The 53,946-nt window shown below is 68.5% G+C and carries 61 protein-coding genes and 1 pseudogene (2 of these 62 running past the window's edge); 32 read left to right on the top strand and 30 right to left on the bottom strand.

The features are described from left to right. Positions 1–409, bottom strand: partial view of a hypothetical protein gene (locus tag M8231_RS10705; RefSeq protein ID WP_184280345.1) — the 5' portion only. The gene continues 65 nt to the left of window position 1, outside the view; 409 of the gene's 474 nt are visible here — the first part of the coding sequence; the start codon lies at positions 407–409; its stop codon lies off the left edge, out of view. A 46-nt stretch (positions 410–455) separates the two neighbouring features. On the opposite strand from M8231_RS10705, the gene M8231_RS17000 reads away from it, so the two are divergent. Both M8231_RS17000 and M8231_RS10700 read left to right on the top strand, forming a co-directional pair. Then, positions 456–686 (top strand): DUF6626 family protein, encoded by a 231-nt coding sequence (locus M8231_RS17000; protein ID WP_311770089.1) that lies wholly within the window; start codon positions 456–458, stop codon positions 684–686. Further along, complete coding sequence (locus M8231_RS10700) at positions 683–1,093, top strand: hypothetical protein (RefSeq protein ID WP_250201447.1); 411 nt, start codon at positions 683–685, stop codon at positions 1,091–1,093. The genes M8231_RS17000 and M8231_RS10700 overlap by 4 nt, the downstream gene beginning before the upstream one ends. Here the strand turns inward: M8231_RS10700 and M8231_RS16925 are convergent. Next, entirely contained in the window at positions 1,090–1,218 is a 129-nt protein-coding gene (locus M8231_RS16925; protein WP_284150786.1) for a hypothetical protein, read from the bottom strand. The genes M8231_RS10700 and M8231_RS16925 overlap by 4 nt on opposite strands. A 51-nt stretch (positions 1,219–1,269) precedes the next feature. Next, a protein-coding gene (locus M8231_RS10695) for an IS3 family transposase (RefSeq protein ID WP_250201334.1) occupies positions 1,270–2,459 on the bottom strand; the annotation gives its coding sequence in 2 pieces (ribosomal slippage) (positions 1,270–2,207 and positions 2,207–2,459; 1,191 coding nt in all). Between the two features lie 511 nt (positions 2,460–2,970). Here M8231_RS10695 and M8231_RS10690 point away from each other — a divergent pair. Further along, positions 2,971–3,132, top strand: a complete 162-nt coding sequence (locus M8231_RS10690; RefSeq protein WP_250201446.1) for a hypothetical protein — start codon at positions 2,971–2,973, stop codon at positions 3,130–3,132. A gap of 56 nt (positions 3,133–3,188) precedes the next feature. Beyond that, complete coding sequence (locus M8231_RS10685) at positions 3,189–3,419, top strand: hypothetical protein (protein WP_250201445.1); 231 nt, start codon at positions 3,189–3,191, stop codon at positions 3,417–3,419. 48 nt (positions 3,420–3,467) lie between these two features. Here M8231_RS10685 and M8231_RS10680 read toward each other — a convergent pair whose 3' ends face one another. Beyond that, complete coding sequence (locus tag M8231_RS10680) at positions 3,468–3,899, bottom strand: hypothetical protein (RefSeq protein WP_250201444.1); 432 nt, start codon at positions 3,897–3,899, stop codon at positions 3,468–3,470. 86 nt (positions 3,900–3,985) lie between these two features. Then, on the bottom strand, positions 3,986–5,701 hold the full coding sequence (locus M8231_RS10675) for a recombinase family protein (protein WP_250201443.1): 1,716 nt from the start codon (positions 5,699–5,701) through the stop codon (positions 3,986–3,988). 32 nt (positions 5,702–5,733) lie between these two features. Between M8231_RS10675 and M8231_RS10670 the strand changes: the two are divergent. The 6 genes and pseudogenes from M8231_RS10670 to M8231_RS10645 form a co-directional block, all read left to right on the top strand. Further along, positions 5,734–6,027: pseudogene (locus tag M8231_RS10670) on the top strand (JAB domain-containing protein); the annotation flags it as partial. Further along, a complete protein-coding gene (locus M8231_RS10665; protein ID WP_249749986.1) occupies positions 6,024–6,563 on the top strand; it encodes a GNAT family N-acetyltransferase in 540 nt (179 codons plus the stop codon). The pseudogene M8231_RS10670 and the gene M8231_RS10665, both read left to right, overlap by 4 nt. A gap of 46 nt (positions 6,564–6,609) precedes the next feature. After that, positions 6,610–6,852, top strand: a complete 243-nt coding sequence (locus M8231_RS10660) for a BolA family protein (protein WP_249749987.1) — start codon at positions 6,610–6,612, stop codon at positions 6,850–6,852. A 3-nt stretch (positions 6,853–6,855) separates the two neighbouring features. Next, entirely contained in the window at positions 6,856–7,761 is a 906-nt protein-coding gene (locus M8231_RS10655) for an aldo-keto reductase family protein (RefSeq protein WP_249749988.1), read from the top strand. Between the two features lie 57 nt (positions 7,762–7,818). After that, the gene (gene grxD, locus M8231_RS10650; protein WP_249749989.1) at positions 7,819–8,175 is read left to right on the top strand and encodes a Grx4 family monothiol glutaredoxin; all 357 of its coding nucleotides are present in this window, start codon (positions 7,819–7,821) and stop codon (positions 8,173–8,175) included. Continuing rightward, complete coding sequence (locus M8231_RS10645; protein ID WP_249749990.1) at positions 8,175–8,621, top strand: acyl-CoA thioesterase; 447 nt, start codon at positions 8,175–8,177, stop codon at positions 8,619–8,621. Before grxD ends, M8231_RS10645 begins: the two co-directional genes overlap by 1 nt. On the opposite strand, the gene M8231_RS10640 is transcribed toward M8231_RS10645, so the two are convergent. Both M8231_RS10640 and M8231_RS16920 read right to left on the bottom strand, forming a co-directional pair. Further along, positions 8,605–8,985 carry a hypothetical protein gene (locus M8231_RS10640; RefSeq protein ID WP_249749991.1) on the bottom strand — a complete coding sequence of 127 codons (381 nt, stop codon included), beginning with the start codon at positions 8,983–8,985 and terminating at the stop codon, positions 8,605–8,607. The genes M8231_RS10645 and M8231_RS10640 overlap by 17 nt on opposite strands. After that, a complete protein-coding gene (locus M8231_RS16920) occupies positions 8,985–9,107 on the bottom strand; it encodes a hypothetical protein (RefSeq protein WP_283843626.1) in 123 nt (40 codons plus the stop codon). The genes M8231_RS10640 and M8231_RS16920 overlap by 1 nt, the downstream gene beginning before the upstream one ends. A gap of 161 nt (positions 9,108–9,268) precedes the next feature. On the opposite strand from M8231_RS16920, the gene M8231_RS10635 reads away from it, so the two are divergent. Next, a complete protein-coding gene (locus M8231_RS10635; protein WP_250201442.1) occupies positions 9,269–10,372 on the top strand; it encodes an NADH:flavin oxidoreductase/NADH oxidase in 1,104 nt (367 codons plus the stop codon). 4 nt (positions 10,373–10,376) lie between these two features. Here M8231_RS10635 and M8231_RS10630 read toward each other — a convergent pair whose 3' ends face one another. From M8231_RS10630 to rpsD, 3 genes are all read right to left on the bottom strand, one after another. Further along, entirely contained in the window at positions 10,377–12,737 is a 2,361-nt protein-coding gene (locus tag M8231_RS10630; protein ID WP_250201441.1) for a bifunctional diguanylate cyclase/phosphodiesterase, read from the bottom strand. Between the two features lie 91 nt (positions 12,738–12,828). Then, entirely contained in the window at positions 12,829–13,227 is a 399-nt protein-coding gene (locus M8231_RS10625; RefSeq protein WP_249749993.1) for a hypothetical protein, read from the bottom strand. A 115-nt stretch (positions 13,228–13,342) separates the two neighbouring features. Next, positions 13,343–13,960, bottom strand: coding sequence for a 30S ribosomal protein S4 (gene rpsD / locus M8231_RS10620; RefSeq protein WP_201216789.1), 618 nt, complete (start codon positions 13,958–13,960; stop codon positions 13,343–13,345). A gap of 250 nt (positions 13,961–14,210) precedes the next feature. Here rpsD and M8231_RS10615 point away from each other — a divergent pair, with 250 nt between their 5' ends. Beyond that, positions 14,211–14,432, top strand: a complete 222-nt coding sequence (locus tag M8231_RS10615; RefSeq protein WP_249749994.1) for a hypothetical protein — start codon at positions 14,211–14,213, stop codon at positions 14,430–14,432. Between the two features lie 71 nt (positions 14,433–14,503). Here M8231_RS10615 and M8231_RS10610 read toward each other — a convergent pair whose 3' ends face one another. The 6 genes from M8231_RS10610 to M8231_RS10585 form a co-directional block, all read right to left on the bottom strand. After that, positions 14,504–15,115 carry a superoxide dismutase gene (locus tag M8231_RS10610; RefSeq protein WP_249749995.1) on the bottom strand — a complete coding sequence of 204 codons (612 nt, stop codon included), beginning with the start codon at positions 15,113–15,115 and terminating at the stop codon, positions 14,504–14,506. Positions 15,116–15,220: 105 nt separating this feature from the next. Then, the gene (locus tag M8231_RS10605) at positions 15,221–15,442 is read right to left on the bottom strand and encodes a hypothetical protein (protein WP_249749996.1); all 222 of its coding nucleotides are present in this window, start codon (positions 15,440–15,442) and stop codon (positions 15,221–15,223) included. A 15-nt stretch (positions 15,443–15,457) separates the two neighbouring features. Further along, a complete protein-coding gene (locus M8231_RS10600) occupies positions 15,458–16,417 on the bottom strand; it encodes a DUF4350 domain-containing protein (protein WP_249749997.1) in 960 nt (319 codons plus the stop codon). After that, on the bottom strand, positions 16,417–17,253 hold the full coding sequence (fghA, locus tag M8231_RS10595) for an S-formylglutathione hydrolase (protein ID WP_250201440.1): 837 nt from the start codon (positions 17,251–17,253) through the stop codon (positions 16,417–16,419). Before fghA ends, M8231_RS10600 begins: the two co-directional genes overlap by 1 nt. Further along, the gene (locus M8231_RS10590) at positions 17,253–17,639 is read right to left on the bottom strand and encodes a VOC family protein (protein WP_250201439.1); all 387 of its coding nucleotides are present in this window, start codon (positions 17,637–17,639) and stop codon (positions 17,253–17,255) included. Before M8231_RS10590 ends, fghA begins: the two co-directional genes overlap by 1 nt. A 63-nt stretch (positions 17,640–17,702) precedes the next feature. Further along, positions 17,703–18,809, bottom strand: a complete 1,107-nt coding sequence (locus M8231_RS10585) for an S-(hydroxymethyl)glutathione dehydrogenase/class III alcohol dehydrogenase (protein WP_249749999.1) — start codon at positions 18,807–18,809, stop codon at positions 17,703–17,705. 129 nt (positions 18,810–18,938) lie between these two features. Between M8231_RS10585 and M8231_RS10580 the strand changes: the two genes are divergently transcribed. Then, the gene (locus tag M8231_RS10580; RefSeq protein WP_249750000.1) at positions 18,939–19,745 is read left to right on the top strand and encodes an FkbM family methyltransferase; all 807 of its coding nucleotides are present in this window, start codon (positions 18,939–18,941) and stop codon (positions 19,743–19,745) included. 103 nt (positions 19,746–19,848) lie between these two features. Continuing rightward, positions 19,849–20,565, top strand: coding sequence for an NAD-dependent deacylase (locus tag M8231_RS10575; protein ID WP_249750001.1), 717 nt, complete (start codon positions 19,849–19,851; stop codon positions 20,563–20,565). Positions 20,566–20,615: 50 nt separating this feature from the next. Here M8231_RS10575 and M8231_RS10570 read toward each other — a convergent pair whose 3' ends face one another. Continuing rightward, positions 20,616–21,188: a hypothetical protein gene (locus tag M8231_RS10570; RefSeq protein WP_250201438.1), complete on the bottom strand. Its 573-nt coding sequence runs from the start codon at positions 21,186–21,188 to the stop codon at positions 20,616–20,618. A 329-nt stretch (positions 21,189–21,517) separates the two neighbouring features. On the opposite strand from M8231_RS10570, the gene M8231_RS10565 reads away from it, so the two are divergent. The 6 genes from M8231_RS10565 to M8231_RS10540 all read left to right on the top strand — a co-directional run bounded on the left by M8231_RS10565 (position 21,518) and on the right by M8231_RS10540 (position 28,302). Beyond that, positions 21,518–23,317: a long-chain-acyl-CoA synthetase gene (locus M8231_RS10565; RefSeq protein WP_250201437.1), complete on the top strand. Its 1,800-nt coding sequence runs from the start codon at positions 21,518–21,520 to the stop codon at positions 23,315–23,317. A gap of 84 nt (positions 23,318–23,401) precedes the next feature. After that, on the top strand, positions 23,402–24,265 hold the full coding sequence (motA, locus tag M8231_RS10560) for a flagellar motor stator protein MotA (protein WP_201216778.1): 864 nt from the start codon (positions 23,402–23,404) through the stop codon (positions 24,263–24,265). Positions 24,266–24,403: 138 nt separating this feature from the next. After that, complete coding sequence (locus M8231_RS10555) at positions 24,404–24,703, top strand: hypothetical protein (protein WP_249750004.1); 300 nt, start codon at positions 24,404–24,406, stop codon at positions 24,701–24,703. Positions 24,704–24,781: 78 nt separating this feature from the next. Further along, positions 24,782–26,590, top strand: a complete 1,809-nt coding sequence (mnmC1, locus tag M8231_RS10550) for an FAD-dependent 5-carboxymethylaminomethyl-2-thiouridine(34) oxidoreductase MnmC1 (protein ID WP_250201436.1) — start codon at positions 24,782–24,784, stop codon at positions 26,588–26,590. A gap of 48 nt (positions 26,591–26,638) precedes the next feature. Further along, entirely contained in the window at positions 26,639–27,937 is a 1,299-nt protein-coding gene (gene hmgA, locus M8231_RS10545) for a homogentisate 1,2-dioxygenase (RefSeq protein WP_249750007.1), read from the top strand. Then, positions 27,934–28,302, top strand: a complete 369-nt coding sequence (locus M8231_RS10540; protein ID WP_249750008.1) for a hypothetical protein — start codon at positions 27,934–27,936, stop codon at positions 28,300–28,302. Before hmgA ends, M8231_RS10540 begins: the two co-directional genes overlap by 4 nt. A gap of 55 nt (positions 28,303–28,357) precedes the next feature. Here M8231_RS10540 and M8231_RS10535 read toward each other — a convergent pair whose 3' ends face one another. The 13 genes from M8231_RS10535 to M8231_RS10475 all read right to left on the bottom strand — a co-directional run bounded on the left by M8231_RS10535 (position 28,358) and on the right by M8231_RS10475 (position 40,481). Beyond that, positions 28,358–28,663, bottom strand: a complete 306-nt coding sequence (locus M8231_RS10535) for a hypothetical protein (RefSeq protein WP_250201435.1) — start codon at positions 28,661–28,663, stop codon at positions 28,358–28,360. Positions 28,664–28,746: 83 nt separating this feature from the next. Continuing rightward, entirely contained in the window at positions 28,747–29,718 is a 972-nt protein-coding gene (glk, locus tag M8231_RS10530; RefSeq protein WP_249750010.1) for a glucokinase, read from the bottom strand. A 29-nt stretch (positions 29,719–29,747) separates the two neighbouring features. Then, positions 29,748–31,640 (bottom strand): phosphogluconate dehydratase, encoded by a 1,893-nt coding sequence (gene edd, locus M8231_RS10525; RefSeq protein ID WP_250201434.1) that lies wholly within the window; start codon positions 31,638–31,640, stop codon positions 29,748–29,750. Position 31,641: 1 nt separating this feature from the next. Next, positions 31,642–32,355: a 6-phosphogluconolactonase gene (gene pgl / locus M8231_RS10520; RefSeq protein ID WP_250201433.1), complete on the bottom strand. Its 714-nt coding sequence runs from the start codon at positions 32,353–32,355 to the stop codon at positions 31,642–31,644. Further along, positions 32,348–33,808: a glucose-6-phosphate dehydrogenase gene (gene zwf / locus M8231_RS10515; protein WP_249750011.1), complete on the bottom strand. Its 1,461-nt coding sequence runs from the start codon at positions 33,806–33,808 to the stop codon at positions 32,348–32,350. The genes pgl and zwf overlap by 8 nt, the downstream gene beginning before the upstream one ends. Before the next feature lie 51 nt (positions 33,809–33,859). Then, positions 33,860–34,486 carry a bifunctional phosphoribosyl-AMP cyclohydrolase/phosphoribosyl-ATP diphosphatase HisIE gene (gene hisIE / locus M8231_RS10510; protein ID WP_249750012.1) on the bottom strand — a complete coding sequence of 209 codons (627 nt, stop codon included), beginning with the start codon at positions 34,484–34,486 and terminating at the stop codon, positions 33,860–33,862. Continuing rightward, positions 34,483–35,250 (bottom strand): imidazole glycerol phosphate synthase subunit HisF, encoded by a 768-nt coding sequence (gene hisF, locus M8231_RS10505; RefSeq protein WP_249750013.1) that lies wholly within the window; start codon positions 35,248–35,250, stop codon positions 34,483–34,485. The genes hisIE and hisF overlap by 4 nt, the downstream gene beginning before the upstream one ends. Next, on the bottom strand, positions 35,247–35,984 hold the full coding sequence (gene hisA / locus M8231_RS10500) for a 1-(5-phosphoribosyl)-5-[(5-phosphoribosylamino)methylideneamino]imidazole-4-carboxamide isomerase (protein WP_249750014.1): 738 nt from the start codon (positions 35,982–35,984) through the stop codon (positions 35,247–35,249). The genes hisF and hisA overlap by 4 nt, the downstream gene beginning before the upstream one ends. Then, complete coding sequence (gene hisH, locus M8231_RS10495) at positions 35,978–36,580, bottom strand: imidazole glycerol phosphate synthase subunit HisH (RefSeq protein WP_249750015.1); 603 nt, start codon at positions 36,578–36,580, stop codon at positions 35,978–35,980. The genes hisA and hisH overlap by 7 nt, the downstream gene beginning before the upstream one ends. Next, the gene (gene hisB / locus M8231_RS10490) at positions 36,577–38,001 is read right to left on the bottom strand and encodes an imidazoleglycerol-phosphate dehydratase HisB (protein WP_249750016.1); all 1,425 of its coding nucleotides are present in this window, start codon (positions 37,999–38,001) and stop codon (positions 36,577–36,579) included. The genes hisH and hisB overlap by 4 nt, the downstream gene beginning before the upstream one ends. Further along, positions 37,998–39,305 (bottom strand): histidinol dehydrogenase, encoded by a 1,308-nt coding sequence (gene hisD / locus M8231_RS10485; RefSeq protein ID WP_249750017.1) that lies wholly within the window; start codon positions 39,303–39,305, stop codon positions 37,998–38,000. Before hisD ends, hisB begins: the two co-directional genes overlap by 4 nt. After that, on the bottom strand, positions 39,305–40,186 hold the full coding sequence (gene hisG, locus M8231_RS10480; protein ID WP_250201432.1) for an ATP phosphoribosyltransferase: 882 nt from the start codon (positions 40,184–40,186) through the stop codon (positions 39,305–39,307). Before hisG ends, hisD begins: the two co-directional genes overlap by 1 nt. 10 nt (positions 40,187–40,196) lie before the next feature. Next, entirely contained in the window at positions 40,197–40,481 is a 285-nt protein-coding gene (locus M8231_RS10475) for a YerC/YecD family TrpR-related protein (RefSeq protein WP_249750019.1), read from the bottom strand. Between the two features lie 167 nt (positions 40,482–40,648). Here M8231_RS10475 and M8231_RS10470 point away from each other — a divergent pair, with 167 nt between their 5' ends. The 12 genes from M8231_RS10470 to M8231_RS10415 all read left to right on the top strand — a co-directional run. Continuing rightward, positions 40,649–41,857 carry an NAD(P)/FAD-dependent oxidoreductase gene (locus M8231_RS10470; protein WP_250201431.1) on the top strand — a complete coding sequence of 403 codons (1,209 nt, stop codon included), beginning with the start codon at positions 40,649–40,651 and terminating at the stop codon, positions 41,855–41,857. An 84-nt stretch (positions 41,858–41,941) separates the two neighbouring features. Beyond that, positions 41,942–43,363, top strand: coding sequence for a circularly permuted type 2 ATP-grasp protein (locus M8231_RS10465; protein ID WP_249750020.1), 1,422 nt, complete (start codon positions 41,942–41,944; stop codon positions 43,361–43,363). After that, entirely contained in the window at positions 43,363–44,301 is a 939-nt protein-coding gene (locus M8231_RS10460; protein WP_249750021.1) for an alpha-E domain-containing protein, read from the top strand. Before M8231_RS10465 ends, M8231_RS10460 begins: the two co-directional genes overlap by 1 nt. 2 nt (positions 44,302–44,303) lie before the next feature. Continuing rightward, complete coding sequence (locus M8231_RS10455; protein ID WP_250201430.1) at positions 44,304–45,143, top strand: transglutaminase family protein; 840 nt, start codon at positions 44,304–44,306, stop codon at positions 45,141–45,143. A gap of 64 nt (positions 45,144–45,207) precedes the next feature. Then, positions 45,208–45,993, top strand: a complete 786-nt coding sequence (locus M8231_RS10450; protein WP_249750023.1) for a proteasome-type protease — start codon at positions 45,208–45,210, stop codon at positions 45,991–45,993. Positions 45,994–46,088: 95 nt separating this feature from the next. Further along, positions 46,089–48,356, top strand: coding sequence for a TonB-dependent receptor (locus M8231_RS10445; RefSeq protein WP_249750024.1), 2,268 nt, complete (start codon positions 46,089–46,091; stop codon positions 48,354–48,356). Positions 48,357–48,429: 73 nt separating this feature from the next. Beyond that, a complete protein-coding gene (locus M8231_RS10440) occupies positions 48,430–49,116 on the top strand; it encodes a Fe2+-dependent dioxygenase (protein ID WP_249750025.1) in 687 nt (228 codons plus the stop codon). Between the two features lie 72 nt (positions 49,117–49,188). Then, positions 49,189–51,222, top strand: a complete 2,034-nt coding sequence (locus M8231_RS10435) for a TonB-dependent receptor (protein ID WP_250201429.1) — start codon at positions 49,189–49,191, stop codon at positions 51,220–51,222. Positions 51,223–51,278: 56 nt separating this feature from the next. Continuing rightward, positions 51,279–51,968: a PepSY-associated TM helix domain-containing protein gene (locus tag M8231_RS10430; protein ID WP_249750027.1), complete on the top strand. Its 690-nt coding sequence runs from the start codon at positions 51,279–51,281 to the stop codon at positions 51,966–51,968. Positions 51,969–51,991: 23 nt separating this feature from the next. Next, positions 51,992–52,501, top strand: coding sequence for a DUF2271 domain-containing protein (locus M8231_RS10425; protein ID WP_249750028.1), 510 nt, complete (start codon positions 51,992–51,994; stop codon positions 52,499–52,501). A gap of 12 nt (positions 52,502–52,513) precedes the next feature. Further along, a complete protein-coding gene (locus M8231_RS10420) occupies positions 52,514–53,314 on the top strand; it encodes a DUF4198 domain-containing protein (RefSeq protein ID WP_249750029.1) in 801 nt (266 codons plus the stop codon). A 9-nt stretch (positions 53,315–53,323) separates the two neighbouring features. Beyond that, positions 53,324–53,946, top strand: partial view of an FAD:protein FMN transferase gene (locus M8231_RS10415; protein ID WP_250201428.1) — the 5' portion only. Its footprint extends 475 nt past the window's final position; the window shows 623 of its 1,098 coding nt (coding positions 1–623); its start codon is at positions 53,324–53,326; the stop codon falls past the right edge of the window.

Below are 53,946 nucleotides of genomic sequence, written 5' to 3'. Positions count from 1 at the left end.
AGGGCTGAAGTCGCTGTCGCAGGTCGGCGCCGACGCGGGTCACAGCGTATTTGCCACCAGCCGACCACGAGTTCGTAGCGGTCGCTTTGGCACCGAGGACCACCAGAGCTTCCTCATAGGTCATCAGGAATACGACTGGCGCGCTCGTGACATTCCAGACGTAGGCCAACGGAATGCCTCGCCCTTCGTATTTCCGGTCCAGACTGAAGCTTTCACCCGAGGAGCACTTCAACTGAAGAGGGAGCGCCCGGATGCCCTGCTCACCGACTTCCTTGAAGACAATGAGATCGACGCCTCGGTCCACGACGGGGGTGGCCACTTCGAAACCGCGCATCAGGAGTTGAGCCGTAAGCCAGTTCCGCCCCGCCACTTCGACGGTCGCTGAACTGATGTTCGAGCCTGCGGTCATTCCACCTCCGAGGGTTGGATAAATATCGGAAAGGAGACCCTCCGGTATGGACATCTACCACCACTTTTTCTCGCGCGGGCTGACCGACTCCCAGCGGCATTTCAGCAGCGCATGGCTTGGCCGCGCAGAGAACTATCTCTGCCTCCGATCTGGGCGAGGGCCTTCCGCTGATGCCTTGATCGAACTGTTTCAGACCCTCTGGCGCGAGGGTCGTCTGCTACTCGCAGCGAGGGTCGCTTGGGCGGTGCTTTGGCTGAAGCCGGAGGCGCGACGATGAACTATCACCACGTCTTCCAGTTTCCCAGCGACAACGAGGCGACGCTGGAGGCAGTTCTCCGGCAGATGAGAACCGGCGCAGTCACGAGTCCGATGGGCGACCAGCTTCTCACCCTCTCGTCGGTCGCGGAGGCAATTTATGTTCGATGCGCCTTCGGCGACCTGCGGCCTACCGGAGACGTTTCCCTGCTTGTCCGAGAGGCAAACATAGCGAGCGTGCAAGGCTGGCTGGATCAGCATCTTCCCACTAACCGCTACGCTTGGGCCGCTCTGGAGCACTTCGAGTTCTTCCATTTGGCAGATGTCGAACGGCTGCTGGAGGTGTTCAGCGGCATCCTCGGGCGACCGCCCATATCGATGCCGCTGAACCTGTGGCCGGATGTGTTCCCGTCCAGCGACGCCTCCTAAACCGCGTCGCCGAGCGTCGGAGCTTGATCCGCTGCGAGATCGGCATTGTCATTGGAACTTCCACGCAGATCATCCGGCAGCGGCGCATCTCCTTGAAGAACGACGCCGAGGCGTTCCTCGGCCATCCGGCAGTAGTCCGCTGACTGCTCGATGCCGATTGACGTGACCCCCGTTTCTCATCCAGCCATAACGAGAGTCCTAGGTTGATCTGAGCTGTGATCGGCTGGGTTGGCAAGAGGCCGGTCAGCGCAGCCTCCAACCAGCGCAGCAGGCCGGCCGATGTGTCCGGTGAGCGCTTCTGCATAAGCCTGCGGCGTCAGCCACCCGAGCTTCGAGTGCGGACGCTGCTCGTTGTAATCGCGTCGCCACGCCTCCAGCACGGCGCGAGCGTGCGGCAGCGAGCGGAACAGCGTCTCGTTCAGCAGCTCGTCACGCAGCCGCCCGTTGAAGCTTTCGTTGAAGCCGTTCTGCTGGGGCTTGCCCGGCGCGATGTAGTGCCAGCCGACGCCGGTGTCGTCGGCCCAGGCCAGGACCGCGTTCGAGGTGTACTCCGTGCCGTTGTCGCTGACGATGGTGTCGGGCCGCCCTCGCTGCCGGATGACGGCGTCCAACTCCCGCACGACCCGCGCGCCCGACAGCGAGGTGTCGGCCACCAGCGCCAGGCACTCGCGCGTGCAGTTATCGATCACCGTCAGGATGCGGAAGCGCCGCCCGTCCGTCATCTGGTCTGCGACGAAGTCCAGCGACCAGCGCTGGTTGGGCGCCAGCGGCAGGTCCAGCGGTCGCCGCGGGCCCATCGCTCGCTTCCGGCCGCCGCGCCGGCGCACCGTCAGTTGCTCCTCGCGATAGATCCGCTGGACCCGCTTCCTGTTGACCGCATGGCCCTCGCGCCGCAGCAGCACGTGCAGGCGACGATAGCCGAACCGTCGACGGTCCTGGGCCAGGGCCTTCAGCCGGTCGCGCAGAGCGCCGTCGTCCGGGCGCGTCGCCTGATAGCGCACGCTCGTCCGATCGACGCCCAGCACACGGCACGCCCGCCTTTCGCTCATCTCGTAGGCGGCCTGCAGATGGCCAGCCGCCTCGCGATAGCCGGCGGGCGTCACCACTTTTTTCCCAGCAGGTCCTTCAGGGCCACGTTGTCCAGCATCGCGTCCGCCAGCATCCGCTTCAGCCGGGCGTTCTCATCCTCGAGCGCCTTGAGCCGCCGAGCCTCCGACACGTTGAGCCCGCCAAACTTGGCCTTCCATTTGTAAAAGGTCGCCGAGCTGACCCCGTGGCGTCGGCACACCTCCGCCGTCGCTACACCGGCCTCCTGCTCCCACAGGATCCCGATGATCTGCTCTTCCGTGAACCTCGATCGCTTCATTCTGTCCGTCCTTCGTTGGGCGGACTCTAGCTATTCCTGGAGGAGTTTCAGGGGGTCACGTCACGGCCATATCTTTCGACGTGATGAGGGAGGGGTTCTGGAAGGAGCGGCGCGACCACTTGGTCTTCGTCCAAACTTTCCCCCGTTAACGGACTTGCTAATAGAGGTCTTATTAGGAGAGCCGTTAAAGGGGGAAACTCCTCCCCCCTGTGCCCAAGGGTGCCGCCGCCAGATCGGTCTGGAAGATGGCGGCTTAAGGGGAGCGACGTCGGCTGCGATCCTGAAAGAGGCTCCGGCCGGATCGCGACGTCATCGGCTTGAAGATTGGTTGATATTCGCCGCTTCGACCGTTCTCGAAAACAGGGGTGGAAATCGCTGTGTTTCACGGCCCGCAAACGCAGCGCTGGCGTAGACGATATTTTGTGCCTGACATCATCTGTCTTTGATGGGGGGTGATTTCGAACCACTTCTGTCGATGTCGGCTCTGGACGGAGCACACGCAGGAGCGATCATGACCGAACCGAATAGCCAAATGTCGAGGACGGCGTTCCTCATCGCCGTCGTCATGGTCCTTATCCTCTTCATCGGTTTGTTCGTCGGCTACCGCTGGGGCGCCGCCGCCGCGCTCCGCGACAACGCGGCCATGCCTGTCGCGACATCACCATCGACCTGATCGGTCGCCGCGCCGCTTAGCTTGACCGCTGTGGAGACCGGTGTCTTTCTAATGGCATGGGACGGCTGCTGGACAAGCTGCTGAAGACCTCTCCTGCCTATGACATCCGGCAGGACAAGGACGGCTTTGTCCTCGTCGGCAAGCCTGACCACATCGACGAGTTCAGCGACATCGTGCGCGAGGCGGCAGAACAGGCGGGCGAGGAGTTCGTCGTCTTCACGACCAGCGATGGTCACCAAGGCTACAGCCAGATGTTCGTCATGCTCCTCGACGAACCGCGTGCATGATGGGGATAGCACGATCTGATTGACGGCTCGCCGACCAGCCGACCGGGATCAAGTGCCTGATGATCCCAGCAGATCGTCGGGTTCTCGATGTAGGCGTAGCCGGAGTAGGTCGAGGGTCTGGGCCGCCGCAATCAGGTCCGCATGTTTGATCTGGTGGCGCACGCCGTCCAAGTCCCGGCAGACGACATGAGGGGCACCGACCTCGGGTTGGGCATGACCGCCAATCAGTCCGTGAGCCAGCAGGTTCCTGATCTGGGCGGCGCGCTCGATCTCCTCGGTCCAGCCGGAAACGTCAGCTAAAGCTCGTGCACCGGCGACCCGCCATTGCTGAAGGGGAGCGGCACGAGGCATCGAACCCTCACGACCGACCTCCAGCTTCTTCAGCATCTCCAGTTCGAGATAGCCCCAACGCAGCAGGACTTCCCCCACTGCGGCCATCAGGTCTGAGAAAACGAGTTCAGGTGAAACGGCGTTGGCCATACCCCATCGTAGCCAATCCACCATGAGCATCTGATTGACGCCCCGCCGATCCATGACACCCATTGGGAAATGAAGAGAGCGATTCTTTATCCCGCGTCGCCTGTCGCCGGGGGGAAGTTCTCCCCTGACCCCGCCAGTTTCTCGATCCGTTGGATGAGCGGCGCCAGCACTTCGCGTTGGTCGTCGGTCAGGTGGCTGTAAAGCGGTTGGCCAACGGCGTCGGACACGGCTTTCTTGATCCGACCCTTGGTGTCGATCCTGACGGCCATCATGCCGCCCCGCAGGATCACCGTGAACACCCGTTCGTCCTCTTCGTCGCGTTCTACATCGACGGACATGACGATGGCGGACAGGGCTTTCCGCAGTTTCGACCGGGCCTGTTTCCGCACGGCGTCTTCCGGCGACTTTGCTGCTTCGCGAATGTCGTTCACCCGGCGAAGGTGTTCGACGTTGCCCACCTTCCCCGAGGCGACGCTGATGGCTGCTTCCACCTCGGTCAGTTCGTCGATGAGGCGCGCGATGTCTTCGGATGCCTCGGCGATCACGGTGGCGACCTCTGCGTCCTGACCCGAAAACGACCGAAGCAGGTTCATCTTGAAGGACCGACGATCAGCCAGCATCTTTTCGATTTCCGCCTTCCTGACCCGAGCGCGCCCGAGTTCGCCCGTCGCCTCGAAGAACCTGTCGTCCAGCGCGAGGTCCAAGAATGTATCGAGGGCGGTCGCTTCGAACGCTCGGTAGGCGTAGCCGCCCTTGTTGGTGCAACGGCCTTCCTGCGAGCCTTCACAGCGAACGTAGGGGTATGGCTTGCCCTTCTGAACCGACGTGGACAGCGAGGCCCGTTGACCACAGAGGCCGCACTTTGTGATCCCGGCGAAGAGGTTGGTGTAGCCCGTCCCGGCACCCTTACCAGCAACCTTCCGCCGGGCTTTCAGATCGGCGCGGGCGCGGGCCACTGTGTCTGCGTCAACAATCCTCGGATAAAAGTCGTGGATGACCCGGCCCTTGAACATGCCGGTGTTGGGTCGGAAGTCGCCTTCGACAATCGGGCTGGTCAGGTATTGCCTGACTGTCGTCCGCGACCACGCCGGAACGCCGCTGCGGTAATCCTTCTGCCGTCCGAAGGGGGGCAGATCAGGCCGGGCGTTGAGCATGTTGACGATAGTGTTCACGCCGATGCCGTCAGCGGACCACTTGTAGATTTGGACGATGGTGTCGGCCATGTCCTCATCGACGATCCAGCCGTCACAGGTGGCGTTCCGCTTAAGCCAGCGAGGCAACAGCCCAGCGAGGTTGACCCATTTCCCCTTACGCTGTTCGGCCAAGGCCCACAGCGTGTTCTTAGATCGCCGCGTCTGGTCGGATTTGTCGGCTGACGCTTGGTGGCTAACTCCGAACTTGATGGCGGTCTGAAGGAAGTCGCCGAGCGACGGGTTCGGCTTGAAAACCTCGCGCGTGTCCGCCAGCCCGATTTCCACGCCCTTGCCGGTCACTTGGTGGACCCACGCCATGGCCTCATCGACCGGGCGACGCGAGAGACGCGAGAGGTTGTCAGCTATCAGAATTGTTCCTTTCGCGAACTCGCCATCTTGAAGGCGCGAAATGAACCGGCCAAGGTCCGCGTCAGCCCGCAGGTGGTCGCCCGTGAACGCCGATTTGGCTTCGTCGGTCAGAACCTCAACAACGGTCCAGCCCTGCGCCTTGGCGAACGACTGACAGCGTTCAAGCTGCGCGTCCAGTGTCTGGGCAGACCCGTCCCCCTGTTCATCCGAAGAATATCGCCGATAGACTATGGCTTGCATGTGGTAGCCATATAGGTCTTTTGCAGATGGCACTCAATCTGGACAAGAAGAACCAGCTGATCCTGGACGAGGTGCAGAACCGCGGCACGGTGGACCACGCCCCCGTCTATCCGCGCGAGGTAGTGCGACGGGCGCTGGAGCTGTCGGCCAGCGCCCTGATCCTGGTGCACAATCACCCGTCCGGAGACCCGACGCCCAGCCGCGCCGACGTCGAGATGACGAAACAGGTCGTGCAGGCCGGCCGCGCCCTGAACGTGGAGGTGCACGACCACCTGGTCGTCGGCCGCGACGGCGTGGCCAGCTTCAAGCAGTTGGGGCTGATGTGAACGGCTCGATCCTGGCCACCTCGCGACTGACGTTGACGCCGGTCGCGGCGTCCGACCTTCAGGATCTGCTGGCCCTGTGGTCCGACGAGACCTTCACCCGGCACATCATGGGCCGGGGCTTGAGCGAGGAAGAGGTGTGGTTCCGCCTGCTGCGCGACCTGGGGCACTGGGCCGCGCAGGGACATGGCAACTGGTCGATCCGGCTGACCGAAGGCGGCGCCTATGTCGGCAGCGTCGGCGTGTTCGACTATCGCCGCGCGCTGGATCCGCCGTTCGTCCACCCGGAACTGGGCTGGGGCGTCGCGCCCGCCTTCCAGGGGCAGGGCTACGCCGGCGAGGCGCTCAGGGCCGCGCTGGGGTGGGCGGACGCCCGACTGGCGGCGGAAGCCACCGTCTGCATGATCTCGCCGGACAACGACCCGTCCATCCGGCTGGCCCAGGGCGTCGGCTACGCGCCCTACGCCGAGGCCGACTACAAGGGGTCGCCGGTGCGCCTGTTTCGGCGGCCGCGCGGCGGCGGCGTAGGCGGCGGTTAAGGTTTATCTGACAGGATCGGCGCACAGAGTTCGAGAGTATCCATCCATGCCCATGTCCGTGGACACCTTGCGTCAGCACCTGGAGGAGGCCTTTCCCGACGCGGAGATCGCGATCGAGGACCTGGCCGGCGATGGAGACCACTATCGCGCCCGCGTCGTCTCGACGGCCTTCGCCGGCGTTTCGCGCGTCCGGCAGCACCAGATGGTCTATGCCGCGCTGAAGGGTCAGATGGGCGGCGATCTTCACGCCCTGGCGTTGGAAACCAGCGCGCCGTCCGGAGAGGCGTGAGCGATGCGCTACAGGCCGTTTGGAAGCTCCGGCGCCGCCGTTTCGAACCTGACCCTCAGCCTGGGTCAGCAGACCCTGGCGCGCGGACGCGGCGCGGCGCTGGACCTGCTCTATACGGCGCTGGAATGCGGCCTGAACAGCTATCGGCTCGAGGCGGCCGATCCCGTGGTGGCCGAGGTGCTGGGAGAAGCGCTGTCGCACGTCGACCGCAAGCTGGTGTCGGTGGCCCTGACGCTGGGCGTCGGCGACGGCAGGAAGCCGCAACGGGATTTCTCGGCCCAGGGGATGACCGCTGCAATCGACCGGGTGTTGCACTATTCCGGCTTGGGTTGGATCGACCTGGCCACCCTGGAGGAACCGGCCGAGGACGAACTGCCCCGATCGTCGCTGGAGGCCCTGAAGGCCATGCGCGCGACGGGACGGGTCAAGCTGCTGGGCGTGGCCGGGGGCGGGGAGGTGATGGACGCCTATGTGTCGACCGGCGCCTTCGACGCCCTGCTGACGCCGTTCGACCTGAACTCCGGCTGGCCGGTGCGGCACCGCGTTCGCTCGGCGCGCGAACAGGACATGGCGGTGTTCGCCTACGACTACTTCACCGACCGTCGCAAGGCCCGTCGCGGCCCGTCCGAACCGGTCAAGAAGGGCTTGTTCGGCTTCGGTCGCGCGCCCGAGGGGCATCCGGCCCGCAGGGGCGGCGACGATGCGTTCGGCTTCCTCTACCGCACGCAGCACTGGACGGCCGAGGCGATCTGCCTGGCCTATGTGCTGACCGACCCCAGCATCTCCAGCGTGATCGTCCAGGCCGACGACGTCGAGCGGCTGAAGGTCCTGGCGGCCACGCCGGAACGCGATCTGCCGCCCGGATTGTCGGCCCAGATCGAGATGGCGCGGGTCAGTCGCGCCGCCTGACCTTGACCCGGCGGCGGCCGGCGCCTAGCTGACGGGCTTGTAGAAAAGGGCCTCCCAGTGAACGACACCGCGACCCAAGCCGCTGATCCCGTCCACGCCTTCATCGCCGACACCGTGGGCCAGCACGACGTCGTGCTGTTCATGAAGGGCACCCCGGACCAGCCGCGCTGCGGCTTCTCGTCCCTGGCGGTCCAGATCCTGGATCATGTCGGCGCGCCGTTCGTCGGCGTCGATGTGCTTCAGGACGAATCCCTGCGCGAGGGCATCAAGGCCTTCACCGACTGGCCCACCATTCCCCAGCTCTATGTGAAGGGCGAATTCGTCGGCGGCTCAGACATCGTGCGCGAGATGTTCCAGTCGGGCGAGCTCCAGGCCCTCATGGCCGAAAAGGGCGTGGTCCTGGGCGAGGCCTGATGGCGCGCGCGGTCCTGGAGCCGAGAGCGGACCGGGAGCTGTTCACGGTTCCCCTTGAGGTCCGTGACGAACACATCGACGCCAACGGCCACGTGAACAACGTGGTCTATGTCGGCTGGCTTCAGGATGCCGGAACGGCGCACTGGAACGCGCGCTTCGATGAGGACACGCGCGGCCGGTGGTCCTGGGTCGCCCTGCGTCACGAGATCGACTATTTCCGCCCCCTGCCGCCCGGATCGCAGGACGTGACGGCCCGCACCTGGGTCGGCGATCCCCAGGGGCCGCGCTTCAATCGCTATGTGCGGATCGAGGACGCCCAGGGCCGCGTCTGCGCCCAGGGCGTCTCGGAGTGGTGCCTGGTGGAAAGCCGGACCTTGCGCCCCGTCCGGATCCCGGCGGAGTTGCTGGGGCCGTTCCAGGCCGGCCGGGTCACTTCAGCGGATTGAGGATCCGCGTCGGCGTGCCGGGCTCCAGGCCCAGGTCGGCGTAGGTCCAGCGCAGTTCGACGCCGTCGGCGACCAAGGCCTTGCACAGGTCCTCGCGCGTCCGTTTCAGGGTGATATCGGCCGGCGACCCGTCCACCACCGCCAGTTCGAAGTCCGAGGCCTGGGTGCACCCGTTGGAGTCCACGCGGACCACCAGGGCGCCGTCCGCGAACCGCGCCGATCGGATCGCCTCGGCCGCCGGCGCCTTGGCGTCTCCCATGTTGACGCGGACGGTCTCGCCCGCCTCGTTGCTGTAGATGACGCAGCCGGCCAGCAGCGGCGCCGCCAGCACCCCCGCGGTCAGCAGTTTGAGAGCCGTGCGCATTATTGGGCCGCCTCTGCGGCCGGGGCGGACACGACGCGGGTGGTGGGCTTTTCCGTGGCGATGATGATGCAGCCGCTGAGCAGCGGCGCGGCGATGGCGATGGCGATGGCGAGACGAAGCATCTGGTGTTCCCCTAATGAAGCTTGACCCTTTTGTGGCGCGGCCAAGGGCCGGGCACACGTGAAAAAACGGCAAGCTGGATGAACAATCGGCAAGGTCGGGCTTGATCGGACGGGGGCGGGCCATAGCTAGGGTCATCCTTACCTGACGCCGGACGCCTTTCATGAGCCTGTTGTTCTCGCCCCTCGCCGTCGGCCCCCTGGCCTTGAGAAACCGCATCGCGATCGCGCCGATGTGCCAATATTCCGCAGTGGATGGCGTGCCCCAGCCCTGGCACGTCCAGCACCTGGGGCGGCTGGCCATCTCAGGCGCTGGCCTGGTGATCGTCGAAGCGACGGGCGTCGAGGCGGCCGGGCGGATCACGCCGGACGACACCGGCCTGTGGAACGACGCCCAGGAGGCGGCCTTCGCCGACATCATCCAGGGGCTGCGGACCTATTCCGACACGCCGATCGGCGTCCAACTGGCCCATGCGGGACGCAAGGCCTCGACCGCGGCGCCGTGGAAAGGGGGGCAGGCCCTGACGGAGGAGGAGGGCGCCTGGACGACGTTCGGCCCGTCGGCCCTCGCCTTCAAGGAGAGTTGGCACACGCCCGTCGAGATGACCGAGGCGGACATGGACCGGGTCGTGGCGGCCTTCGCCGACGCCGCCCGCCGAGCCGACCGGGCGGGTTTCGATCTGGTGGAGGTCCACGCGGCGCACGGCTATCTGCTGTGCGAGTTCCTGTCGCCCCTCTCCAATCAGCGAACGGACCAGTACGGCGGCTCGGCCGAGAACCGGGCTCGGTTCCCCCTGCGCGTGGCCAAGGCCGTGCGGGACGCCTGGCCCCGGACAAAGGCGCTTGGCGTGCGCTTCAACGGCTCTGACTGGGTCGAGGGCGGCGTCGCGCTGGAGGAGGTCGTGGCCTTCGGCGCGGCGATGCACGACCTGGGTTACGACTATCTGCACCTGACGTCGGGCGGCAACGTCGCCCGCGCCGACATCCCGGGCGCCGAGCCCGGGTATCAGCTTCGCTTCGCCGAGGCCGTCAAGGTCGCCGTGCCTCAGGCCGTCGTCATGGCCGTGGGCATGATCTTCGATCCGCACCAGGCGGAACAGATCGTCGCGTCCGGCCAGGCCGATCTGATCGCCATCGCGCGCGCGGCGCTGGATGATCCGAACTGGGCCCATCACGCCGCCGTCGCCCTGGGCCAGGCCGAGAACCTGCCCGTCCAGTACGAACGCGCCGGAAAGACGACCTGGCCGGGCTACGGCCGGACCGTCTGACCGCTCAGGCGGCCGCGGCTCCCGCCCAGAGGGTCCTGGCCTCGAGCTGGATCAAGTCGTCCGCCACCGGCTTGGGACGGCCCAGCAGATAGCCTTGCGCCTCGGTGCACCCCTGGTCGCGCAGGAAGGACAGCTGCTCCAGCGTCTCCACCCCCTCGGCCAGAACCGGGATCGCCAGGCTTTCGCCCAGGGCCAGGACGGCCCGGATGATGGCCGAGGACTGGGGGCCGCCGTCCAGCTCGGACATGAACGACCGGTCCAGCTTGATCTTGTCGAAGGGGAAGGCGCGCAGCGTCGACAGCGAAGAATAGCCGGTGCCGAAGTCGTCCATGGCGATCGACACGCCCAAGGCCTTCAGCTGGCGCAGGATATGGGTCGTGCGCTCCATGTCGCTGATCATCGCCGTCTCGGTGATCTCCAGCTCCAGCCGGGTGGGCGCCAGGCCGGTCTCCAGCAGGATCTGATGGACCAGTCTGGGCAGATCGACGTGACCCAGCTGGACCGGCGACAGGTTGACCGCGATCTTGTGCGGCGCGGCCCAGCCCGCCGCCTCGGCGCAGGCCTTGCGCAGCACCCATTCGCCGATCGGCAGGATCAGGCCGCTTTCCTCCGCCAGCGGAATGAAGTCGGCGGGCGAGATGAAGGCGCCGTCGGGACGGATCCAGCGCAGCAACACCTCGTAACCCGTGATCTCTCCGGTCTCGACCGAGGCCTGGACCTGCCAATTCAGGCTGAACTGGTCCTGGTCCAGCGCCTCGCGCAACTGCTGCACCATGCGGCGGCGGTTGCGGACGGCCTCGTCCATCGCTTCCTCGTAGAAGCACACGTCGGTCGTCAGCGAGGCCTTGGCGCGATACATGGCCAGGTCGGCGTCGTTGATCAGGGCCGAGATGTCGGTCGCGTCGTCCGGCCACAGCGCCACGCCGACGCTGGCGCCGCAAGAGACCTCGGCGAAATCCAGGTCCACGGGCGCGGCGATGGCGTTACGCAGCCGATAGGCCAGGTCGAGGGAGTCGGCGCGTTCGACGACCGGCGTGACGGCCACGAACTCGTCGCCGCCCAGGCGCGCCACGAACTCGCCCGGCTTCAGGGCGGCCTTCATGCGCTCGGCGATGCGGATCAGCAGTTGGTCGCCCGCCGCGTGGCCGTGGATGTCGTTGACCTCCTTGAAGCGGTCCAGATCGATCGCCAGCAGGGCGACGCGCGGATGCACGCTGGTTTCGCCGATCTGGCGGCTGAGCCATTCCAGGAAACTGGCGCGATTGGGCAGGCCGGTCAGGGCGTCGTTGCGCGCCAGATGGGCGATGCGCCGCTCCTGGGCCAGGCGCGCGCGCAGGTCGCGCACGGCGTAGATCATGAACGGCGCCTCGGCGCCCTGCACGTCGTCGCGGCGAACCGCGACCTCGACCGGCACGGAGGCGCCGCCGGGCAGGGCGAGCGTCGTCTGCGTCAGGGCGCTGACCGACAGGCCGTCCAGACCCTCGATCCAGCGCGACAGGCTGTCGCCGGACAGGGCCGGGGCGTCGACCTGGATCAGGGCGGCGAAGGCGGCGTTGGCGGCCAGGATGCGGCCGTCCTGTTCGACCACCATGCCGTCGACGCTGCCCTCCATCAGCTGTTCGATATGGGCCTTGGCGCGGGCGCGCGACTGCAGGTCCAGCGCGTGGCTGGACATGCCGGTGCCCAGCACCAGCAGCCCGACGCCGGCGACGGCGAAGGCCATGGCCAGGTTGGCCTGGTCGGCGGTGACGGCGCCGTCGTGCGGCGCCAGGGGGATCACCGTCATGGCGGCCATGCCCACGAAGTGCAGCGCCACGATGCCGACGACCATCAGGGCCACGCCGGTCCACGGCGAACCGCTGCGGCCCGACGCCTCGACGCGCTGGAAGGCCAGGGCGCCGAAGACCACCGCCCCGATGACGGACGCGGCGATGTAGGCGGCGGACCAGTGCACCACGGCTTCGGCCGCGAAGGCCGCCATGCCGGTGTAGTGCATCGCCGTGACGGCCAGGCCGAAGATCACGCCGCCCAGGGTCGAGGCGCGGCGGAAATGTCTCGATCCCACCCACAGCGCCGCGGCGCTGCCCAGGATGGCGACGCCCAGGGACACGCCGGTCAGCATCGGTTCGTAGGTGATGTCGACGCCGGGCTCATAGGCGATCATGGCCACGAAATGGGTGCACCAGATGGTGGCGCCCGTGGCGACCGCGCCCATGAAGGTCCACGCCGACCGGGCCCCGCGCTCGGCGTAACGCAGACGCTGGAACAGGCGGGCGGCCACGACCGACCCCAGGACGCACAGGGCGGCGGCCAGTCCGACGAGCCACAGGTTATGGTCTTGGGTCAGGCAGGAAAAGAAGCGCATTACGATACCCGACGGGAGACTTGGGATCGCTTTCGTACCCAGGAAGCTTGACCAAGCCGCTGACGATCACGGCTAATGAAAAGCTAAGCCGTCAGGTCTGGGGCAGCTGATAGGGATTGTTGACGCTGACGGCCTGGCCCGGCGCCAGGCCCAGTTCCTCGAACGACCACTTCACCTCGACGCCGTCGACCTCGGGATCGCGGCACTTGTCCTCGTCCAGGCGGCGCAGGGTGATGACCGCGTCGCCGCCCTGGATGGTGACGATCGGTATCAGGTCTTCCTTGCGGGTGCAGCCGTTGGAGCTGACCCAGAAGATGGCCTCGTTGCGCGTGAAGGCGGCTGCGTGCACCGGCTCCAGGGCGCCCGGCATTCCGGCCGTGGACACGCTGGGCGCGACGGTTCCGGCGCAGGCGGCCAGGCTCGCTGCGCCAGCGAGGCCCAAGGATGCGCGTGCGATGGCGGCTCGCTTCACCGGCCGGCGGTCTCCCATGCCCAGGATCCTCAATTCGCGCAGAATGCCCCCATTCGCGCGGGAAGGGAACATCTGGAAAGCAAAAGGCCCCGGACGTATCCGGGGCCCTGAAGTCTTGCGGTCGCGCCTTCGCTTAGGAGGCGTAGTATTCGACGACCAGGTTCGGCTCCATCTTCACCGGATACGGCACGTCGGCCAGTTCCGGGGCGCGCACGAAACGCACCGAGAAGCTGCGGTCGGCCAGTTCCAGGTAATCCGGCACGTCGCGTTCCGACGACTGCTGGGCTTCCAGCACCAGCGCCATGTTGCGCGACTTTTCCTTGACCGAGACCACGTCGTCGGCCTTCACGCGGTACGAGGCGATGTCGACCTTCTTGCCGTTGACCAGCACGTGGCCGTGGCTGACGAACTGACGGGCGGCCCAGACGGTCGGGACGAACTTGGCGCGATAGACGACCGCGTCCAGACGGGCTTCCAGCAGGCCGATCAGGTTCTCCGAGGTGTTGCCCTTGCGGCGGGCGGCCTCGGCGTAGGTCTTGGCGAACTGCTTTTCGGTGATGTTGCCGTAGTAGCCCTTCAGCTTCTGCTTGGCCTTCAGCTGCAGGCCGAAGTCCGAGACCTTCGACTTGCGGCGCTGGCCGTGCTGGCCGGGGCCGTAGGAACGCTTGTTGACCGGGGACTTCGAGCGGCCCCACAGGTTTTCACCCATGGCCCGGTCGATCTTGTACTTGGCGCTATGGCGCTTGGACATTCTGTTCTCTTTTCAACGATGCGGCCCGGCGTCCCCTGAATTGGGAATGCGATCTCAACGGCGGTCCACGCATCTTCCGTCATCAATCCCGCCTGCCGGAGACCGGAGGCGTGGAAGGCGGCGCTTATGGCCAGAGCGGGCCGGGGAGTCAAGCGCGGCGGGCGTTAAGCACGTTTTCAACGGAACGGACTGTCCGCCACCGCCTTATCCAGCCTGCAACCTCTCATTGCTGGATCGAGGGAGACTTGAGGTGGATCCGGAAGCCAAGAGCTTTCAGAGCGGAGTGTCGGACGTCGCGCTCGAGACGCTGAAACGGCGGCTGGTGGATCTGGTCGAGCCGCTGAACGACGCCCAGCTTCTGGAGCTGGCGGACGGGATCCATGAAATGCTGCGTCAGCGACGCACCGTTCGCCAGCATCATGCGGAACGGATGAACGACCGCGCCCGACACGGTCTCGATCTGCGCATCTAGGCGGACAGGCGAGATAGGCAAAGCCCGCCGGGTCCGACCCGGCGGGCTTCGCCACGTTCGACAGGCGTCGCCTACTTAGCGGCGGCGTACAACTCGTTGACCTTGTTCCAGTTCACCACCGACCAGAACGACTTCAGATAGTCGGCGCGGCGGTTCTGGTACTTCAGGTAATAGGCGTGCTCCCACACGTCGGCGCCCAGGACCACGTCGCCCTTCTCGTCGGCGACGTCCATCAGCGGATTGTCCTGGTTCGGGGTGGAGGTGATCTTCAGCTTGCCGTCCTGCACGATCAGCCAGGCCCAGCCCGAGCCGAACTGCGCGGCGCCGGCGGCGTTGAAGTCTTCCTTGAACTTGTCCATGCCGCCCAGGTCGCTGTCGATGGCGGCCTTCAGCTCGGCCGACGGCTCGCCCGTCTGGCCCTCGGGAGCCAGCAGCTCCCAGAACAGGCTGTGATTCCAGTGACCGCCGCCGTTGTTGCGCACGGCCTTCGGGGCGCTGGAGATGCTGGCGAAGATGTCTTCCAGCGACTTGCCCTGCAGCGAGGCGTCGGCGTCCACGGCCTTGTTCAGGTTGTCGACATAGGTCTGGTGGTGCTTGTCGTGGTGGAAGGTCATCGTCTCCTTGTCGATGGCCGGTTCCAGGGCGTCGTAGGCATAGGGGAGGGGCGGCAGGGTGAAGGCCATGATGGGCTCCTGTTCGACAAGGATTTCCGATGCGCCTCATCTAGGCGCCCGTTCGCTGAACCCAAGCCGTGCGGCCCGAATTCGTTCCGCCTTATGCGTTACGGCTCAGCTTTGCGGCAAGTGGGCCTTCAGGCAGTCGCGCACGGCCCGCTTCAGGTCGCCCGGCGCATTCGGCTCGTCCACGCCCTCGGCCGCGAACACCGCCCTGACCGCCGCGTCCAGCCCGTTCGGCAGCGCCGCCACGACCCGCTTCTGGCCCTTGTCGTGCAGGCAGAAACCCACTTCGCGGCAAAGGGCGGAAAACATCGGCTCGTAGGGATCGGTCATTGCGGTGCTCTAGCATCAGGGCGCCAGGCGTGACAGCCAGTGCATGAGGTTCAGCGCAAACTGCTGGTCGTCGTGGCCCTCGGTGTTGAGACCGAAGCGAACGGGAGGGCGGCCGTCGTCGAACCGGACGATCTGGGCGGTCAGCATCCCGGCTTCGCCCAGAACCGCCACGCGTCCGTGCCCGAAGTCGAACGCCAGCGCCTGAGCGGGCAGGGCGGGGCGGGCCAACTCCGACACGACCGCGGAAGGCGCCTCTCCCGCGCGCAGCCGGCGCGCGATTTCCTCAAGCGCCTCCAGATTGGGCGCCTCCATGGCGTCGCTGCTCATCGCGATCAAAACAGTCGCGCCCGGCGGCCCTTTCAGCGATTGGCCGGTAAAGGTACGCACCGTGCGGACCGTTTCGCCAGGGTTGCGGCCTTCGATGATCGGATGGTCAGCCAGCGCCTGCCTAGGATAGGTCAGGGTGGCGTTGACGCGAGCGTCGGCCAGTTGAAACGCATAGCCCTTGCCCATGGTCACGCCGAACCGGGCGCCCAGCGCTTCAGCCGCCGCACCATGCGGGGCGTGGTCGGCCGCAAGAAGCAGAGAGCCGCCGCCTTCCACCCATCGGGCCAAGGCCTCGATCTCCGCCGCGTCGAAGGCGGACGCCTGCGCCGGATCAAGGGGCTGCGGATTGGTGATGACCAGAACGGCGACCCCGTCCAAGGCCCCCGGCGTATCGAATCGTTCGTGAGCGGCGTCGAGGCGATAGCCGTCCGCACGCATCAAGGCCGCGAAACCGGCATACCGGTTCGCGAGGCTCGGAACACCGCCATGGCCCTCATCCAGCCGGATCAGAGGGGCCTCGCCATGATACGCCGGAGAAACGACGGTTGGGCGCCAATCGAGGTCTCCGGCCTGCTGCTGGGCTGAGGCTGCGCCTGACGCGATGACGCCAAACAGAATGGCGAGGTTCAGGAGCCAACGGTCGCGCATCAATGCTTCAATCGCGCGGCGTGGAACGCCAGGTGGTCGTCGATGAAGCTGGTCATGAAGAAGTAGGAGTGGTCATAGCCCGGTTGCATCCGGATGGTGATCTTCTGGCCCGAGGCTTCGGCGGCGGCCTTCAGCAGGTCGGGCTTCAGCTGGTCGGTCAGGAAGCTGTCGGCGTCGCCCTGGTCGATCAGGATGTCGTCATAGACCCCGCGCGCGGCGCCCGCCTCGATCAGCCGGGCCGCGTCGTGACGGTTCCAGGCCGCGACGTCGTCCGATCCCAGATAGGCGGTGAAGGCCTTTTCCCCCCACGGGCATCGGGTCGGCGAACTGATCGGGGCGAAGGCGGAGACGGACTGGAACAGTTCGGGGTGGTTCAGCGCCAGGGTCAGCGCCCCGTGCCCGCCCATCGAATGGCCCAGGATCGAGCGGGCGCCGGTGGTCGGAAACTGGGCGTCGATCAGATCGATCAGCTCGCCGGTGACATAGGACTCCATGCGGAAATGCGACGCCCAGGGCGCCTGGGTCGCGTCCAGATAGAAGCCGGCGCCCTGGCCCAGGTCGTAGGCCGGATCGTCCGCCACGCCGTCTCCGCGCGGGCTGGTGTCGGGGGCGACCACGATCAGCCCATGCTCGGCCGCCGCGCGGTACGCTCCGGCCTTGGTGGTGAAGTTGTCCTCGGTGCAGGTCAGGCCCGACAGCCAGATCACGACCGGGAACGGCCCTTCCCCCGGCGGGACGAAGACCGACAGGGTCATCGGCGTGCCGGTCGTCGCGCTATCGTGCTTCAGATAGCGGAGGGTTCCGCCGTGGACGACGTGGGTCTTCGTGGTTTCCATCAGCCGCTCGTCCGGTGCATGGCGCAGATCTTGTTGCCGGAGGGATCGCGCAGATAGGCCAGGATCATGGGGCCGAACGGGCCCTTGCGTTCGCCCGGCGGGTCTTCGATGGCGCGGCCGCCGGCGGCGACGCCGGCGTCGTGGAAGGCCTGGACTATCTCGGGGGTCTTCGCCGCGAAGCCGATGGTGCCGCCGTTGGCGTGGCAGGCCGGTTCGCCGTCGATCGGATGGCCGACCGCGAAGGCGCCCAGCCGCGTCCGCCACCAATAGCGGCCCTTGGGGTCCGGCCCTTGCGCCGGCTCGACGCCCAGCGCTCCCAGCGCCGCGTCATAGAACCGGCGAGACGCCTCGATGTCGTTCGCGCCGACGGTGACATGGGTGAACATGGCTTTGGCTCCGTGGGTTTGGACGGAAGGGATAGCGAGGTCAGTTTCTTTCGGCAACTGACCTCAAAACACCACCACCGAGCGGATGCTCTCGCCCGCGTGCATCAGGTCGAACGCTTCGTTGATGCGTTCCAGCGGCAGGATGTGGGTGATCATGGGGTCGATCTCGATCTTGCCGTCCATGTACCAGTCGACGATCCTGGGCGTGTCGGTGCGGCCGCGCGCGCCGCCGAAGGCCGAGCCGCGCCAGACGCGGCCGGTGACCAGCTGGAACGGGCGGGTGGCGATCTCCTTGCCGGCCTCGGCGACGCCGATGACGACGCTTTCGCCCCAGCCGCGGTGGCAGGCCTCCAGCGCCTGCCGCATGACCACGGTGTTGCCGGTGCAGTCGAAGGTGTAGTCGGCCCCGCCGCCGGTCAGCTCGACCAGATGGGCCACCACGTCCGACACCTCCTTCGGATTGACGAAGTGGGTCATGCCGAAGCGACGGCCCCACTCTTCCTTGTCGCCGTTGATGTCCACGCCGACGATCATGTCGGCGCCGACCATCTTCAGCCCCTGGATGACGTTCAGGCCGATGCCGCCCAGGCCGAAGACCACGGCGTTGGCGCCCGGCTCGACCTTGGCGGTGTTCACCACCGCCCCCACGCCCGTGGTCACGCCGCAGCCGACGTAGCACGCCTTGTCGAACGGGGCGTCCTTGCGGATCTTCGCCACCGCGATCTCGGGCAGGACGGTGTAGTTCGAGAAGGTCGAGCAGCCCATGTAGTGGGCGATGGCCTGGCCCTTGTAGCTGAAGCGGCTGGTGCCGTCGGGCATCAGACCCTTGCCCTGGGTGCCGCGGATCGCGGTGCACAGATTGGTCTTGCGGCTGAGGCACGACTTACACTGGCGGCATTCCGGCGTGTAGAGCGGGATCACATGGTCGCCGACCTCGACGCTGGTGACGCCCGGTCCCACCTCGACCACCACGCCCGCGCCTTCATGACCGAGGATCGAGGGAAAGATGCCTTCCGAATCCAGCCCGTCCAGGGTGTAGGCGTCGGTGTGGCATACGCCCGTTGCCTTGATCTCGATCAGCACCTCGCCGGCTTTGGGGCCTTCCAGATCGAGTTCGACGATCTCGAGCGGACGTTTGGCTTCGAAGGCGACGGCGGCGCGGGTTTTCATGGCGGGCTCCTCAGGCTTTGCGCACTCTTAGCAACGCCCGATCCCCTTCGTCATCCGATCTTGGCTTGTTTGAACCCGCGGCATCGGCTTGGGTGAAGGCCCGAATTCTTGATCAAGCGGATGCCGCGCATGAAGTCGCTGGAACCGGGCGCCCTGGTCGACGCCCTCTATGTCGCTCTTCTGAGGCGCCCGGCGGACGAGGTCGGACGCCGTCAGTGGCTCGAGGCCCTGACCTCGGGATCGGCGACGGTCGAGGATGTCGTTCGCGGCTTCACGGACTCCGACGAGTTCGCGGCGAAGGGCGGCCGCTTCACCAACGATGTGTCTCAATACGGCGAAACCTTCGACCTCCTGCGCCTGTGGGTGGCCGAGCACCAGGGCGCGGGATGGGTGGTCGATGTCGGCGCGCGCGGCGTGGAGCGCTCCAACTCCTACGACCTGCTGAAGCATTTCGGCTGGCGGGGTCTGCTGATCGAGGCCAACCCCGCCCTCGTTCCGGACATACGGCGCGGTTTCGCGGGGCTGGATTTCGAACTTCTGAACTGCGCCGTGTCGGATTTCGAGGGGCGCGCCACGCTGTCCCTGGGCGTCAACGACGACATCTCCTCCCTGAACCCCACGGCGACCGAAGCCTGGGGCGCGCTGCGGGGCGGCGTGGAGGTCGAGGTCCGCAAACTGGACGCCATCCTCGCCGAACGCCAGGTCCCGCAAGACTTCGACCTGCTGTCCCTGGATATCGAGGGGGAGGACATCAAGGTCCTGAACGCGCTCCTGGCCGACAGTCCCTACCGGCCGCGCTGGATCATCATCGAGGCGTCCTACGACTATTCGGTCGGCAGCCTGGACGATCTGCCCTTTTCCGATGCGGTGAAGGCGACCTACGCGATCCGCGCCCAGACCCCAGCCAACCTTATCCTTGGTCGCCGCACGGCGTGAGCGCCGATCGGCAAGCGCCGAAGTCGGCCAGGTAGGCGTCACATCGCCCATCGACAAGCCGCTCGATTCTTGCATTCGCGGCGACAGCCTATTCAATCGGCCCATGTCCTCTCGCAATCTCGTCATCCTGACCGGCGCCGGCATCTCGGCGGAATCCGGCGTGCCGACCTTCCGGGCGTCGGACGGGCTGTGGTGCGGCCACAGGGTCGAGGCGGTCGCGACGCCCGAGGGATACGCCGCCGATCCCGCGCTGGTTCAGGACTTCTACAACCAGCGCCGCCGTCAACTGGGCCAGGTCGAACCCAACGCCGCCCATGTCGCCCTGGCGCGACTGGCCGCGCGATGGGAAGGCGATGTCCTGCTGGTGACGCAGAACGTCGACGACCTGCACGACCGGGCGCACCGGGACACGCCGCCCGCGCCCGGATTCGACCTGATCCATATGCATGGGGAGCTGCTGAAGGCGCGCTGCACCCGTTCGGGCGTCGTCAGCGACTGGTTCGGCGACATGGCCCCCGATCAGGCCTCGCCGCATCATCCGCACGGGGTGATGCGGCCCCATATCGTCTGGTTCGGCGAGACGCCGCTGGAGATGGACCGGATCGAAAGGGCTTTGTGGCGCTGCGACCTGTTCGTCTCGATCGGAACGTCGGGCGCAGTCTATCCGGCGGCGGGTTTCGTGCAGATCGCCAAGGCGGCCGGCGCGCGCACGGTGGAGATCAATCTGGAGCCGACGGCGGGACGTCATCTGTTCGACGAAGGCGCGTACGGCCCCGCCACGCGAACCGTGCCCGCCTTCTTCGACGCCTTGAAGCCATGAAAAAACGGCCCCGCCGGAGAGAGGCGGGGCCGTCGCTTCCTATCGTCGGATCAGTCCAGGGGCTGGACCGAGATGGCCGGAGCCGGGGGCGTCGAGGTCGGCGTCGCCGGGGCGGCCGTGGCCGGCGCGCTGTTCAGCACGCGGGTCTCGGCGCTGTAGGGACGCGGGCCGGTCGGTTCGACCGCCGGCGCCTCTTCGGCGGGCGCCTGTCCGCGCTGGGCCGGGGCCGGGCGCGCCGCCACGGGGGGCGCGCGACGGGCGGGCGCCTCGGCGCGGCGCGCCGCCGGCGCCGCGGTCGCGGGTTCGGGCGGGGCCGCTTCGACCGGTGCGGCGGTCGCGACCGGCGTCTCGGCGGCCGTCATCGCGCTGGACGCGGCCTGCGACGAAACCGGGGTCGTGGTGTCGGCGGGCTGTTCGGCCGGAGCGGGCGCGATGCTCGTCTGCTCGCCGCCCATCATCATCGCCGCCGCGCCGCCGATGACCACCACGGCGCCCAACGGGGCCAGGATCATCCAAGTCTTCACCGGCTTCTTGCTGGATCGCGCGGTGCGGGCGTAGCGGGGCACGAAGACGGCGTCTTGGGTATCGATGGCCGAGGCCGGCTCGCGGGTCGGATAGGTCATAGACATAAGATGTCCTCCATAACGTTGGTCAACCAACCGCGCGGCCTCGGCGCCCGTTCCGCGAACAGAGCGAAAACCTTGAAGAAACACCGTTGTGGCCCCGACTGGGGCGAAACCCGCGCCAAATTGGCGCGGATCGACCGGCTTCAGCCGCAATTCGAGGGGCGGGGTCTGGATTTCCCCGACGTCACCCGAACAAATGGGTCACGCTCGCCGGCAATCGGATGAAGGGTCATGCGGCCCTAAAGTCTTGCGGTTGACCCGGACGGGCGCCTTCGGCCATCACCGAAGGGCAGGGACGAAACGACAGACCGGGAGTATCGGCGGACATGGGTTTGGTGGCGAATATCCGACGCGACGTCCGGTTCGCACGCGGCCTGTTCCGCCTGCTCAAGCGTATCAAGCCGATCCAACTGGATAGCGACGTCCTGCTGTGCGACGACATCGAGGAGGCGGTCGACAAGTTCGCCGACCACGTGGCCTTCGAGGACGAACGGCGCAGCGTCACCTTCCGCGAGTTCGACGCCATGGCCAACCGCTTCGGCCATTGGGCCAAGAGCCGCGGGCTGCGCAAGGGCGACACCATCGCCCTGATGATGACCAACCGGGTGGAATATCTGGCGGCGTGGATCGGCTTTTCCAAGGTCGGCGTGGCGGCGGCCCTGATCAACACCAACCTGGCGGGGCCGGCGCTGGGACACTGCCTGTCGATTTCCGGCGGCTTCAACGTGGTGGCGGACGAGGACTGCTGGCGCCAGGTCGAAGACTCGCGTCCCCATATCGACCGCGACCTGATGCTGTGGGTCCTGGGCCTGCCCGAGGACGAGGAGGCCAGCAATCGCCGCGGACTGGACAACCCGGTGCGCGGCGGCTCGTCGGTGCGGCCGGCGAAGTCGGCGCGGGAGGGGCTGACCAACCGCGACACCTGCCTGTTCATCTACACCTCTGGCACGACCGGCCTGCCCAAGGCCGCGCGCATCCCGCATTCGCGCGCCCGCACCTATATGCGCGCCTTCGCCGGAGCCACGGCCTCGACGCCGGAGGACCGGGTCTTCAACGTCCTGCCTCTGTATCATTCCACCGGCGGCCTGGTGGGGATCGGCGCGGGCTTCCTGAACGGCGCGCGGACGATCATCCGCAAGAAGTTCTCGGCGACCAGTTTCTGGCCCGACGTGAAGGCGTCGAAGGCCACGATGTTCGTCTATATCGGCGAGCTGTGCCGCTATCTGGTCAACTGTCCGCCGAACGCGGACGAAAAGGCGCACAAGCTGCGTCTGGCCTTCGGCAACGGGCTGCGCGCTGATGTCTGGCCCGAGTTCCAGAGCCGGTTCCGTATCCCGAACATCCTGGAATTCTACGGCTCGACCGAAGGTAACGTCTCGCTGTTCAACTTCGACGGCAAGCAGGGCGCGATCGGCCGGGTGCCCAGCTATCTGAAGTCGCAGATCAACATCCGCCTGATCCAGTTCGACGTGGAGACGGAGGAGCCCGTGCGCGGCCCCGATGGCTTCTGCCGCCCTGTCCGCGTCGGGGACGTGGGCGAGGCGATCGGCGAGATCGGCAACGACATCCGCCACGATTTCTCGGGCTACGCCGACAAGGCCGCCTCGCAGAAGAAGATCCTGACCGACGTCTTCAAGAAGGGCGACCGCTGGTTCCGCACCGGCGACCTGATGCGTCAGGACGACGAAGGCTATTTCTACTTCATGGACCGGACGGGCGACACCTTCCGCTGGAAGGGCGAGAACGTCTCCACCTCCGAGGTCGAACAGGTGCTGATGGATGCGCCCGGCGTCAGCGAGGCGATCGTCTATGGGGTCACCGTGCCGGGCCACGACGGCAAGGCCGGCATGGCCGCGCTGGTGGTCGACGGAAAGTTCGACGCCGCCGCCTTCGACGCCCACGTCGACGGCAAGCTGCCCGCCTACGCCCAGCCGGTGTTCCTGCGCCTGATCAAGGCGGCCGACACGACCGGGACCTTCAAGTACCGCAAGGCCGACCTGGTGGCCGACGGCTTCGATCCGGCCAAGGCCGGCGCGGCCCTGTACGTGCGCGGCGGCAAATCCGGTTACGCCAAGCTGACGGCGGCGGCCCGCACAAAGATCCTGGACGGCGAAACGCGCCTTTGACGTCGCGGGACGGCGTTCGGGAAACGGGGTCTTAAGCATTAACGGTCATGGTTCCGGCGTTTCGCGTCAGGACCCTCCCGCCTCATGTTCCAGATCATCGGCATCGTCTTGCTGTTCGGCATGGTGTTCGGCAGCTATCTGCTGGCCGGCGGCAAGATGGCCGTCATCCTGCACTCCCTGCCGTTCGAACTGATGGGGATCCTGGGTTCGGGCGTCGCCGCCTTCGTGATCGCCAACAGCATGGACGTGATCAAGGCGACCCTGGGCGGCTTCGGCCGCATCTTCGGCGGGCCCAAGTGGAAGAAGCAGGATTACAAGGAGCTGCTGTCGCTGCTGTTCCAGCTGACCAAGACGATGAAGTCCAAGGGCGTGGTCGCCCTGGAAAGCCACATCGAAAAGCCCAAGGAATCGCCGATCTTCCAGAAGTACCCCAAGGTGCTGAAGGACCATTTCGCCGTCGATTTCATCTGCGACACCCTGCGGATGATGACCATGAACCTGGAGGATCCGCACCAGGTCGAGGACGCGATGGAAAAGCAGCTGGAAAAGCACCATCACGAGGCCCAGGCGGGCGCTCACGCCCTGCAGAACATGGCGGACGCCCTGCCGGCCCTGGGCATCGTCATCGCGGTTCTGGGGGTCATCAAGACCATGGGCTCGATCACCGAGCCGCCCGAGGTCCTGGGCGGGATGATCGGCGGGGCCCTGGTCGGCACCTTCCTGGGCGTGTTCCTGGCCTATGGCATGATCGGGCCGTTCGCGACCCGTCTGAAGGACATCGTCGAGCAGGACGGCGCCTACTACAAGATCATCCAATCCGTGCTGGTCGCGCACCTGCACGGCAATGCGGCGCAGATTTCGGTCGAGATCGGCCGGGGCGACATCCCCTCGGTGGCCCAGCCCTCGTTCGTGGAAATGGAAGAGACGCTCAACAGCCTGACGGAGTGATCCGCGGAACGGCCAAGCCAGCCGACCGTTGAGCAAGCGACATGACGCCGCCCTGATCCTGGCTTGCCCATGCGATCACGGCGGCGTTATCGTTCGCCAGAGGCATCGACCTCGCAACAGCATCCGGAGGAATTCCCCATGCGTATCACCCCCCTGATCGTCGCCTCGGCCGCCGCCCTGGCGCTGGCCGCCTGCCAGAACGCCAGCGAAGACAAGGCGCAGGACGCCGCCGCCGATGCGGCCGCCGCCGCCGACACCGCCGCCGACGCCGCCGTGACCGCCGACCAGGCCGCGACCGACGCCGCCGCCGCCGCCGGCGAGGCCGCCTCGGCCGCCGCCGACACCGCCGCCCCGGACGGCGCCGCCCCGGACGGCGCCGCCATGACCGCCCAGCCGCCGGCCGAAGAGACCGCGCCGACGCCCGCGCCGGCCCACTGAGCCGATCGGTTCGTGAACCGGGATAGGGGCCGCTCCATCGGGGCGGCCCTTTTTCTTGACCCGTGCTAGAGCGGCGCGATGACGACCGAGGATGCTTCGCCGCAACTGACCTGGACCGAAGAGGGCGAGCCGCGTTCGGGCCGGTTCGGAGACGTCTATTTTTCCCGCGACGACGGCCTGGCGGAGACGCGGGCGGTGTTCCTGCAGGGGTGCGGCCTGCCGGAGGCCTGGGCGGGGCGTCGCTCCTTCACCGTGGCCGAGCTGGGTTTCGGCACGGGGCTGAACATCGCCGCCCTGCTGGACCTGTGGCGGCGGACGCGGCCCCAGGAGGGCCGGCTGCACGTCTTTTCCATCGAGGGGTTCCCGCTGAGCGCCCAGGAGGCTGGGCGCGCCCTGGCGAACTGGCCCGAGGTCGGAGAGGCGGCGAGCGCGCTGATCCAGGCCTGGCCGGCGCCCACGCCCGGCTTTCACCGCATCGACCTGCCGGAGCATCACGCGGTCCTGGACCTGGCGGTCGGCGATGCGGCCTGGGCGCTGGAGGCCTGGTGGGGCCAGGCGGACGCCTGGTTCCTGGACGGCTTCTCGCCCGCCCTGAACCCGGGGATGTGGTCACCGCAGGTGCTGGACCTGATCCAGGCGCGGTCGGCGCCCGGCGCGCGCGTGGCGACCTTCACCGTGGCCGGGGCGGTGCGGCGAGGCCTGGCCGAACGCGGCTTCGTCGTCGACAAGCGGCCCGGACATGGGCGCAAGCGCGAACGGCTGGAAGCTCGGCTGCCGGGGCGAGCGACGCCGCAGATCCCCCGCCCGCGGGTCGCGGTCGTCGGCGCGGGCATGGCGGGGGCCTCGGCCGCGCGGGCGCTGGCGGCGGCAGGCCTCCAGCCGGTGGTGATCGAGGCCGAGCGACCGGGGGCGGGCGGGTCGGGGTTTCCCATCGGCCTGGTGACGCCCCGTCTAGACGTCGGGGATGCGGACGTGGCGGCCCTCTACGCCCAGGCGCTGGAGCGAGCGTGCCAGCTCTATGGCGATGTCGAGAACGCGGTGGTCGCGCGCGGCGTGCTGCAGACGCCCCAGGCGCCGCGCGACGTCGCCCGTTTCGACAGGATCGCCGCCCAGCCGATCTGGCCGCCGGACGCCATGACGATCCTGAACCCCCGCCAAGCGTCGGACTGGCTGGGAGAGCCGATGGAGGAGGGCGGGCTGCTGATGGCCCAGGCGCTGGTCGTGCGGCCTCTTGCCGTGCTCGACGCCTGGCTGGCCGGCGTCGATCGTCGCAGCGGGCAGGTGGAGCGTCTGGAGCGGGCCGAAGAGGGCTGGCGGCTGGTCGCGCCGGGCGGCGAGGTGATCGCCGAGGCGGACATCGTCATCCTGGCCGGGGGGTGGGGGGCGGCGTCGCTTCTGGATCGGTCGCGCCATCCCGAATTGACCCCCGTGCGGGGACAGGCGGACTGGGTCGAGGGGCCGAGCGTCCGCGCCGTGGCCTGGGGCGGCTATGCGGCCCCGACAGGGCAGGGGGTGCTGTTCGGCGCCACGCATGATCGCGGCCGCACCGATCTGGCGGTCCGTCCGGAAGACAGCGCCCGCAACCGCGACACGCTCAGGTCGCGGGCGCCCGCCCTGGCGGACCGGGTGGAGGCGGCGCCCAGCGCCCAGGCGCGCGTCGCCGTCCGTGCGACCACCGCCGACCGTCTGCCGATCGCCGGCCGGCTGGACGGCGGCTTGCTGATGCTGGGCGGGCTGGGGTCGCGAGGGCTGTGCCTGGCGCCGCTGTTGGGCGAGCATCTGGCGGCGCTGGCCCTGGGCCTTCCGTCGCCCCTGCCGCGCGCCCTGGCCGGTCGCGTCAGGCCGGATCGCCCGGCGCTCAGGCCCAAAGTCGGACCTCGAACCTAGCCCGGCGTCGGCTTAAGTCCTACACCTGCGCGTCAAGGGAGACACACGATGACGACGCGATCCAACGCGCCCGCCTATATGTCCGGCTTCGGCAACCACTTCGCCACCGAGGCGGCGCCCGGCGCCCTGCCGGTGGGACAGAACTCGCCGCAGAAGACGCCGATGGGCCTGTACGCCGAACAGCTGTCCGGCACGGCCTTCACCGCGCCGCGCGCCGAGAACCGCAGAAGCTGGCTCTACCGCCTGCGACCGTCGGCCCAGCACGGGCCCTACGCGCCCTTCGATCAGGGCCGGGTTCGATCGGGACCGTTCGACGAGACGCCGCCCAATCCCAACCGGATGCGATGGGACCCGCTGCCGTCGCCGGAACAGCCAACCGACTGGGTGGAGGGCCTGGTCACCTACGGCGGCAATGGAGAGCCGGACGCGGGCGCCGGGGCGGGCATCCATCTTTACGCCGCCAACCGGTCTATGATCGGCCGGGTCTTCTACGACGCCGACGGCGAACTTCTGATCGTGCCGCAGCAGGGCGCGCATCGCTTCGTGACCGAGATGGGCGTGATCGAGGCCGGGCCGGGCCATGTCGTCCTGATCCCGCGCGGCGTCCGCTTCCGTGTCGAGGTCGACGGCCCGGTGCGGGGGTATGTCTGCGAGAACTACGGCAGTCCCTTCCGCATCCCCGACCTGGGGCCGATCGGCGCCAACGGCCTGGCCAATCCGCGCGACTTCGAAGCCCCGGTCGCCGCCTATGAAGACGTCGACCGCCCCACCGAATGCGTGCAGAAGTTCGGCGGGCGGCTGTGGGCCACGCGCTTCGACCACAGCCCGCTGGACGTCGTCGCCTGGCACGGCAACCTGGCGCCCTGCCGCTACGACACGGCGCGGTTCAACACGATCAACACGGTCAGCTACGATCATCCTGATCCTTCGATCTTCACCGTCCTGACCAGTCCGTCCGAGACGCCCGGCACGGCCAACATCGACTTCGTGATCTTTCCGCCGCGCTGGATGGTGGCCGAGCACACCTTCCGACCGCCGTGGTTCCACAGGAACGTCATGAGCGAGTTCATGGGGCTGGTCACCGGCGCCTATGACGCCAAGGCCGGCGGCTTCGCGCCCGGCGGCGCCAGCCTGCACAACCGCATGAGCGGACACGGTCCCGACCAGGCCAGTTATGACGGCGCGGTCAAGGCCGAGCTGAAGCCGCACAAGATCGAGAACACCCTGGCCTTCATGTTCGAGACCCGGATGCCGATCCGCGTCACGAAATGGGCGCAAGGCTCGCCCCAGATGCAGCTGGACTACGACGACGTCTGGTCCGGCTTTGAAAAAGGACAGGTCTCTTGATTCGCACCGCTCTTCTGGCCGGCGCCGCCCTTCTGGCCGCCGCCTGCGCGCCCCAGCCCGCCGCGTCGACGGCTTCGACCGACACTGCCGTCCAGAGCGCCGACGCCTCGGCCTGCGCCCAGCGCGGCGGGACGATGCAGCGCGTGGGACGCCTGCAGAGCTGGCAGTGCGTGGTGACCTACGCCGACGCGGGCAAGCGGTGCACCGACGGCGATCAATGCCAGGGCGACTGCTGGCTGGAAGACGGGGCGCCACCCAAGCCCGGCCAGCCTGCGACTGGCGTCTGCCAGCCGACCAGCAGCCGGTTCGGCTGTCACACCACGGTGAAGGACGGCAAGGCCGACGTCGGCCTCTGCATCGACTGACGCCCACAAAAAAAGGCCCCGCCGAAGCGGGGCCTTTCGTTCTTCGACCAGGCGATCAGTGCTGCGTCGGGGTGTTCTGGGTGGTCATGCCGCCGTCGGCGTTGCCGCCGTGCTGCTCGACCTGATCGGCGCGACGGTCGGCGTTCTCTTCGACGCGGTCGGCCTGGGCGTCCAGAGCATCGGACTGAGCGTCGGTCGGCGCTTGAGCCGCCTGGGCTTCCAGCGAATCGGCGCGCGCTTCGCCTTGCGCCTCGATGGCGTCGGCTTGGCTTTCGGCGGCCTTGTCGGTGGCGCTTTCACCGCAGGCGGCGACACCGGCCAGGGCGAACAGCGAGACGGCGGCGATGGCGATCTTCTTCATGGAACTTCCTCCGTTGTGGAGCAGAGGAAACGTCGCCGCGCCGGATCGGTTCACGCCGGCGTGATTTTTGTGTGAGCCCGCCGTTACTCTCCGGCTTCGGCGAAGGCCACGCGCGCGGCGCCCAGCAGGGCGGCGTGCTTGTGCATGATCACCTTGGTCGGGATGTCGGCCATGTATTCCTTGAACCGGCCCTTCCGCTCGAAGCGTTGGCGGAACGGGCTGGCCTTGATGAAAGGCAGGATGCGCGGAACGATGCCGCCGGCGATATAGACCCCGCCGCGCGCGCCCGTGGTCAGGGCGATGTCGCCGGCGACCGCGCCCAGGATCGCGCAGAACCGCGCCAGAGTGGCCCCGCACGGGCTGTTGGGGTCCTTGAGCGCCGTCGCGGTGATCTCGGCGGGATCCTCGATATGCGTCTCGCGCCCGTCGATCTCGGCCAGGGCGCGGTGCATGTTCAGGAGACCCGGGCCGCAGATCAGCCGCTCGATCGACACCCGGTCGTAACGCCGGCGCAAAATTCGCAGGATCTCGTCCTCGACGGGGTCTCCGGGCGGGAAGCAGGCGTGGCCGCCCTCGGACGGCATGGCCATTTCCTTGCCGTGCGCGTCGCGAACCAGGGCCGAGACGCCGAAGCCGGTGCCGGGACCCAGCACCGCCACGGTCGAGTGCGGATCGCCGTCGACGGGTCCGCCCAGGCTCTCCAACTGGTCCTCCGGCACGATGGGCGCGCCCCAGGCCAGCGCCTCGAAGTCATTGATCAGCTTGACTGGCTGCAGACCCAGGGTCTGCAGTTCGGATTCCGACACCTGCCAGGGCGAGTTGGTCAGGTCGATGGCCCCGTCCGTCACCGGACCGGCGACGGCGATCACGCCGCCCGACGGCTTGACCTCGCAGCCGTCGATGAAGGCCTGCACCCCCTCCAGGAAGGTCGGATAACGTTCGGCCGGAAAGCTCTCGTGGTGGTCCAGGACCGGGCGGCCGTCGACCATGCGGGCCACGGCGAAACGAGCATTGGTGCCGCCGACGTCGCCGACGAGAAGGGTCTTGTCATTCATGATGCGTTTCCTGCGCTCGGTTCGGCGGATCAGGCGTCCACGGTCCGGTCGACGACATTGGGATTGGGCGGCGTGTCGGCGTGCACGACGCTGCTGGAGCCGTTGACGGCGAAGCAGACGGTGGCGCCTTCCTCGGCCGTTGTGACGACATGGCGGAAGGCGCCGAACAGTTCGCGTCCATAGCCCCAGGACGAGCCCTCGGCATGGGCGGGGCTGCGCGTGGCGCGCGGGCGGCCCGTCAGGTCGTCGACGCCCACGGTGGTCAGGACCCCGGCCTCGGGATCCAGGCGGATGATGTCGCCGTCGCGGATGTGGGCCAGGGGCCCGCCGGCCAGGGCCTCGGGGCTGACGTGGATCGCCGCCGGGGTCTTGCCGCTGGCGCCCGACATGCGGCCGTCGGTGACGAAGGCGACCTTGAAGCCGCGGTCCTGGATCACCGAAAGGGCCGGCGACAGGCTGTGCAGTTCCGGCATGCCGTTGGCCTTGGGCCCCTGGAAGCGCAGCACCACAACCACATCGCGGAACAGCTTGCCGTCCTTGAAGGCCTGGAGGGCGTCCTCCTGGGTCTCGAAAACGGCGGCCGGCGCCTCGACGATGCGGTTCTCGGGCTTGACCGCCGAGATCTTGATCACCGCCCGGCCCAGGTCGCCCTGGACCAGACGCAGGCCGCCCTCCCTGTCGAACGGGTCGGAGGCGGGGCGCAGGATGTCGCGGTCCAGGCTCTCCGTCACGCCGTCGCGCCAGACCAGTTCGCCGTCCACCATTGACGGTTCCTGGAAATAGGCGGCGACGCCCTTGCCCATGATGGTGGTCACATCGGTGTGGATGTTTCCGTTGGCGGCCAGTTCGCGCGCCACGAAGGCGACGCCGCCGGCGGCCTGGAAGGCGTTCACGTCCGCCGAGCCGTTGGGATAGACCCGCGCCAGCAGCGGCGTGACCGACGACAGCTCGTCCATGTCGGTCCAGTCGATCAGGATCCCCGCCGCCCGCGCCATTGCCACCAGGTGGATGGCGTGATTGGTCGAACCGCCGGTGGCCAGCAGGGCCACGATCATGTTGACGATGGACTTCTCGTCGATGACGTCGGCCATGCGGCTTTCGCCGGTCCGCGCCAGTTCGACCGCCCGCTTGGCCGCCGCCGCCGTCAGGGCGTCGCGCAGGCCGGTGTCGGGATGGACGAAGGCGGTGGACGGCATGTGCAGCCCGCCCAGCTCCATCATCATCTGGTTGGAGTTGGCGGTGCCGTAGAAGGTGCAGGTGCCGGGCGAGTGATAGCTGCCGATCTCGCTTTCCAGCAGGGTCTGCCGGTCCACCTTGTTCTGCGCGTATTCGGCGCGGACGCGGGCCTTTTCCGCGTTCGGGATGCCCGACGGCATCGGGCCGGCCGGGGCGAACACGACCGGCAGATGGCCGAAGGCCAGGGCGCCCATGAACAGGCCCGGCACGATCTTGTCGCACACGCCCAGCATCATGGCGGCGTCGAAGGCGTCGTGCGTCAGGCCGACGCCGGCCGACATGGCGATGACGTCGCGGCTGAACAGCGACAGCTCCATGCCCGGCCGGCCCTGCGTGACGCCATCGCACATGGCGGGCGTGCCGCCGGCGACCTGGGCCGTCGCGCCGACCTCGCGCACCGCCTGGCGCACCACGCCGGGAAAGCGTTCGAACGGCTGGTGGGCCGACAGCATGTCGTTGTAGGCGGTGATGATCCCCAGGTTCGGCCTGGAGCCGTCCATGGCCGTCAGCTTGTCGGCGATGGTCTGGCCGGCGAAGGCGTGCGCCCAGTTGGCGCAGCTCAGCTTGGCCCGGCCGGCGCCGCTGTCGCGCGCGGCGTCCATGCGGCGCAGATAGTCGGCGCGGGTCTCGCGGCTTTTCTCGACGATGCGGGCGGTGACCGCGGCGACCGTGGGATGAAGGGCCATGTCAGCCTTCCTCCGTCCACAGAACTTCTAGGGGAACGTCATTGGCCAGCAGGGCCGCGATGGGCTGAACCTTGGGATCGCCCTTGGCCTGGTCTTCGAAGACGGCGCGTTTGGTCGCGCCCTTCAGGCCCAGGATCACCCGCCCGGCCGACATCAGATAGGGCAGGTTGATCGACAGCCGCTCCTGCGGCGGCGCCAGGCCGTCGCGGCCGTGCGGCACGCCCAGCACGGTCGGTTTCAGGGTGGGCGTCAGCAGGGTCTTGAGGGTGGGGCTTTCCGGGAACATGGAACAGATATGGCCATCCTCCCCCATGCCGAGAAGGACCGCGTCGAAACGACCGCCGACATCGGCCAGGGCGTGCGCGGCCACCGCGGCGGCGCGGTCCACCGTCACCTCGGGCGTATAGAGGGGCACGAACCGCGCGGCGGCGGCTGGACCCTGCAACAGCACGTCGCGGATCAGCCGGGCGTTGGAGTCCGGCGAGGTCTCGGGGACGTAACGCTCGTCCACCAGGGTGACGGCGACGTTCGCCCAGTCCAGGTCGGTCGCGGCAAGGCGACGATAGACGGGGGCGGGGGTCGATCCGCCCGGACCGGCGAAGACGGCCCGGCCGGCGTCGCGCAGGGCGCCGCCCAGGGTCTCCGCCAACCGTGCGGCGATGGCCTCGGCCCAGGCGTCGACGCCGGCGAAGGATTCGATTTCAACCTCACGCATCGGCGGTGTTCCAGTCGCGTCCGGTGCGCGCCACCAGCATATCCGCGGCGTCCGGCCCCCAGGTTCCGGCGACGTACTCATGCGGCTTCTGGCCGGATTCGGCCCAGGCCTCGGCGACCTCGTCCACCCACCGCCAGGCCTGCTCGGCCTCGTCGCGGCGGACGAACAGGGTGGAATCGCCGGCCATGGCGTCCAGCAGCAGCCGCTCATAGGCGATCCGGCGACGCGGCGGGGCGTCGCCCTTGCCGTCGACGCCCCACGACAGGCTCATCTTGATCGGCTGCAGCTGCATGCGCTGGCTCAGGCCCGGGCGCTTGTTCATCACGGTCAGGGAGATGTCTTCCTCGGGCTGCAGCTCGATGACCATGCGGTTGGCCTGCACCTCGCCCCGATCGTCGCGGTCGAAGATGGAGTGCGGCACCGGCTTGAACTGGATCACGATCTCGGTGCGCTTTTCCGGCAGGCGCTTGCCGGTGCGCATGAAGAAGGGCACGCCGGCCCAGCGCCAGTTGTCGATGTCGGCGCGGATGGCGACGAAGGTCTCGGTGTCGGAGTCCTCGCCGCGCTCCTCGTCATAGCCCTTGACCGGCTTGCCCTCGGAAACGCCCGCCACATACTGGCCGCGCACGGTCACGCGCTCGGCCTCGTCCGGCGTGATGGGGCGCAAGGAGCGCAGCACCTTGACCTTCTCGTTGCGGACCGAGTCCGGGTCCAGGTCGCTGGGCGGCTCCATCGCCACCAGGCACAGCAGCTGCAGCATATGGTTCTGCAGCATATCGCGCAGCGCGCCGTACTCGTCATAGTACGGCCAGCGATCGCCCACGCCGACCGTCTCGCCGATGGTGATCTGCACGTGGTCGATCGTCAGATTGTTCCACAGCGGCTCGAAGATGGTGTTGCCGAACCGCAGGGCGATCAGGTTCTGGACCGTCTCCTTGCCCAGGTAATGGTCGATGCGGAAGACCTGGTCCTCGCGGAAGGCGTGGGCGACGGCGTCGTCGATCTCCAGGAAGGACTTCAGGTCGCGGCCGACCGGCTTTTCCAGCACGATCCGAGCGTTCCGTTCGGCCAGGCCCGCCGCCTTCATGGCGGTGACGATGCGGGCGTAGAGGGACGGCGACACGGCCAGGAAAGAGGTGACGGCGTCGTCGCCGACCTTGGCTTTCAGTCCCTTCAGGCTGTCGGCGCTGGTCGCGTCCACGGCCAGGTAGTCCAGCCGCGCCTTCATGCGCGACCAGCTTTGTTCGTCCCAGAGGCGGTCGGTCTCGGCGCGCGCCTTCACCGCCGCGTGGACCTTGGCCACATATTCGTCAGGGGTCTCTTCCGAGCGCGCCGCGCCGATGATCTTAAGCCCCTCGGGCAGCAGGCCGTCGTGTTCGAGAAAATAGAGCGATGGCAGCAGCATCCGCATGGCGAGGTCGCCGCCGCCGCCGAACAGAATGAGTGCCGCCATGCCGTCTTCCCTTCCAGAATCCCATTTGCCGGGACCGATCGCCTTTACGGCCTAGCCCGCGCCTTTGCCCGCTTCCGCCCGCGAGGCCAACACGTCGAGGACGTCCTGAAACACCATGTTACGGGCATGGAGAAGAACGAGCAGGTGGTAGATCAGGTCCGCCGCTTCGCTGGCCAGTTCTTCGTCCGGCCCCGCCACGCCGGCCAGGGCGGTCTCCACGCCTTCCTCGCCGACCTTCTGGGCGATCCGCTTGGGGCCCTGCGCGATCAGCCGCGCCGTCCAGCTCTCTGACGGGTCTGCGGCGGCGCGCTGACGGATGGTCTGTTCCAGCCGGGCGATACGGCCCAGGCCCGGAGCGTCGCCATCGCCGAAACAGCTGGTGCGGTGCAGATGGCAGGCGTTCCCGACCGGGCGCACCCCCAGCACCAGGGCGTCGGCGTCGCAGTCCGGCGTGATCGAGACGACATGCAGCCGGTCGCCCGAGGTTTCGCCCTTTCGCCACCGACCGCCGCGCGAGCGGGAGAAGAAGGTCGCCTCGCCCGAAGACATGGTCTCGTCCACCGCCGCGCGGTCCATATAGGCCAGGGTCAGGACCTGCAGGGTGTCGGCGTCCTGGACCACGACCGGAACCAGGCCGTTCCCCTTGGCGAAGTCGACGGTGTCCGGGTCGAATGTCATAGGCGCATCTCCAGCCCCTGGTCTGCGAGATAGGTCTTCAGGCCCGGGATCGCGATCGCCCCCGTATGGAACACGCTGGCGGCCAGCGCGCCCGAGACGTTCGCCTGTCTGAAGACGTCCCTGAAATGCTCCGGCGCGCCGGCGCCGCCCGAGGCGATCAGCGGAATGGTCAGTCGGGCGCGGGCCGCGGCCAGTTGTTCGATGTCATAGCCCCTGCGCACCCCGTCCTGGTCGATGCAGTTCAGCACGATCTCGCCCGCGCCCAGGCCCTGCGCCTGGTCCAGCCAGTCGAGCGTGCGCTTGCCCGCGCGGCGACGGGCGTCCGGATCGCCGGTGTACTTGTGCACGACCCATTCGCCGTCCTCGAACCGGCTGTCGACGCCGACCACCACGCACTGGCCGCCCAGCCGCTCGGCCATTTCGGCGATCAGTTCGGGCCGCTCCAGCGCCGGGGAGTTGATCGACACCTTGTCCGCGCCGTGATCCAGGCACCGCGCCGCCTGCTCCACGCTGCGGATGCCGCCGGCGACGCAGAAGGGGATGTCCAGCAGCCGGGCGATGTCCCGGATCCAGCCATAGTCCAGCGTCCGCCCCTCGGGGCTGGCCGCGATGTCATAGAAGACCAGTTCGTCCGCCCCCTGGTCGCGGTAGCGCGCGGCCAGGTCGGCGGCGTCGCCCATGTCCGCATGGCCCACGAATTTGACGCCCTTGACCACCCGGCCGTCCTTGACGTCCAGACAGGGAATGATGCGCCGTGCGGTCATGATCGCCGGGCCGTCGCGATGGCCTCGGGCAAGGTGAAGCGGTTTTCGTAGAGCGCGCGGCCGACGATGACGCCGTTGCACCCCAAAGCCTTGATCGCGGCGATGTCCTGCAGCGACGAGACGCCGCCCGACGCTTGCAGCACCAGGTCGGGCCGTCTCAAGCGGATCTCCGAAAGCAGCTCCAGATTCGGTCCGGTCAGGGCGCCGTCGCGGCCCACGTCGGTGACCAGCAGGTGTTTGGCCACGCCCTTCGGATAGCGATCCAAGGCGTCCCACAAGGTGACGCCAGAGGACTGGGTCCAGCCCTTCAAGGCGGCGATGGGAACGCCGCCGTCTATCTTGACGTCCAACGCCAGGGTGATGCGCTCGGCCCCGAAACCCTTGAGCCAGGCGGCGACGTCGTTTGGCTGCGTGACGGCCAGGGAGCCGATGACGACCCGCGAGACGCCGGCGTCCAACAGCGCGGCCACGTCGTTGGCGCCGCGCACGCCGCCGCCGGACTGGATCTTGACGTCAATGGCGCTCGTCAGTTCGCCGATGAGCCCGTGCTGCATCGCCCGGCCGGCTTCGGCGCCATCCAGATCGACGACGTGGATCCACTGCGCGCCCTCTGCGGCGAAGGTCGTCAGACGCGCGGCGGGTTGGTCGTCGTAGCGCGTCACCTGATCGAAGTCGCCGTGCATCAGGCGCACGCAGACGCCGTCCTTCAGGTCGATGGCGGGGTAGATCAGCATGGGAGACTCAGGAAGTTCTTGAGAATGGTCGCGCCCGTGTCGGCCGACCGTTCGGGGTGAAACTGGCAGCCCCAGCGATTGGCCGACCGCACCACGGCGGGGACCGCGCCGCCATAGTCCGCGCGCGCCAGGGTCGCCGGACCGTCCGGGCAGGCGAAGCCGTGAACGAAATAGGCGTAGGCGCCGGCCGCGACGTCGTCCAGCAGCGGATCGTCCCGATCCGGCGTCAGGCGGCTCCAGCCCATGTGGGGCACCGGCAGGTCGCCTTCGGGCGCCAGTCGCCTGACCGCGCCCGGGATGACGCCCAGCATCCGAACGCCGTCGCCTTCCTCGCTGCGCTCGAACAGCAGTTGCTGGCCCAGGCACACGCCCAGCAACGGACGCGAAAAGGCCCGAAGCGGCTCGACCAGGCCCAGTTCGGCCAGACGCGTCATCGCATAACCTGCGGCGCCCACGCCGGGCAGGATGACGCGCTCGGCGTCCGCGACGACGGCCGGATCGTCGGTCAGGCGCACGGAGGCGCCCAGCCGCTCCAGCGCGAACTGGACCGAGGCGACGTTTCCCGCGCCATAGGCGACGACGGCGACCTCGCTCACAGCACCCCCTTGGTCGACGGCACGGCGTCGCCTTCGATCCGGATGGCCTGGCGCAGGGCGCGCCCGAAACCCTTGTAGGCGGCTTCGGTCTTGTGATGGTCGTCCTGGCCCGTGACCTTGATGTGGACGGCGGCGCCCATCGCCTCGGCCAGCGAGCGGAAGACGTGGGCGGTCAGGTCGGTGCGGTATTCGCCGATGTAGGGCGTCTCGAAGCGTCCCTCGAACACGGGGTACGGCCGCCCCGACAGGTCGAGGGCGACGTGGGCCTCGGCCTCGTCCATGGCCAGTACGAAGCCGTAGCGGGCGATGCCCCGGCGTTCGCCCAGCGCCTGCTTCAGCGCCTGGCCCAGGGCGATGGCGCTGTCCTCGATGGTGTGGTGCGGGTCGGTGTGCAGATCGCCCTCGCACTGCAGCCGCAGGGAGAAGCCCCCGTGGGCGGCGATCTGCTCGAGCATGTGATCGAAGAAGCCGACGCCGGTTTCGATGCGGATCGGGCCGGCCGCGTCCAGGTCGACGGCGCAGACGATGCGGGTTTCCTTGGTGTCGCGCACGGCCTGGCCGACGCGGGCCGGGCGACGCTTGGCGGGCGTCAGGCCGAAGGCGGCCAGCAGCCGGTCGTTGACCTCGGGCCTGATCGAGATCGGCAAGCGCAGCCGGTCGCCGGACAGGTCGGCGTCGACGCCATAGGTCCGCAGCGCCGCCAGCATCGCCGCCGCATTCTCCGGCCGGGCCATGACGATGGGCCCGACGCCCGGCTCGACCGTCATCTGTCGGCCCAGTTCGCGCGCGATCCGTTCACGTTCGCGTCGGACCGAGGCGATGCGTTCGCCCGTCTCGATCATCCTGGACGGATCCAGGGCCTGCATCGCCAGGCGAACCAGCGGCTCGGGCAGGGCGTAGGGCTCCCGCACCGACGCCAGGCGCGCCAGGACCTCGGGCCGGGCGACAGCCGCGCCGACCCGCGCCCCCGCCAGGCCATACGCCAGCGACAGGCTGCGAAGGACGACCAGATTGGGGTGGTCGGCGACGACGGTGACGGCCGAGACGCTGTCGGAGAATTCGATCAGCCCTTCATCGACCACGAGCAGGGCGGGGAAGACGCGGGCGGCCATTTCGGCCACGGCCTCCGGCGATCCGAGGGCGCGGACGACGACGGCCGCCGCCTCGCCTTTCGTCGGATAGATGGCGGCCAGGCTGTCATAGGGTTCGGCCTTGGGCGCCTCGACCGCGCCGCCGTCGCGGGCGGCCAGACGCCAGACCAGCTCTAGCCCATGCGTCAGGCCGCGCACCGGCAGCACCTGGTCGACCGGCGCGCCATAGATCGCCGCCATGCGCGCGGCCAGCGCCCGCGGATCGGTCGGATAGCGATCCAGGCCGTCGCCGCCCGACGCCAGCGGCGGATAGGGGGCGGGCAGGGTCATGCCTCGCTCCTCAGGTCGGCGGCGCGGGCGTGGGCCTCCAGGCCCTCCATCCGGGCCAGGCGCGCCGCGACAGGGGCCAGTCGGCGCGCGCCGTCCCGATCGACCTGCTGCACCGACATGGTGGTCATGAAGCTGGCAGTCGTCACGCCGCCCAAGGTGCGCGCGCCGCCGTCGGTCGGCAGGACGTGGCTGGGGCCGGCGGCGTAATCGCCAAGCGTCTCGGCGGCGAAGCGCCCGACAAAGACGGCGCCGGCCGCCTGAATCCGCTCCACCAGTTCCTCGGCGTACTCCACCTGGATCGCCAGATGTTCGGGACCATAGAGGTTGGCCGCCTCGCAGGCGGCGTCCAGATCGCGCACCAGAATGGCGCGGCCTTCCTGGAGCGAGGCGCGGGCGACGGCCTCGCGCGGCAGGGTCGAAACCTGGGCCTCCACCTCGGCCAGGACGTAGTCGATCGTGGCGCGGCTGGTGGAGACCAGGATCACCTGGGCGTCGGTGTCGTGTTCGGCCTGGCTCAACAGGTCGGCGGCGGCGATCTCGGGCGCGGCGTCGCGATCGACGATGACCATCAGTTCCGACGGGCCGGCGGGCATGTCGACGGCGGGGCCGCCGGGCAGGGCGGCGGCCTGCTTCTTGGCCTCGGCCACATAGGCGTTGCCGGGGCCGAACAGCTTGCCGCAGGCCGGTATGGTCCCGTCCTCCAGTTCGACGCCGAACGTCAGGGCGGCGATGGCCTGGGCCCCGCCCATCAGCCACAGGGCGTCCAGGCCCGCCTCGGCGGCGGCCAGGATCATGGCGGGATGGACGCTTCCGTCCTTGCCCGGCGGGGTCACGGCGACACGCTCGCCCACCCCCGCCACGCCGGCGGGTATGGCCAGCATCAGCAAGGACGAGAACAGCGGCGCCGTGCCGCCGGGCACGTAAAGGCCCGCCGACGCGATCGGACGCCACGCCAGTTTCGACCGCACGCCGGGGGTCGTCTCGACGAAGGGCGTGTCTTCCGGCCGGGTCGCCTGGTGAAAGATGCGGACGTTCTCGGCCGCCATACGAAGCGCGCGGGTGTCGGCGGGCGGCAGGGCGTTCCGGGCCTCGGCGACGGCCTGCTCGGTGATGGCGATCCGGCGGGGCGGGGCCTTGTCCAGCCTCACGCACCAATCGACCACGGCCGCGCCGCCGCGTTCGCGCACGTCGTCCAGGATGTCGCGCACGACGTTCGTCACGTCGCCCGATGTCCGGCGCGCGGGGCGGGCCAGCGCGGCCTTTCGTCCCGCGTCGTCCAGCGATGACCAGTCGATGCGCTTCATCACATCATCTTCTCGATCGGCAGGACCAGGATGGCCGAGGCGCCGGCGGCCTTCAGCTTCTCCAGCGTCTCCCAGAAGACCGCCTCCTGGCACACGGCGTGGACGGCCACCGCGTCGTCGCGGCCCGACAGGGGCATGACGGTGGGCGAACCGGCGCCAGGAAGGATGGCGGTGATCTGGTCCAGCGCCGCGCGGGGTGCGTTCAGCATGACGTATTTCGCCCCTTGCGAGGAGACGACGCCCGCCATCCGCTCGATCACGCTGTCCAGCAGTTCGGCCAGTTCCGGCTCGGGGGCGATGGGCGAACGGATCAGCACCGCCTGGCTTTCCAGCACCGTGTCCTGGGCCTTCAGCCCGTTGGCCTCCAGCGTCGCGCCCGTCGACACCAGGTCGCAGATGGCGGCCGCCAGCTTCAGCCGGGGCGCGACCTCGACCGCGCCGCGCATGGTCACGATGTCGGCGGCGACCCCGTTGTCGTCCAAGAAGCGGCGCAGGATCTTCGGATAGGAGGTCGCGATCCTGAGGCCCTCCAGCGAGGTCGGACCCTCATAGGGCAGGGTCGGCGGGGTCGCGATCTTCAGGGTGCAGCGGCCGAAACCCAGCGGCATGACGATGGCGGCGTTCGCCCCGCCGTTCTTGCCCTCCTCCAGCACGTTCTCGCCGACGATGCCCAGGTCGCAGACGCGGTCGGCCACGAAGGTGGGGATGTCGTCGTCGCGCACGCGCAGCAGGTCGATCGGATAATTCTCGACCCGGTACAGCAGGTCGTTGTGGCCCTTGACCCACTTCAGGCCCGCGTCGCGGATCAGGTCCAGGCTGCGGTCGGCCAGGCGGCCGGATTTCTGGACGGCGATGCGAAGCCGTCCCTGCACGGTGCTCATGTTCGAATACTCAGGCTTTCAGCCGGTCCAGGGCGATGCGGTATCCCTGGTGCGGCATGTCTTTCAGATAGCGGGCGACGCGGACCACGGTGGTGGGGCTGGCGTGCGCCTCGGCGGCGATCTCGCGATAGGACTTGCCGCCCTGGTCCAGCAGACGCGCGACCTGCCAGCGCTCGGCGAAGGCGCGCAGTTCGGCTGGGGTGCACAGGTCGGCCAGGAAGGCGTCCATCTCCTCGCGCGTCTCCATCGAAAGGAGCGCGTCATGCAGGGCTGCGCGGGCGGGCGGGGCGGTCATGGCGCGTTCCACTATGATGTAACGATGGAACGGTCAAGGGCGTTCGGGGCGTCGCCCTCCCATTTCGCTCGTCATCCTCGGCCCCAGCCCTAGGATGACGATGGAGAGGGGCGAGAAGGCCAACTCGCCACTCGCCACTCGCCGCTCGCCGCTCTATCTGTCCCGCCATGACCAAGGTTCTGATCATCGGCGCCGGGCACGCCGGCGGCTCCGTCGCGGCCTTTCTGCGACAGTACGGACACCAGGGGCCGATCGTGCTGGCGGGCCAGGAGGACGCGCCCCCCTATCAGCGGCCGCCGCTGTCCAAGGCCTGGCTGAAGGGCGAGGCGGACCTGGAGGCGCTATTGCTGCGCCCCCTCGGCTTCTACGCCGAGCAGGACATCGACTTCCGTCCGGGCGTCCAGGCCGTCTCGGTCGATCCGGCGGCGCGGCGGGTCGGATTTCACGACGGGACCGAAGAGACCTATGACGTCCTGGTGCTGGCGACGGGCTCCACGGCGCGCAAGCTGCCCGTGCCCGGCGGCGATCACCCGGACCTCCTGGAGCTCCGCACCTTGCATGACGCCGAGCGGCTGAAGGCCGTCCTGGGACCGGGGCGGCGTCTGGCGGTGGTCGGCGGCGGCTATGTCGGGCTGGAGGCGGCGGCGTCCGCGCGCGCCCTGGGCGCCGAGGCGGTCGTGATCGAGCGCGCGCCCCGGGTCCTCGCGCGGGTGGCGTCGCAGACCCTGGCGGACTTCTTCACCCAGCGCCATCGCGCGCACGGCGTGCAGATACTGACCGGCGCCGAGGTGACGGCCATCGGCCGCGACGGCGTGACCCTGGCCGACGGGTCGACGATCCAGGCGGACGCCGTCCTGGTCGGCGTCGGGGCCGCCGCCAGCGACGGCCTGGCGCGCTCGGCGGGCCTGTTGTGCGACGACGGCGTGGTGGTGGACGGGGAGGCGCGAACCAGCGACCCCGCCGTCTTCGCCGTGGGCGACATGACGCGACGGCCCATCCCGGTTCATGGCGGGATTCATCACCGGCTGGAAAGCGTTCCGAACGCGCTGGAGCAGGCCAAGCAGGCGGCGGCCGCCATCGTCGGCCGAACCGGTCCCGCCCCGGAGGTTCCGTGGTTCTGGTCCGATCAGTACGAATTCAAGCTGCAGATCGCCGGCCTGCCGTTCGCGGCGGACCGCCAAGTGCTGAGGGGCGACCCGGCCGGCGGCGCCTTCGCCGTCTTCCACCTGGCGGGCGACACGGTGGTCTGCGTCGAGGCGGTCAACGCCCCGCCCGAGTTCATGGCGGGAAAGAAGCTGATCGCCGCGGCGACCCCGGTGGACGCCGGCAGGCTGGCGGACCCGACCGTGTCGATGAAGGCCGTGGCGGCGGGCTGACTTCCTTCGCCGCACTGCAACAAAACTGTTGCGCTTTCCGTTCTCTGCCCATCACTCTGTGATTTCTCATCGCGGCGGGGGCGAATGACGAAGGCTTTCGACGAAATGTCCGGCCGTGGGTCCGGAAGGATCCGCGACAGCTACAGCACGCTGGCGGCGTGGCTGGAGAATGCGCCGCCCGACCTGCTGCAGGCGCGCTCCCGCCAGGCGGAGCTGTTCTTCCGGCGCATGGGGGTGACCTTCGCCGTCTATGGGGACGAAGAGTCCAACGAGCGGCTGATCCCCTTCGACGTGGTGCCGCGCATCATCGGCGCCGACGAATGGTCGGCGCTGGAAAAGGGGTTGAAGCAGCGCGTCACCGCGATCAACGCCTTTCTAAGGGACATCTACGGGCCGCAGCATTGCCTGAAGGCGGGGATCGTCCCGCCCGAGCTGATCCTGACCAATCCGCACTACCGGCCCGAGATGCAGGGCCGCCGGCCCCCCGGCGACGTCTGGTGCCACATCTCCGGCGTCGATCTGGTCCGCACGGGCGAGGACGGCTTCTACGTGCTGGAGGACAATGTCCGCACGCCCAGCGGCGTCTCCTACATGCTGGAGAACCGCGAGATGATGATGCGGCTTTTCCCCGACCTGTTCGCCGAACACGCCGTGCGGCCGGTCGAAATCTACACCGACATGCTGCTGCGTTCGCTTCAGGCCTCGGCCCCGGCCGGGGCGGGCGAGGATCCGACCATCGTTGTGCTGACGCCCGGACCCTACAATTCGGCCTATTACGAGCACAGCTTCCTGGCCGACAAGCTGGGCGTGGAACTGGTCGAGGGCGGCGACCTGTTCGTCAACGACGACACCGTCTTCATGCGCACGACCGAAGGGCCCAAGCGCGTCGACGTCATCTATCGCCGCATCGACGACGACTTCATCGACCCGCTGACCTTCATGCCCGACTCGGCGGTCGGGGTGCCGGGGCTGATGTCGGCCTATTTCGCCGGTCGCGTGACCCTGGCCAATGCGGTCGGAACGGGCGTGGCCGACGACAAGGCCGTCTATACCTACATGCCCGAGATCATCCGCTTCTTCACCGGCGAGGAGGCGATCCTGAAGAACGTGCCGACCTGGCGCTGCCGCGAGCCCGAGGCGCTGAAGGAGGTGCTGTCCAAGCTGGATCAGCTGGTGGTCAAGGAAGTCGGCGGCTCCGGCGGCTATGGGATGCTGGTCGGGCCGACCTCGACCAAGGCCGAGATCGAGGCTTTCCGCGCCAAGCTGATCGCCGATCCCGACGACTTCATCGCCCAGCCGACGCTGGACCTGTCGACCGCGCCGACCCTGGCCGGCGGCGCCTTGTCGCCCCGTCACGTGGACCTGCGGCCGTTCGTCCTGTCCAGCCCCGCGGGCGTGCGCGTCGCGCCTGGCGGCCTGACGCGCGTGGCGCTGAAGGAGGGGTCGCTGGTCGTCAACTCCAGCCAGGGCGGCGGAACCAAGGACACCTGGGTGCTGGACAACTGATGCTTTCTCGCACCGCAGACAGTCTCTACTGGACCGGCCGCTACATGGAGCGGGCCGATTTCCTGGCGCGGATCCTGGAGGCCGCCATTCGCCTGGCCGCCCTGCCGGCCAAGGATCACGCCGCCGTCACCGCCTGGGCCGGGGCGATCGCGTCGTCCGGCGTCAGGACCGCCTTCGACGCCTCGGGTCGAACGCCGTCGGAGAAGTCGGTGCGCGAATATCTGGCCTTCGGCGCGGACAATTCGACGTCGATCAAGGCCTGCATCACCCGCGCCCGCACCAATGCGCGCTCCGTTCGCACGGCCCTGACGATCGAGCTTTGGGAGGCGATCAACGGGGCCTGGAACGGCCTGCAGGAGTTGGGCGAGCCGACCCGGCGCGACGACTTCACCAACTTCCTGGACTTCGTGAAGTCCACGTCCCTGGCGGTCGAGGGGGCGTCGTCGCGGACGATGCTGCGGAACGACGCCTACTGGTTCCTACGCCTGGGCATGGCGATCGAGCGGGCCGACAACACCGCGCGCCTGCTGGATGTCAAATACCACCTCCTGCTTCCGCCGGGCGAGCGGGTCGGCGGGCAGCTGGACTATTTCCAGTGGACCACCCTGCTGCGCGAGGTGTCGGCGTTGACGGCCTATCGCTGGGTCTATCGGGAATCCGTCCGGCCGTGGCTGGTGGCCGATCTGCTGGTGCTGAACCGGCAGATGCCGCGCTCGCTGGCGTCGTGCCAGGGGATGATCGTCAGCTATCTGGAGAAGCTGGCGGCGGATTACGGCCGTCGCGGCCCGGCCCAGCGCCTGGCCTCCAACCGAATGACCCAGTTCAACGAGGCCCGGATCGAAGACATCTTCCAGTCGGGTCTGCACGAATACATCCAGGCCTTCCTGAACGAGAACAACGCCCTGGCCGGAGCCATCCACGAACAGTACCTGGTCTGACGATGCGGATACGGATCGACCACGCCACCCGCTACGCCTACGCCCGGCCCGCGCGCTTCATCGTGCAGATGCTGCGGCTGACGCCCAAGTCGTGCGAGAGCCAGCAGGTGCGCGACTGGCGCATAGAGACCGACGTGGACGCGCGTCTGCGGCGCAGCGAGGACGCCTTCGGCAACATCGTCCACAGCCTCTATACGGAGCGACCGACCGACGACCTGACCATCCGCGTCACGGGCGAGGTGTCCACCGTCGACACGGGCGGCGTGATCCGGGGGCAGAACGAGAAGCTGTCGCCCAGCGTCTATCTGCGCGAGACGCGGCTGACGCGCCCGGACGCGGCCCTGACCGCCTTCGCCGACACGGCGGGGCAGGGCGGGGCGCTGGATCGGATGCACCGGCTGATGGGGGCCATCCACCAGGCGGTGGCCTTCGACGTGGGCGCCACCTCGGCGACGCATTCGGCGGCCGAGGCCTTCGCCCTGCGGCGCGGGGTTTGCCAGGATCACGCCCAGATCTTCATCGCCTGCGCGCGGGCGGGGGGCGTGCCGGCGCGCTATGTATCGGGTCACCTGAACCGGACCGACGGCCAGCACGACCAGGACGCCGCCCACGCCTGGGCCGAGGCCTGGATCGACGATCTAGGCTGGGTCGGCTTCGATCCCGCGAACGGCATCTGCCCGACCGATCACTACGTTCGGGTCGCCATCGGCCTGGACGCGCTGGGGGCCACGCCGATCCGGGGAACCAGCTACGGCGGCGGCGTCGAGAGTCTGACGGTCGCCCTGCATGTGCGCCCGGTGCAACAGAGCCAGCAGCAACATCAGAGCCGGGGATGGTCCTGATCGCCATGTCGTCCGAATCTGCTAGCGTCAGGCGATTCGCAACGCGGGGAGCGGATAGGGCGCAATGACCTATTGCGTGGGAATGCTGGTCGACGAGGGGTTGGCGATGATCGCCGACACCCGCACCAATGCGGGCGTGGACAACATCTCGTCCTATCGCAAGCTTCACGTCTTCAAGACGCCCGGCGAGCGCGTCCTGGCCGTCGCCACGGCCGGCAATCTGTCCGTCACCCAAACGGCGCTTTCGATGGTGGGCGAGGGCGTGACCCTGCCGGATTCGGCCGGGCCCGAAACCCTGGAGACGGCGCCGACCCTGTTTCGCGCCGCGCAGATACTGGGGCACGCCCTGGCCAGCGTCCGCGCCAGCATCAACACGCCGCCCACGCCGACCGCTGACGGGCTGAACGTCACCGCCTCCATGCTGCTGGGCGGCCAGATCGCGGGCGGCAAGATGGGCCTGTATCTGATCTACGGGCAGGGCAACTTCATCGAATGCGGCCCGGACACGCCCTATCTTCAGATCGGGGAACTGAAGTACGGCAAGCCGATCCTGGACCGGGCCCTGCGCCCGAACACGTCGCTGTCCGAGGCGGTGAAGCTGGGCCTGATCTCGTTCGACTCGACCATCCGGTCGAACATCGCCGTGGGGCCGCCTTTCGACCTGATCGTCATTCCCCGCGACAAGATGGTGGGAATGGAGCGGCGGATCGACGCCGACGATCCCTATTTCCGCGACCTGGGCCGCCGCTGGTCCGAGGCGCTGGCGGCGGCGCACCGCGCCATGCCGGACCCGACCTGGCTGGACCTGCAAACGCCGCCCGCCGCGAAGACCATGATGATCGCCAGCTGACGCGACTGAGATTAATTCTCAATTCGGCTTGTGCGGCAATGTGAAGCTGGTTATTGCGAGCGCATCGCAAAATCAGGCCAAAAGGTCGCACCAATATGTCCGAAACCCGCGCTTCCTCTCTCCGCGCGCTTCTCTTCGCCTCCAGCGCCGCCGGAATGCTGGTGGCGGCCCCAGCCGTCGCCGCCGATGCGTCGGCTGACGAGGCCGTCGTCACCGCCGCCGACCAGCAACAGCCGGCCAACCTGGGCACCATCGACGTGAACGGCCAGGTCCAGAAACGCGAACCGCAAAGCCCGGAATATGTGGCGCCGCTGGTGGACACGCCCCGCGCGGTGACGATCATTCCCGAGCAGATCATCACCCAGACCGCCGCCACCTCGCTGGAGGATCTGCTGCGCACCTCGCCCGGCATCACCTTCGGCGCCGGCGAAGGCGGCCAGCCCCTGGCGGAGCGTCCCTTCATCCGCGGCCAGTCCTCGGCCAACAACATCTTCGTGGACGGCGTGCGCGATACGGGCGGCCAGTCGCGCGAGGTCTTCAACCTGGAACAGGTCGAGGTCATCAAGGGGCCTGACTCGGTCTATTCGGGCCGTGGTTCGGGCGGCGGCAGCATCAATCTGGGCTCCAAGACGCCGCGCCTCACCGACTTCGTCAGCGTCGGCGCCGCGGTCGGCACTGACGACTATTATCGCGCCACCATCGACGGCAACTGGCGCTTCAACGACACCACCGCCTTCCGCCTGAACCTGCTGGCGACCGAGGGCGACGTTCCGAACCGGAACGCGGTGGATTTCGAGAAGTACGGCCTGGCGATGGCCTTCGCCACCGGCCTGGGAACCGACACGACCGCGACCCTCAGCCATTATCGCCTGCGCAGCGATTCCATGCCGGACTACGGCATCCCGCTCTACACCAAGCTGGGCGGCGCCACGGCGCCGCGTCCCGACGCCTCGGGCATCCTGGACGTGCCCTATGACACCTTCTACGGCCTGAAGGCGCGCGACTATCTGCGCAACGAGGTGGACAGCGTGACCCTGAAGCTGGAGCACCGCTTCAGCGACACCCTGGCGATCCGCAACATCACCCGCTACTCGGAAACCCTGAACGACTATGTGGTGACCAACCCCGGCGACGGCGGCTCGGCGCGGCTGGTCGACGGCGAATGGTGGATGAAGCGGGGCCTGAAGTCGCGCTGGAACCCGACCGAGACCCTGGCCAACGTCACCGACCTGTACGGCTCGTTCCAGACCGGCGCGATCAGGCACAGCTTCGACATCGGCCTGGAGCTGTCGACCGAGGACAACAAGAACGCCTCCTACACCGTCACCACGACCGGCGGCACGGCCTGCCCGACGGGCTTCACCGGCTTCGACTGCACCCTGGTCTATGACCCGAACCCGAACGATCCGTGGACCGGCTCGATCGTGCGCGGCGCGGTCAGCGCCAACACGACCGACACCACGGCGGTCTACGCCTTCGATTCCATCGCGTTCGGCGAGAAGTGGCTGTTGAACCTGGGCCTACGCTGGGACGACTATTCGGTCGACGGCGTGGACGGCGCAGGCGTCGCGATCCCTGAAGCGCGATGGGACTTTGTCAACTATCAGGTCGGCCTGGTCTACAAACCGACGGCGAACACCAGCGTCTACGCCTCCTTCTCGACCGCCTCGACCCCGCCGACCATTCAGGGCGGCGACCAGAACGCCGCGCCGACGGCGGCCAACGCCGTGCTGGATCCGGAAGACACCGAGAGCTACGAGGTGGGCGCGAAGGCCAATCTGTTCGGCGAGCGTCTGTCGCTTTCGGGCGCCCTGTTCCAGACCACCCGCAAGAACGCTCTGATCCTGGTCGACGACGGCGTTTCCGAACAGGTGGGCGAGACCGAGGTGCGCGGCCTCGAACTGGGCGTCTCGGGCAACATCACCCCGGCCTGGACCGTGTTCGGCGGCTACACCTACATGGACTCCGAACTGGTCCGCGGCCCCGTGACCATCGTGGACGGCGAGCCGGTTCCCAGCGTCTTCGAGGGCCTGCAGCTGGCCAATACGCCGGAGCACAGCGTCAGCCTGTTCTCGACCTATCGCGTCATGCCGCGTCTGACGCTGGGCGGCGGCGTCTATTATGTGTCCGACCGGTTCGGCGGCAACCAGGGCGGGGCCGGCGGCGGCGCCAACCGCGTCTTCGCCCCGGAATACACCCGCATCGACCTGTTCGGCAGCTACGAGCTGACCGACCGGGCCAGCCTGCAGCTGAACATCCAGAACGCCGGCGACGAGGAATACATCCTGCGGACCAACGGCGTGCACCACGCCGACCCGGCGCCGGGTCGCCAGGCGATCCTGAAGCTGAACGTACGCTTCTAAAGGCCCGATCCCCGGCCTATCCTGACGGCCCCGTCCCCCGGCGGGGCCGTCTTCCTTTTCGGCGAGGCCCGCCATGCTGCTGCACATCCCCCAGGTCTTCACCAAGGACGAGGTGGCCGTCCTGCGCGGCAAGCTGGACGCCGGTCCCTGGGCCGACGGCAACATGACCTCGGGCCACCAGTCGGCGACCGCCAAGCGGAACCAGCAGCTGCCCGAGGATTCCGCCGTCGCGCGCGAAGTCTCGGCCCTGGTCGCCCAGGCGCTGCACGCCAACCCCATGTTCGTCGCCGCCGCCCTGCCGCACACCCTCTTCCCGCCGCTGTTCAACCGCTACGAGGGCGGGGGCGAGTTCGGGACCCATGTCGACAACGCCATCCGTCAGCAGCGCGGCGGCGGCGCCTTGCGCATCCGCAGCGACCTGTCGGCCACCCTGTTCCTGTCCGAGCCCGAGGACTACGACGGCGGCGAGCTGGTGGTGGAGGAGATGTACGGTTCCCAGTCGGTCAAGCTGCCGGCCGGGGACCTGGTCCTCTATCCGTCCAAGAGCCTGCACCACGTCACCCCGGTGACGCGCGGCGCGCGGGTGTCGTCCTTCATGTGGCTGCAAAGCCTGGTGCGCGACGACGGCGACCGCGAGATGCTGTTCCGGCTGGACGTCGCCACCCAGCGCGTGGCCGTGGAAAAGGGGCCGAAGGACCAGGCGGTGATCGAGCTGACCGGCGTCTATCACAACCTGCTGCGCCGTTGGGCCGAGGTGTGACTTCCGGGCGACGCTGAGGTTTTTCGCCGCGCGGGGGTGAACCGGATCGAAGCGTGGCTATTGTAACCCCTGATGTTCCAGGACGCTCCGCCCCCCGCACCGCCCGCCCAGGTTTCCGACGTGGTGGTCACCGCCGCACGCCTGCCGCCCGCCGCCGCCGACGCCGCCTTTTCGGTGACGCGACTGGATCCCCAGGTGCTGGGTCGTTCCACCCGCCTGGACGAGGCGTTGCGAAGCGTGCCGGCCGTGTCGCTGTTCCGGCGGACCACGAGCCTGGCCGCCAATCCGACCACCCAGGGGATCTCGTTGCGCGCCATCGCCCCGTCCGGGGCTGGCCGCACCCTGGTCACGCTGGACGGCGTGCCGCTGAACGACCCGTTCGGCGGCTGGGTCATCTGGTCCCAGGCGGCGCCCGAGGCGCTTGAGGGCGTGGACGTGATCCGGGGCGCCGGGGCCGGCCCCTATGGCGCCGGCGCGTTGACGGGCACGATCCAGCTGCGCGAGCGGGATTCGGGCGGCGTGCTGGACCTGTCCGTCGCGGAACGGGGCGGGGCGCGAGCCGCGGGGTCCGGCTCGACCCAGCTGGGCGCGGTTCGCCTGACGGCCTCGGGCCTCTATGAGGTCAGCGACGGCTATGTTCCGGTGCGCGGCGCCGCGGCGGGGGCGGCGGACACGCCCCTGGATCTGGACAGCCGCAGCGCGTCGTTGCGGGCCGATGCGCCGGTCGGCTCGGCCGCCTTGTCCCTGCGCGCCTCGACCTGGGAGGAGGATCGCGGGTCCGGCCTGGCGAACACCCGCGCCAACGCCAGCGGCCACGCGCTGAGCGCCACCCTGGCTCGGGCGCCCCAGGCTGGCGACTATGGCTGGCGTCTTCAGGGCTGGAGGATCGAAAGCGATTTCGCCAACAGTTCGGCGTCGGTCGCCGCGGATCGCGCGACCACCACGCCGGCCAACGACCAGTATAAGACCCCGGCCGCGGGGTGGGGCGTGAACGCCGCCCTGCGCCGCCGCGCGGCCTCGGTCGCGGGCGGGCGGTTGGAGTGGGAGGTCGGCGCCGACGCCCGCTTCAACGAGGGCCAGACCAACGAACGGTTCAGCAATCCGACCGGCGCCGGCTTCACCAAGGGCCGCAAGGCGGGCGGCGAGACCGCCGTGGCCGGCGGCTACGTCGATGCGTCCTGGAGCGACGAGGCCTGGCTGGTCGCCGGCGGCCTGCGATGGGACCATTGGGAGAACACCGCCGGCTTCCGCTACGAGTACGACCTGGCCACCGGCGCGGCGCTGCTGGACGAGACCGACGCCGATCGCGACGGTGAAGTGGTCAGCGGCCGCCTGGCCGTGCGGCGCGACCTGGGCCAGGGTTACGCCGCGCGCGCGGCCGCCTATTCCGGGTTCCGTCCCGCGACGTTGAACGAACTGCACCGGCCGTTCCGCGTCGGCAACGACATCACCGAGGCCAACGCCGCCTTGGAGCCGGAGACGCTGCGCGGCGTGGAGGCCGGCCTGGCCTTCGACCAGGACGGGCGGGCCTGGGGCGCGACCGTCTTCTGGAACGAGATCGAGGACGCCATCGTCAACGTCACGATCGGCGAGGGGCCGGGGACCTTCCCGCGCGCGGGCTTCGTGCCGGCGGGCGGCGTCCTGAGACAGAGGCAGAATGCGGGGACCATCAAGGCGTGGGGCGTGGAGCTAAATGGGTCGACGCGCCTGTCCGAGACGATTTCCCTGGACGCCGCCCTGGCCTGGACGGACGCCGAGGTCGATGGCGGGACGGCGGCGCCCCAGCTGACCGGCTTGCGCCCGGCCCAGGCGCCCGAATGGAGCGCCACGGCCGGCCTTGACTGGCGCATCTCGCCCCGCCTGACCCTGGCGGTCGCGGCGCGTTACGAATCCGAGCGTTTCGACGACGATCTGAATAGCCGCGTGCTGGACGCCGCGGTGACGGCGGACGTCCGGGCGGAATGGGCGATGCGCGCGGGCGCGACCCTGTGGCTGGCCGCCGACAACCTGTTCGACGCCGATGTGGAGGTGTCGGAGACCGGAACTGGCGTGGCGGGTTACGGCCCGCCGCGGACGCTGAGGGCGGGCGTGCGGCTGGCCTACTGATCGTCGCCGCCGCCACTGCTATTGAAAACGGTTCGCAACAGTGGCAGAGCGGTCGCGTGACCGATCTCGCCCCGCAACGTCAGGCTGAATCCGCCAAGCCCGCCAGGCCTCAGCCCGCCAAGCCGAAGGCGGCGCTGAATGGCGCGCGGTCGTTCTGGCTGAAGCAGCTGCATTCCTGGCACTGGATTTCGGCGGCGCTCAGCCTGGTCGGCATGATCCTGTTCGCCGTCACGGGGATCACCCTGAACCACGCGGCCCAGATCCCGGCCGAGCCGGTCACGGTCGAGCAGACCGCGACCCTGCCGCAGCCGCTGCTTGACCGCCTGTCGTCATTCCCGGACGAAACGACCGACCCGGCGCCCGAGGCGGTCGCGCGCTGGGCCTCCCGGACGTTGTCGGTCGACATCGCCGGCAAGCCGACCGAGACCACGCCCGATGAAATCTACGTCGCCCTGCCGACGCCCGGCGGCGACGGCTGGCTGACCATCGACCGGGCGACAGGCGACGCCCTGCACGAAAACACCACCCGCGGCTGGATCGCCTACCTGAACGACCTGCACAAGGGCCGGAACGCCGGCCCGGTCTGGTACTGGTTCATCGACGTCTTCGCCGTGGCCTGCGTGATCTTCGCGGTCACCGGCCTGGGCCTGATGTGGCTTCACGCGCGGGGGCGGCCGTCGACCTGGCCCCTGGCGGGCCTCGGCCTGCTGATCCCCGTCGTCATCGCCCTGATCTTCATTCACTGAGCCAATCGCCGAGAGTGTACCGGATGCGCCTTCTTCCCATCGTCGTCACCACCGCCGGCCTGGCCGCGGCCGCGCCGGCCCTGGCCGCCGACCTGTCGGTCTCGGTCGACATCCCCCGCCTGAACACGGCCTCCTACCACCGCCCCTATGTGGCGATCTGGATCGAACAGCCCGATCAGACCGCCGTTCGCACCCTGGCGGTCTGGTACCAGCAGACCCGCAACAACGAGGGCGACGGCAAGGACTGGCTGAAGGATCTGCGCACCTGGTGGAGAAAGGGCGGTCGCGCCATGACCCTGCCGGCCGACGGCGTGTCGGGCGCCACGCGCGCGCCGGGAACCCAGACCGTCCGCGTGCCGGGCGCGCGCCTGGCCGGCCTGCAGCCCGGGCAATACAACATCGTCGTCGAGGCGGCGCGCGAACTGGGCGGCCGTGAATCCGTGCGCGTCCCGTTCCGCTGGGGCGCGCCCAACACCGGCCAGGCCTCCGGCTCCAATGAACTGGGCGCCGTGCGCGTCGCCGTCACCCGCTAAAGGATCGTCGCCATGAAGAAATCCCTCGCCCTGCTGGCCCTCACCGCCGTCCTGGCTGCGCCGATGGCCGCCCAGGCCCACCGCGCCTGGATGGCGCCGGCCTACACCGTGCTGTCGGGCAACGACGGCTGGGTCAGCTTCGACGCCGGAATGTCCAACGGGGTCTTCATCCCCGACCACAACGCCATGCGGCTGAACGGCCTGGTCATCACCGCGCCGGACGGCTCGGCCGCCCAGGCCGAGAACCAGATGCAGGGCCGCTACCGCTCGACCTTCGATCTGCATCTGACCCAGAACGGCACCTACAAGGTCGCCAACGTCATGAACGGATTCATGGCCAGCTACACCCTGAACGGCGAGCAGAAGCGCTGGCGCGGATCGGCGGCGGAGTTTCCGGCCGCCCTGCCGCAGGGCGCGACCGACGTGCGGGCCACGCGCACCGCGAACCGCATCGAGACCTTCGTCACCCTGAACAATCCGACCGACACGGTCTTCGCCCCGACCAACGAAGGGCTGGAGATGGTCCCGGTCACCCATCCCAACGACCTGGTGGCGGGCGAGGCGGCGACGTTCAAGCTGCTGAACGACGGGCGGCCGGCGGCGGACCTGGACGTCACCGTCGCGCGGGGCGGCCTGCGCTATCGCGACAATCCCGAGGAATCGACCGTCAAGACGGGCGCCGACGGGACGTTCTCGATCACCTGGCCCGAAGCGGGGATGTACTGGCTGAACGCCTCGGTGCGCAGCGAGGGCCAGGGCGATCAGCCGGGCGCCAATGCGCAATATGTGGCGGTGGTCGAGGTCCTGCCCTAAGCGGGTCGGATGACCGACAAACCCTTCCAGCCCGCAAGTCGGGCCGCGCCGTCTCCCGTCAGCATCGGCGACGCCGCGCCCTTGGCCGACCGGTCGGGCGACCGCGTGCTGATTCCGCCCGTGGCGCAGGCTCCCGAGCGACCGCCCAGCGACATCGTCTGGTCGCTGGGCGGCCAGACGATGGGGACGACCTGGAACGCGCGCCTCATCGCCCCGCCCGGCGCCGACAAGGCCGCGTTCCAGTCGGCGATCGAGGCGGAACTGGCCGAAATCGTGCGCCTGTTCAGCCCGTGGGAGCGGGGCAGCGAGATCAGCCGGTTCAACGCGGCCCCCCAGGGGGTCTGGGCGGTGTCGCAGGCGTTCTGGGACTTTCTGGACGCCGCCATGGACCTGGGCGACGAGACCAACGGGGCGGTCGATCCCACCCTGGGCGCCCTGGTCGATCTGTGGGGCTTCGGCCCCCCCGGTCCTCGTTCGCCCCTGTTGCCGACGCCCGAGGACGAGGAGATCGTCGCCGCCTTGAAGGTGTCGGGCTGGCAGAAACTGCGGTTGAACCGCGACGCCCGCGCGGTGATGCAGATGGGCGGCATGAAGCTGGATTTCTCCGCCCTGGCCAAGGGCCATGCGGTGGA

It is taken from the genome of Brevundimonas albigilva, assembly GCF_023573565.1.
GTDB lineage: Bacteria > Pseudomonadota > Alphaproteobacteria > Caulobacterales > Caulobacteraceae > Brevundimonas > Brevundimonas albigilva.
This window is presented reverse-complemented; position numbering and strand designations above follow the sequence as displayed.

Coding starts and splice junctions, on each gene's coding strand:
- M8231_RS17000 (WP_311770089.1), top strand. CDS start 456: ATGGACATCTACCACCACTTTTTCTCGCGCGGGCTGACCGACTCCCAG.
- M8231_RS10700 (WP_250201447.1), top strand. CDS start 683: ATGAACTATCACCACGTCTTCCAGTTTCCCAGCGACAACGAGGCGACG.
- M8231_RS16925 (WP_284150786.1), bottom strand. CDS start 1,218: ATGGCCGAGGAACGCCTCGGCGTCGTTCTTCAAGGAGATGCGCCGCTG.
- M8231_RS10690 (WP_250201446.1), top strand. CDS start 2,971: ATGACCGAACCGAATAGCCAAATGTCGAGGACGGCGTTCCTCATCGCC.
- M8231_RS10685 (WP_250201445.1), top strand. CDS start 3,189: ATGGGACGGCTGCTGGACAAGCTGCTGAAGACCTCTCCTGCCTATGAC.
- M8231_RS10680 (WP_250201444.1), bottom strand. CDS start 3,899: ATGGCCAACGCCGTTTCACCTGAACTCGTTTTCTCAGACCTGATGGCC.
- M8231_RS10675 (WP_250201443.1), bottom strand. CDS start 5,701: ATGCAAGCCATAGTCTATCGGCGATATTCTTCGGATGAACAGGGGGAC.
- M8231_RS10660 (WP_249749987.1), top strand. CDS start 6,610: ATGCCCATGTCCGTGGACACCTTGCGTCAGCACCTGGAGGAGGCCTTT.
- M8231_RS10655 (WP_249749988.1), top strand. CDS start 6,856: ATGCGCTACAGGCCGTTTGGAAGCTCCGGCGCCGCCGTTTCGAACCTG.
- M8231_RS10645 (WP_249749990.1), top strand. CDS start 8,175: ATGGCGCGCGCGGTCCTGGAGCCGAGAGCGGACCGGGAGCTGTTCACG.
- M8231_RS10640 (WP_249749991.1), bottom strand. CDS start 8,985: ATGCGCACGGCTCTCAAACTGCTGACCGCGGGGGTGCTGGCGGCGCCG.
- M8231_RS16920 (WP_283843626.1), bottom strand. CDS start 9,107: ATGCTTCGTCTCGCCATCGCCATCGCCATCGCCGCGCCGCTGCTCAGC.
- M8231_RS10635 (WP_250201442.1), top strand. CDS start 9,269: ATGAGCCTGTTGTTCTCGCCCCTCGCCGTCGGCCCCCTGGCCTTGAGA.
- M8231_RS10630 (WP_250201441.1), bottom strand. CDS start 12,737: ATGCGCTTCTTTTCCTGCCTGACCCAAGACCATAACCTGTGGCTCGTC.
- M8231_RS10625 (WP_249749993.1), bottom strand. CDS start 13,227: ATGGGAGACCGCCGGCCGGTGAAGCGAGCCGCCATCGCACGCGCATCC.
- rpsD (WP_201216789.1), bottom strand. CDS start 13,960: ATGTCCAAGCGCCATAGCGCCAAGTACAAGATCGACCGGGCCATGGGT.
- M8231_RS10610 (WP_249749995.1), bottom strand. CDS start 15,115: ATGGCCTTCACCCTGCCGCCCCTCCCCTATGCCTACGACGCCCTGGAA.
- M8231_RS10605 (WP_249749996.1), bottom strand. CDS start 15,442: ATGACCGATCCCTACGAGCCGATGTTTTCCGCCCTTTGCCGCGAAGTG.
- M8231_RS10600 (WP_249749997.1), bottom strand. CDS start 16,417: ATGCGCGACCGTTGGCTCCTGAACCTCGCCATTCTGTTTGGCGTCATC.
- fghA (WP_250201440.1), bottom strand. CDS start 17,253: ATGGAAACCACGAAGACCCACGTCGTCCACGGCGGAACCCTCCGCTAT.
- M8231_RS10590 (WP_250201439.1), bottom strand. CDS start 17,639: ATGTTCACCCATGTCACCGTCGGCGCGAACGACATCGAGGCGTCTCGC.
- M8231_RS10585 (WP_249749999.1), bottom strand. CDS start 18,809: ATGAAAACCCGCGCCGCCGTCGCCTTCGAAGCCAAACGTCCGCTCGAG.
- M8231_RS10580 (WP_249750000.1), top strand. CDS start 18,939: ATGAAGTCGCTGGAACCGGGCGCCCTGGTCGACGCCCTCTATGTCGCT.
- M8231_RS10575 (WP_249750001.1), top strand. CDS start 19,849: ATGTCCTCTCGCAATCTCGTCATCCTGACCGGCGCCGGCATCTCGGCG.
- M8231_RS10570 (WP_250201438.1), bottom strand. CDS start 21,188: ATGACCTATCCGACCCGCGAGCCGGCCTCGGCCATCGATACCCAAGAC.
- M8231_RS10565 (WP_250201437.1), top strand. CDS start 21,518: ATGGGTTTGGTGGCGAATATCCGACGCGACGTCCGGTTCGCACGCGGC.
- motA (WP_201216778.1), top strand. CDS start 23,402: ATGTTCCAGATCATCGGCATCGTCTTGCTGTTCGGCATGGTGTTCGGC.
- M8231_RS10555 (WP_249750004.1), top strand. CDS start 24,404: ATGCGTATCACCCCCCTGATCGTCGCCTCGGCCGCCGCCCTGGCGCTG.
- mnmC1 (WP_250201436.1), top strand. CDS start 24,782: ATGACGACCGAGGATGCTTCGCCGCAACTGACCTGGACCGAAGAGGGC.
- hmgA (WP_249750007.1), top strand. CDS start 26,639: ATGACGACGCGATCCAACGCGCCCGCCTATATGTCCGGCTTCGGCAAC.
- M8231_RS10535 (WP_250201435.1), bottom strand. CDS start 28,663: ATGAAGAAGATCGCCATCGCCGCCGTCTCGCTGTTCGCCCTGGCCGGT.
- glk (WP_249750010.1), bottom strand. CDS start 29,718: ATGAATGACAAGACCCTTCTCGTCGGCGACGTCGGCGGCACCAATGCT.
- edd (WP_250201434.1), bottom strand. CDS start 31,640: ATGGCCCTTCATCCCACGGTCGCCGCGGTCACCGCCCGCATCGTCGAG.
- pgl (WP_250201433.1), bottom strand. CDS start 32,355: ATGCGTGAGGTTGAAATCGAATCCTTCGCCGGCGTCGACGCCTGGGCC.
- zwf (WP_249750011.1), bottom strand. CDS start 33,808: ATGGCGGCACTCATTCTGTTCGGCGGCGGCGGCGACCTCGCCATGCGG.
- hisIE (WP_249750012.1), bottom strand. CDS start 34,486: ATGACATTCGACCCGGACACCGTCGACTTCGCCAAGGGGAACGGCCTG.
- hisF (WP_249750013.1), bottom strand. CDS start 35,250: ATGACCGCACGGCGCATCATTCCCTGTCTGGACGTCAAGGACGGCCGG.
- hisA (WP_249750014.1), bottom strand. CDS start 35,984: ATGCTGATCTACCCCGCCATCGACCTGAAGGACGGCGTCTGCGTGCGC.
- hisB (WP_249750016.1), bottom strand. CDS start 38,001: ATGACCCTGCCCGCCCCCTATCCGCCGCTGGCGTCGGGCGGCGACGGC.
- hisD (WP_249750017.1), bottom strand. CDS start 39,305: ATGAAGCGCATCGACTGGTCATCGCTGGACGACGCGGGACGAAAGGCC.
- hisG (WP_250201432.1), bottom strand. CDS start 40,186: ATGAGCACCGTGCAGGGACGGCTTCGCATCGCCGTCCAGAAATCCGGC.
- M8231_RS10475 (WP_249750019.1), bottom strand. CDS start 40,481: ATGACCGCCCCGCCCGCCCGCGCAGCCCTGCATGACGCGCTCCTTTCG.
- M8231_RS10470 (WP_250201431.1), top strand. CDS start 40,649: ATGACCAAGGTTCTGATCATCGGCGCCGGGCACGCCGGCGGCTCCGTC.
- M8231_RS10465 (WP_249750020.1), top strand. CDS start 41,942: ATGACGAAGGCTTTCGACGAAATGTCCGGCCGTGGGTCCGGAAGGATC.
- M8231_RS10460 (WP_249750021.1), top strand. CDS start 43,363: ATGCTTTCTCGCACCGCAGACAGTCTCTACTGGACCGGCCGCTACATG.
- M8231_RS10455 (WP_250201430.1), top strand. CDS start 44,304: ATGCGGATACGGATCGACCACGCCACCCGCTACGCCTACGCCCGGCCC.
- M8231_RS10450 (WP_249750023.1), top strand. CDS start 45,208: ATGACCTATTGCGTGGGAATGCTGGTCGACGAGGGGTTGGCGATGATC.
- M8231_RS10445 (WP_249750024.1), top strand. CDS start 46,089: ATGTCCGAAACCCGCGCTTCCTCTCTCCGCGCGCTTCTCTTCGCCTCC.
- M8231_RS10440 (WP_249750025.1), top strand. CDS start 48,430: ATGCTGCTGCACATCCCCCAGGTCTTCACCAAGGACGAGGTGGCCGTC.
- M8231_RS10435 (WP_250201429.1), top strand. CDS start 49,189: ATGTTCCAGGACGCTCCGCCCCCCGCACCGCCCGCCCAGGTTTCCGAC.
- M8231_RS10425 (WP_249750028.1), top strand. CDS start 51,992: ATGCGCCTTCTTCCCATCGTCGTCACCACCGCCGGCCTGGCCGCGGCC.
- M8231_RS10420 (WP_249750029.1), top strand. CDS start 52,514: ATGAAGAAATCCCTCGCCCTGCTGGCCCTCACCGCCGTCCTGGCTGCG.